Origin of the sequence: Nostoc sp., assembly GCF_036918015.1 — a bacterium.
In the GTDB taxonomy this organism is placed as follows: Bacteria; Cyanobacteriota; Cyanobacteriia; order Cyanobacteriales; family Nostocaceae; genus Nostoc.
In genome coordinates, this window is the sequence record NZ_JBALEO010000066.1 from 57,672 (window position 1) to 111,361 (window position 53,690).

Consider the following 53,690-nt stretch of genomic DNA (forward strand, 5'->3'; position numbering starts at 1 on the left):
CATCGGCGTTCTGTGTTTATCTTTTGGAAGAATGACGAACCGCAGAGGCGCAGAGAGCGCAGAGAAGGGAGAGAAGATGATTATTGAAAATAGTGAAGTTGTGCTGTCGGTACGGAATCTGACGGCTAATGTTGATGGGACACCGATTCTGAAGGGTGTGAATCTGGAGGTGCGATCGGGTGAAATTCATGCGATCATGGGGCCGAATGGTTCTGGTAAGAGTACTTTTTCTAAGGTGTTGGCTGGGCATCCGGCGTATGAGGTGACTGGTGGTGAGGTGATTTTCCAGGGGCAAAATCTACTGGAGTTGGAACCGGAGGAACGGGCTAGAAGTGGTGTATTTTTGGCGTTTCAGTATCCGTTAGAAATTCCCGGTGTGAGCAATTTGGATTTCTTGCGGGTGGCGTACAATTCTCGTCGTAAGGCGCAAGGTTTAGAGGAAATAGACGCTTTTGATTTTGATGATTTGATTGAGGAAAAGCTGGATGTGGTGAAGATGAATCCCAGTTTTCTCAGTCGCAGTTTGAATGAAGGGTTTTCTGGTGGCGAGAAGAAGCGGAATGAAATTCTGCAAATGGCTTTGCTGGAACCAAAGTTAGGAATTTTGGATGAAACGGATTCGGGTTTGGATATTGACGCGCTCAGAATTGTGGCGAATGGGGTAAATCAATTGGCAAGTCCAGAGAATGCCACAATTTTGATTACTCATTATCAACGGTTACTCGATTATATTGTGCCTGATTTTGTCCATGTGATGGCACAGGGGCGAATTATTACCAGTGGCGGTAAGGAACTGGCACTAGAATTAGAGTCTCGCGGTTATGACTGGGTGCTGGAAGAATTTGCAGCTGAGGTGGGTGTGTAATGAGTATTCAAGTATCTCCCAGTCCAATACCAAACTCGAATTTAGTCAGTTTGACATCGACTCTGTTAGATAAAGATACCTATCTAACTGAATTGTTAAATCAGGTAACTGTACCCAAAACAGAGGGGTGGTTACAGGAATTACGTGAAGGTGCTGCTAGTTGGGTACGCCACTCAACTATTCCCACCACCCGCGAGGAAGAATGGCGATTTACTGATTTGTCGTCTCTGCGAAAGGTGCAATTTAATGTAGAGACGGGAAATTTTGCGTCTCTACAATTTGATATTTTGCCAGAAGCGGCTAATAGCCGTTTGGTATTTGTTAATGGCGTTTTTGCGCCGGAGTTATCAGCAGTTTCAGATTTGCCATCTGGAATTGTGGTGAGTAATTTGGCTGGCTTATCTGCGGTTGAGCAGGAGGGTATACGGCAGTATTTAGCTCAAGCTGAGGGAGCGCAGGAAGTTTTTACGGCTCTCAATACGGCTGGGATAACTGATGCAGCTGTGGTGTGGGTGAAGAAGAATGTGGTAGTTGAAACGCCAATTCATCTTGTGTTTATTTCGGTTGTGGGTGAGACGGCGACAATTTCGCAGCCTCGTTGTTTGGTGGTGGCGGAAAGTGGTTCGCAAGTGACGTTGATTGAGGAGTATACGAACCGCAGAGGCGCAGAGAGCGCAGAGAAAGAGGGAGTATATTTTACGAATGCGGTTACGGAAGTTTGGGTTGGTGACAATGCCCAAGTTAGTCACACTAGGGTTGAGCAAGAAGGTGCAGAGGCTTTTCATATTGGCAAAACTGCTGTGACTCAAGCTCGTGATAGTCGATATACTTGTCATGCCATAACTTTAGGTGCAAAGTTGTCACGGCACAATTTAGAAATTTTGCAAACTGGTGAGCAGACACAAACTACTCTCAATGGTTTGACGATAATTTCTGGTAAGCAATTGTCTGATACTCACAGTGCGATCGCACTCAACTATCCCCACGGTACAAGTGACCAATTGCATAAATGTATTGTAGGCGATCGCGCTCACGCAGTCTTCAATGGTAAAGTGTTGGTTCCCAAGCGAGCGCAGTTGACAAATGCAGCCCAATTGAATCGGAATTTGCTGCTATCATCGAAAGCCAGAGTTGATACTAAACCCCAATTGGAAATTACTGCGGATAATGTAAAGTGCGCTCACGGTGCTACCGTTAGCCAATTGGAAGATGATGAAATATTCTATCTGCAAAGTCGGGGAATTGATGAAAACGATGCTCGGAAGTTATTAATCAACGCCTTCGCTGCCGAAATCATCAACCAAATACCCGTTCCTTCTCTGCGAGAAATCCTTTTAAACACAGTCAATAATCTTAAGTCTCTGACTAATGACTAATGACTAATGACTAATAACTAATCTACCAATGACTTTCACCTCTACCAAAACCCTTGCTGATAAAGTTCGCGCTGACTTCCCGATTTTGCATCAGGAAGTCAATGGTAAACCCCTGGTTTATCTCGATAATGCTGCAACATCGCAAAAGCCTTTGTTGGTGTTAGATACCCTACGAGATTATTACGAACACTATAATGCTAACGTGCATCGCGGTGCCCATTCCCTGAGTGCTAAAGCTACCGATGCTTATGAAGGTGCTAGAGATAAAATTGCCAAATTCATTAATGCTGCATCCCGTCAGGAAATCGTCTACACCCGCAACGCAAGCGAAGCGATTAACCTAGTCGCCTATAGCTGGGGAATGAATAATTTGCAGCCTGGAGATGAAATTATTCTGTCGGTGATGGAACACCACAGTAATATTGTGCCTTGGCAATTCGTGGCGCAAAAAACGGGTGCAGTCCTGAAATTTGTAGAATTAACACCAGAGGAAACCTTTGATTTGGAACAGTTTAAAAAGCTGATTTCCGAAAAAACAAAGTTGGTGTCGGTGGTGCATATTTCTAATGCTTTGGGTTGCATTAATCCAGTAGAAGAAATTGGTGCGATCGCTCACCAATACGGTGCTAAATTTTTAGTTGATGCTTGCCAAAGTGTCCCTCACTACCCCATTGATGTACAGAAAATAGATTGTGATTGGTTGGTAGCTTCCGGTCACAAAATGTGCGCTCCAACTGGGATAGGATTTCTGTATGGCAAGTTAGAATTGCTAGAATCAATGCCCCCATTTTTTGGCGGTGGTGAGATGATTGCAGAGGTGTATTTAGACCATTCCACATACGCAGAATTGCCCCATAAATTTGAAGCTGGTACACCTGCAATTGGAGAAGCGATCGCACTTGGGGCTGCAATCGATTATCTTAGCAATATTGGCATGGATAAAATCCACGCCTACGAAGCAGAATTAACAGCCTATTTGTTCCAACAATTAGAGCAAATTCCCCCAATACGGATTTACGGCCCCAAACCAAATGCAAAAGGAGAAGGTAGAGCCGCTCTTGCGTCGTTCACCGCCGGAGAAGTTCACGCTAACGACCTATCTACATTATTAGATCAAGAAGGCGTTGCTATCCGTTCTGGACACCACTGCACTCAACCATTACACCGTTATTTAGGTCTTGCTGCAACCGCGCGAGCAAGTCTATCTTTCTACAACACCCGTGAAGAAATTGATATTTTCATCAAAGCACTGAAAGAAACTCTGGATTTTTTTGCGGGTTTCCTTGCTTAAAGTTACAAAATATTCAGACAGTAATTGTGCCAATTATCAGCAACATATCTTGCTAATAGTTGGCACAATTTAATTATCTGGATTATTTATAGGAGAACTCAAGTTTTTGAAAATTATTTTCTTGGTCAAATGGTTGAAATTGACTTGAGCGAATATTATATTAATGACATAGGTAAAATTATCGGGATTTTATCTAACATCCTGACAGAAAAAGTATTGTAATATGCTTGTCAAGTCAACGCCTGCTGAACAAAGAACAGTACTACAGAACATTAGCTGGGAAACCTTTGAAGCCTTGCTGAGAGATACAGGTGAAGATAGAGGTTCTCGGTTTGCTTATGACTGCGGTGTTTTAGAAATCATGACTCCACTTTTTGAACACGAGAATCCTAAAATTCAGTTTGACAGATTTATATTCGCTTTAGCAGTGGAATTAAAAATTAAAATTAGAAGTGCTGGTTCTACAACATTAAAACGTCAACCAATAACCAAGGGAATAGAACCCGATACTTGCTATTATATTCAAAATGAGCCATTAATTAGAGGTAAACAAGAATTAGATTTAAGAACAGATCCAGCACCAGATTTAGCAGTTGAAATTGATATTACTAGCAGCTCTGTTAATAAATTCAATATTTATGCGGCTTTAGGTGTAGGAGAATTATGGAGATATGACGGTGAAGTTTTAAAATTTTATCAGCTAGTAGCAAGTGAATATATTGAAATTAAGTCGAGTATCGCTTTTCCTTTAATTTCTGTTAGTGATATGAATAAATTTATCCAGCAAAGTAAAACTATGGATGAAATTGATTTGGTGCAATCCTTCCGCGCTTGGGTGCAGGGGAAGATAGGTTAAAATCATTAATTAATTACGAATTACGAATTACGAATTACGAATTATTTTAATATGCTTGTAAAGTCAACGGTTGCTGAACAAAGAACAGTGCTACATAACATTAGCTGGGAAACCTTTGAAGCCTTGTTGAGAGATACAGGTGAAGATAGAGGTTCTCGCTTTGCTTATGATTGCGGTGTTTTAGAAATTATGACTCCACTTTTTGAACACGAAAACCCCAAAATTCAATTTGACCGTTTTATTCTAGTTTTAGCCGAAGAATTAGGAATTGAAGTGAGAAGTGCTGGTTCAACAACATTGAAGCGGAAAATATCAAAGCGGGGAATAGAGCCATATACTTGCTACTATATCCAGAATGAACTAGCTATTAGGGGTAAGCAAACTTTAGATTTAGAAAATGATCTGCCGCCTGACTTAGCAATTGAGATTGACATTACCAGTAGTTCAGTTAACAAATTGGGGATTTATTCAGCGTTGGGGGTAACTGAACTTTGGAGATATGATGGGCAAAATTTAAAATTTTATCAGTTGAGAGAAGGGCAATATGTCGAGTGTAAGTTTAGTATTGCCTTCCCTATAGTATCAGTGAGTGATATAAGTAGATTTATGGAGCAAAGTAAAAATATGGGAGAAATTGCTTTACTCAAATCCTTTCGCGCTTGGTTGAGGGAGAAAACAGGGTAGTTTACAAGAGCTACTATAAACTAAGAAAATTAACACTAGCTTTGATAAAATATTGTGAAATAATACAAATTTAGAATATTTTTATAGGTAGCTATTAATTGGAAAAGTTCTTATGATAAAATTCAAGATAGATATTGACTGGATAATAGAAGTATTAAAAAACTATAACGAATTGGGTGAATTGATTATAGATATGCAAAGCAAAGTCATTCACCTATCTAGAGATAGTGAAATTAATGATTTAGATTTTGAAGAATTAGAGTCTGGTAATCGGTATCTCCAAATACCAGATTTATGTGATGGTAGCAATGACATGGAACTTTTCATCGAAAATATTGAAGATCCTACACTACGTTTACAGGTGGAAAATGCATTTCATGGAGGAGGAAGAGGACATTTTAAACGAGTAAAATATCTTGTTGGTGATACTTGGAGTGAATTTGAAAATGAACAAATAAAAAAGCGGTTAATAGATTGGTTAGAATCAGTAGGTATTGAGATAATCAATGATGATGCTCTAGAAAAAATAAGAAGTTCTAGCAGCATTTCAAATAACAGTCAAATTCAAGAAGAAATTCGAGAGCCTAATAATACTGACACTTTAGATAATATTATTGATGATTTTGATCCAGAAAATATTCAGGATGCTAGAAAAAAAATCGCGACATCAATTACTCGTCGCCAAGGTCAGCCTAAATTTCGTCAGCAGTTGCTTATAACTCATAACGGTAAATGTGCTATTTCTGGAAGTGATGTAGAACAAGCTCTGGAAGCAGCACATATTATTCCCTATCTTGGTTCTGAGACTAATCATCCTTCCAATGGTTTGCTTATTCGGGCAGATTTACATACTCTGTTTGATCTGAATTTGATTGCAATTGACCCAGAAGAAATGACGGACAACAAATCAAGCAGTTGGGAGAGCCAGATGGGATCAGAAAAAATCCATATTTCAAGAATGGGCATCCAATGAAGTTGTATTCGGTAGATAGAATTAAAAACCTATTTTCCATTTAATGAGAGGTTTACTCTACATTACTAATCAATATCAATCCAACGCATTCCAGCGCTTACAGGGTCAAACCCTGGATGATCGTCTCTGGAGTAAATCCTTTTTTCATATATATATGTATCTTTAAGTCTTTAGCAGCAGACATTAAATATATTTAACCAGAAAGATTACCAAAATCTACGCTTGTATTTCTTTGTCCGAAATTACTCAACTCAAAGTATTGTATTCTTGTATCCCTAGATTCATCTGTTGACTACTATAGAGACATAATAGAAATGGAGTATATGGGAGCAACAAATATTGCCCCAGGAGAAGATGGCTATGTGTTCAAATTCTCAAGAGACAACGCCGCAGCCTTCACCAGAAGACACGAAAGCCAATCTTGATGCTTTAGTTGATTGGGAATAAAATAAGTAATTTATAATCTAAAGTAAGATTTATCTAAGTAACTAGATTAACAACAACTATGCACCCCATATTAAAAGTCGATATTTCCGAACTAAGTGTATCTGAACGTATACAGCTTGCCGAGGACTTATGGGACAGCATTCTTACAACACCCGAAGAAGTTCCTCTTAGCGATGAGCAAAAACAAGAATTAGATAGACGCTTGGAGATGCATCGCCAAAACCCAAACCAAGGTTCAAACTGGCAATCCGTCAAGCAAAGACTAGGTTTAACTGAATGAGCTATCAGTTAATAATTAGTCCAGAAGCAGAACTAGATATTCAAGATGCTTTTGAATGGTATGAACAACGTGATTCTGGAGTAGGTTCGGAGTTTGTACGTGCAGTTGATAGCTGTTTAGCATTAATCGGACGTAACCCTTCGGCTTATCCAGTGGTGTATCGACAAGCGCGGCGATTATTAATACGTAGGTTTCCCTATGGTGTTATTTATATTGTAGAAGAAGATATCATCAATATAATTGCTTGTTACCACGTCAAACGTAATCCTAAACAATGGCAGAGCAGGAATATTTGAAGGCTTTTATGATATCGCCTACAATCACCTGAACCATATATAATTCCTGCTCTCAAATGCCATTAATAACAGTGTAATCAAAGCGATCGCACCCCACGAAATCAACTCAAAGAATCTGGATCGATCCCCAACTTCCGCAATTTTTGTGCCAGTCTTTGAGTGCGTTGTTCAGCAGTGATTCCTTGTTTGTCATACCAATACAACCAATCCCGCGTAATTCCCTGATAGGTTCCCCGTTCATAACCAATTGCTAAACCTATCTCTGATAACCAAACGAAATTTCCTGGTTGCAATACATATTCACCATTTACAAACCGATAAACTTCTAAAGGTGGTTTTCTCCGGCGTTGGGGATTGTAAACAACATAATACAAAACCTCTATATCCTCTTAGTCTCTCGATTTTCACAACTCATTTAGGATTGCTATAGTTAGAAAAACCTTTAGCTTAACAGAGTAAAAAAGATAAGATCGGCAAAAATGTTAATTGCTGATTGGGATGTGCAATCAGACAGACACCAGGGGTCTTTCTAGAAAATTGCTGCAACTGTGATTTTGGGAATGTTTTGTGCTGTGACATTCACGGAATCCATGCCATAACCCATAAATATATCGAACCCCCATCGACAATTGAGTACCACTGGGAACCTACATACCACTCTTTTTCATAACTACAGTTTAGATGTAGTTTTTGTAAATATCGGTGGCGTAGGCGCAGCCCGTGATAGACATCGCCTACTATAATGCCCCCTGTTCCGCTTGTGCTATCTAGTTTGTACTAAAGGTAACTTTATCCAATCGAGAATTACTAGTTGACGCTTGGTTGCTGTTAGTACAAGCAGCAATAACGCTGCTATTAATCCAGATAGAAGCATATTGAATAAAACTGCGGCGACTAAGGCGATAAATTGCTGTTGATGAGGGTGATAACGGATTTATAAAACAGTATGATGCTCTCTCCTATCTGCCATTGTAGCTGAATCTAAAAGTACATTCTAGAATCAACTTTTGATTCACTAGAGAATAGGGCTGAATTTCTAAAGCACGTTGAAAAGCTCGGATAGCTTGACCATACTCTCCTAGTGCTGCATAACATAAGCCCATACCATGAAGCGCCCCAAAATGTATTGGATTTATCTGCACAACCATCTGACAATCTGCCAGAGATTTTTGATAATCGCCAATACTGTAATAGAGGAAAGCTCGACGATTCCAAGCTTCGGCAAAATCTGGCTGGTCTTTAATTAATGCCGTCAGCGATGTTTCAGCTTCAGCAATTTCACCTGCATCCAGTAACTTTTGACTGCGGTCAATTATTTCCAGCCCATAGATTCCCTTTTGCTGAAACCAGATCCGCCAGATTTTTCTGGTTGCCTTGTCGCGCACTGTGGCATCCGGGTTTTTCAACTCTTCAAGTAAGGAATTGATAAATAAAGAATCCATGAATTTGAGATCAGTGAATATACCTTTGTATTAACTTTCTCACAAAATATATCGATTAAATCATTTTTAAAGTCATCTTTAAATTAGGCGTGATTAATCGCTAATTATGAAATTCCTGTGTGATTGATTGTGTTCAACAATACGACTAATACCACACTAGATATTTAGAGTCATAAAAATAAAAATTGACTAGAGGTAGCTGACAGATCCCTTTGGCACTATTACTCAAGCTCACATCAATATGCCAGAACTGCAAGATACACTAGACAAAGGTTGTTTGCAGGTAGATGGCAAGATTATGAAACCAGGCGGTAATTTGGTTATCATCAAAGCTGTAGTTGAGTTAGTTTGGTATTTACCAGCAATTGCCAAGCGCTTTGGCATTGCAGAATCACAGTCAATACTTTTCGGATAAACCCAACAATCTCTCTTTTGGGCCGAGGAAAGGTTACTGGGGCTGGGGTAAAGGTAAATTTAAACCCTTTCCTTTTTCCTTTTCCCCCTTAACCGAAAAGTGATGGAATCACAGTTGCTTCGGCCGTACAGAATGTGTCGCCAGAGTGGAAGATATGGGCTTCTAAGAATTAATGCCAAATATGTTGTATTGGTTTTTCACAAATTGTCTCAGTGGCTAACACACTCTTTATTAGAACCTAAGTTTGTCTGCTTATTCGCTGTACTGGAAGGTATAGAGAGTTTTGTAATGTACATTACATTCTGATGTGACGCTGTATGCGGCTGCCATTGATGACCATTTGGATGCACATGGCTATATTATTCCTGGGTTCGGAGATGTAGGCACGGCGGGCTACGCGGGTGCTTATTTGGCACAAAATAAGCTAATTACCTATGAGCAAATGACGATCAAATCCAGTTATTAGCTGAACACTCCATAAATCGTTAGTTAACAAATTTTACTCCGTCAAAATTGGAAATATTCTTAAATAAATACATACTAAATACATCACATTGATCCACTAAGTTCATATAAAATAGTGATTAATTTTATCAGACTATTCCATAATCATCTACTATAATGTTGGATACTTCAACTTTTGGTTTATAGCAATAAATATTACATAGTAGGTACTAATGGTACAACCGACTATTGGACAATTAGAAACAGAAATATCACAGCGGATTATAAGTTTATATAATGATAGGCTAGGTAAGTCTCCTAGCCAAATAATTTGTCATTTTTTTGATACTGAAATCGTAATTTCTTTAGAAAACTCTGTTACCCAAGCTGAACAAACTTTACTAAAAGGTGGTTATGATACTTTAGCTGAACAAGTACGATTATATTTAGAGAAAATAATTAAACCAGATTTAAAAAATTTGATTGAGAAAATTATTGGTCAACCTGTCCTCTACCTGATGACAAACACCAATTTAGCAACAGGACGTACTGGGATTGTTGTAATTCTCAAGGAATTACCTGAAGTTCGTAATCCCGAATCTATTTCTAAGATAAATGTTAGGAATTTAGCTGACTGATGTGGCGACTGATTACCACTTCTAATTGATTAAAATCATAGGGTTTAGTAATGCAATCATCAAATGCTGTGAGCATCGTGGAGCGATCTTCTTGTACCGTTCTTAGAGGTGTGACTGCAATGATTGGAATGGTAGCAGTTTTTGAGTCATGCTTGAGATCGTCAATGACTTGGTTTGCACTCAAGTTAGATAGCTTCATATCTAGCAGGATTAAATCTGGTTGATGAGTTTGTGCCAACATCACAGCCCTCACCCCTTGTTTGGTACAAATACATGAAAAATTTAATATTCCTAGATGAGAATTAAGTAGCTCTAAATCATGTAAACTCTGTTCAACAACCAAAATTAAAGGCTGTCCATTCATAAGCAGTTAGTCCTGTCCAAGAAAAGCTATTCATAAAAACTCCACCCATCAGAAAAACCTGAAAGTCTTTGTTTCTAATAAGTGTTTAATTTAATGTACGAGAGTATCTTCAGGCAACCAACTAAAGCATAAAAATGAATAGGTTAGTCTATAGTTCATTCGGTTATCCATCGGGGCTAAATTTTAGGAAATAATATAGCAAAGCAGTGCTAACATCAAGCAAATATTAGCATAATTGATGTATGTAATTGCCAGGATTGGCTATAAAGATCGGTATTTTATGGTAAGTAGGGGATATTTAAGGTACTTGAAGTTGCAGATTTATTAGCCTTAGCCAGGAGTGCCAAAATTGCGTAGGCATCGCCTTTGGTACATTACCATAAATTAATTAAGTATATTTAACCATCAAGAAACTGACGTGCATAAGCGATCGCCTCTGCTGGTGTTGAAAGTTTCCCCTCGGCTTGTGCTACACCAATTTCAGTCAGCAGTTGACCGATAATTGGCGAAGCTGGAATATCTAATGTTGCGATCAACTCCTTCCCGCTTACTAGGGGAGTGGGATGAGCGATCGCATCGTTAGGGTTGAGGTAGCGGTCGATCAAAGGTGCTAAAACTTGGTAGCTCAAAGATTTAGTTTCCACTGCTGTGTGTAGTGGCTTGTCACCAGATATTGCCTCTATCAAATTATTAATTGCTACAGCTAGCACTGCCGTAGCGGGGAACACAATATCTGCGTTATGAAACAAAAAGTATTGTTCTCGCAACGACATATCAACTACTTGAAATTGCGGTAACAATTTCAGAACAGTAGTTACACCTCGGATTTCGGCACGACTATAAGTTAGTTCCTGTAGCTCTATTTCTGCTAATTCGGGATCTGAGTTGACGAGACAAGCAAGTTTGGCAATAGCTAGCCAAGTGGTTTTAATACTATCGCGGACATATTCTTGCAGTTGTGCCCCTAATTGTTGCCAATTTTCTGTGAGTAAGGCGGCGGCTGTGTCAACTGCTGCTAGTTTGAGCAAGCTTTCAGGGGTGGCATTTTTGAAGAAAGGGGCAAGTAAACCATCTTCCCAAGCCGTTGCGATCCAAGGAGTACCCTGAGAATTTGCCAGTAGATAGCCAATTTCTACCCTAACTCTTTCGGCTGCAACTTTGCTGATATGCGATGCCAAAGAACGAATTGCAGCTTGGGTAGCTGGCTCAATAGTAAAACCTAGTTGAGCAGCTTGGCGATAACCTCGCATTAACCGCAAAGGATCATCTTCAAAGTTCGCGGGTGATACCATACGCAAAATGCCTTGTTGTAAGTCTACATAACCTTGCAGAGGATCGATAATTTCTTGCGTATGGGGATTATAGGCGATCGCATTTACTGTAAAGTCTCGTCTGTGCAAATCAACTTCTAAACTATCTCCTTCTTGTTGGGCAAAGTCAGCCGTGGCGTGGGGAAAAACCACACGCGCAATTTGTCGTTTTGCATCGAGTAACACAAAACCAGCTTTGTAATGATGAGCGATCGCTCTCGCTACCTTTACCGCCTTGGATGGTATAACAAAATCTAGATCCAGATATTCGCGAGTTCTGCCCAGGATCGCATCTCGGACAGCACCACCTACCATGTAAGCGGGTTGTGGCAGGAATTCCAAACTAAAAGGCCAATTTTCGGGAGCGAGGGTAGAAGGAATTGATTCAAGCATTGTAATAAAAATCAACCCAGCAACTCATGAATAACAGTTGGGCTTACGTTAGATTAACAATAAAGGCCCCTGGAGTTGGTTCTATTATGTGTATTTGCGTGAATTGCCACTATGTAGACAGCTGTGTTACCTATCATGCCGTAGAAGGGCAGCACCAACAGCCTCACTTGACTGAAACACCAGATTTTGATCCCAATGAACCTTCTATCAATGTCAATATTCGGACTACAGATGATGTAATTGAAATGGAATGGGATGTTGTTGGTTGTCTGAGCTTCAAGCGGGAAACGGGTAAGTGGTCGAAATTGCGTCCTGGTGAATTAGTGCCGACTTGATAGAAAATGATTGGTGTATCTTACAGCTATTTTCAGGTAAACAGACTACGCGCTAGGGGCGCAAGGTCTTGCGCCCCTAGAACCGATATGGTCAAAATACATGATTTCTGCTGTAATGAGATTTTGTCCATCAGCGATCGCGAATTCATGGTATGGAGAGGAAATGTCAGGAAAGCGATCGCAGAAGATAAAAAAGTCAGCCAAGCAAAAACAGCATGACCAACGCACAGCGATTAGACCATGTAGAAGATGAACTCGAAACTGTTAAGCGATTGCTAGTTTCTACTGCTAGCTACGCAGAATCAGCAAACAGACGGCTTGATGAGTTGACCATAAAACAAGACCGCACCCAATCTCACCTTGATGAGTTGACCATAAAACAAGACCGCACCCAATCTCACCTCGATCAATTAGGGGCACGTGTTGACCAGATAGGGGAAAATGTTGACCAAGTTTCTGATAAGGTTGATAGTTTTATCACTCACACGCAACGCCTATTTACAAAGGCAGGCAGTGAAATAGAGGAAACAAAGGCACGAACTGAGCGATTAGAAGCACTTATGCTAAAGCTTGACCGCAATTTTGAGGAACAAAAATCTCAGTTTCAGGAGTTTCAACTGACTACAGGTGCTGCCTTGGAGCGAATTGACCGAGTTTTGGACTATCTATTGAGACAACAAGGCGGTAATCCAAATCCCCCATCCTAGCCGCGATCGCTTAACAGCATTGGTTCTCACAAACCTTGTAACAAGACTATTTGACTGATTATTACTCAGTAGTTTTTCAATTAAGAACCGCTATGTTATATGCTTAAATAAATCGCGTTAACTCTATAAAAATAGATATTTTAAATAATTTTGACAACGGAACTAAAAGACATTGCAATAAATAAATACGCTTTGGCACTACATACTACCACACCAGAATTAGGTTTGGTAATTAGTAATTTTGATGGTGAAACTCGCTCTCAAATTTGGAATTTAGGGCGTGATTTATCTAGCTTGGTGCATCAATATTTAATTGAATTTATCAAACCACAAACTTGGGCAGATTTGTCCTTTATCGCAGTTGCAAAAGGCCCTGGCGGCTTTACGGGAACTCGGATTGGTGTTGTTACTGCTCGTACTTTGGGGCAACAGTTAGATATTCCTGTATTTGCGATTTCAACTTTGGCTGCGGTAGCTTGGTCAGAAGCAGGCAAAAGTCAAAATCCAAAAACTATTGCTGTGGAAATGCCAGCGCAACGAGGTCAAATTTTTGCTGCTATTTATCAGTTTGAGCCAGATAGTTCTAAACTAAAAGTGTGTTTACCAGATAGAGTATTTACACCAGAAGCATGGCAGGAAACTTTAGCAAATTGGAACACTAATTATCAGCTGATTCAAGCTCAATCTGGTCTAGCAGCGACGGTGACAAGTATTTTGGAACTAGCTAATCTCGATTGGCAAGAGGGTAAGTATCCTAATTGGTCAGAGGCTTTACCATATTATGGGCAACATCCAGTAGAGGGTGCATAATGCTTGTAAATTTTCTTTCTACCTCTTTTTTTTTTACAGGGGTAAGATTTATTTTTTCAAAACACGTAAAATACATAATCTCATAATTTACAGAGCAAATTTATTTAACGCGAATTAATTACTTAATTAAAAAAAAAGCATTTGTTTAAATATATCTAGCTCTGTCTGAATAAAGATTTTAGCCATTTTGAGAACTAAAAAAACATCGTTTAAATATTACCAGCATTAAAAATCTGTTCTGCGGTTAAATTAAATTCTGGAAAAGTGGGTGAGATAATGCACTCGCCATCACGGAACTGGCTGATTTGGTATTCGCCTTCTACCAGTGAGTAGATTGATATTGTTGGCTGTTTGGGATTGCCAATGAATGATTTACCAGCCAGAGCTAAGTAATCTACAATCCAATACTCTTGAATACCAATTTCTTCATACATACCGCGTTTAGTGTAGTAGTCGGTACGCCAATTATTACTAACTACTTCGATCGCTAAAGGAATTGATGCGCCCAGAGTTACTGTAGATTCCTTTTTCCAGAGAGGTTCATTTACCAAATTGGAGCGATTAATTATTAATATATCTGGTGAATAACCGGATTCATTTTCAGGTGGTTTGACTAGTGCTGTCTTTGGTATGAAGTAGGGAAGTTTAAGTCGGTCATATTCGACTGGAAGCTTTGTAGCTAAAAATCCTGTAATCTCTTCATGATCTCCAGTTGGTTGTGACATCTCGACCACTACTCCATCATGCAGTTCGTAACGTTTACCTGTGTTATCTGGGTATCTGGCAACGAATTCATCGAATGTAACTAGTTTTCTCTGTAGGGCTTGAGCCATATATTCCTCCTATGAGTTTTGAAATTTTGTAACTAAGTCCTTGTTGATTTAGATTTTCTTTCAGGGAATTCACCTTTTTCTTTGGCTTACCTGATAGACACTTCAATTAAAAAAGCTAACTATTTGAAACAGGGGCACACCAAATATTAGTATTAAAGCATCTTTCCCATCCAGCGTAAGGGCCTCTCCACCACACTACAGCAATCTTACCATCATGATTTTTAGGGCTGTAAGGACGACCATTAATAATATTAGGTAAGGAGTTTGTAGTGATATCTCTGACTCTTACTCTGAAATTATTTCCAGAGCCACTTAAAGATACCCCTCTAACTGAATTAATATTGACCGAATTTACAAATGCGATCGCGTTACAGTGCATAAATCCAAAATCAAAACAGCCACAGCCAAACAGGGAGAGTAACCAGCAATACTATAGCCCCAGTAGCTAAGGCTGTAACTGCCAGATCGCGATCGAGATTGAATGTCTCAGCAATTACCAGTGTGCCGAAAGCTGGAGGCATAGCCATTTGTAAGACAATTACCTTTGCTGTAGAACCAGTTAATCCAAACAGTGGTAATATGCTGCCCAATATCAAGGGAACTAGCAACATTTTGATTCCCAAGCTGATTCCTGCTTGTGGTAGGCTACCCCAAGATTTAAGCAGCCCTAGTCGCATTCCGATTAACACTAGAGATAAAGCTACACTACACCAAGCAAATTTTTCCAAGTAGAATTCTACTACTGTGGGAATTGTCGCTTCTCGAACCAGCAAGCCAAATCCGAAACTCCATAAGGCAGGATTAATTAAGATGGCCTTAGCAGTCTGCCAATGATTCTGGACACCAACGCCAAAACGCGCTGCTAGCAACACACCCAAGCCGTAAGTTCCTGGGAATGAACCTAACAAATCGTAAAATAGTGCCCAAGCAAAGTATTCCTTGCCTACCATTGCTAAGGTAATGGGAAAACCAAGATAACCAGTATTACCCAACATTGCGGCTAATATCAAGCTAGCCTGAGTTGGTGCTTGGGGGACAGTCTTTCTAAAATAGGCTTGTGCTTTAATCCCTAACCAAGCTAAAAATGCTCCTAGTAAAATAGCTAGGTAAGCGATTGCAGGTGCAATCCAAATTTGCCCTGATAAACTAGATTGACGCAAAAACGATACTATGCTTATGGGTACTCCTACCCAAAAAAGAAACAGTCCCAAGCGTGTAGGAACTGTCACAGGTAGTTTGCGTCCCAGAATAAAACCTATCAGGACTAATCCTCCCAGCTTGACGTATAGTTCTAAAAGGTTTGTCAAGATTGCGCCTAAGAACCACAGATGTAAAATGCTACCTGTTACGTTTACTTTTGTCCAGTGCAAAATCTGTTATGGCTATTCCACAAAAACAGGAGTTTACCCTTGAATAAGGCAGGGTTTTCTGGAAAACCGCAAAACTCATCGAATGACCTTGGTGATGATATTCCAGTGGCTGTACGCGATACCCCTGTTGCAGCACCTAAAATTTGGTTGCAGCCCCGAATTATGCTGATTGGGGGAGTAACGGGATTTGTCCTGCTGACTTTAATTAGCGGTTTGTTGTTTTTCGTCACTGCACCCAAAAAAACCGCTGATTCTCAACCTTTACCAGCTACTTTTCCTCCTACAACTCCAACTCCGCCAGCATCTAATAATTCCAGCGATACTGTATTAGGGCATTTTCCATACCCAGAAGCCCCTGAGTCAGAACTAGTAACCATCTCCGCAAATAGGGGCATTAGAATGCGAAAAGCTGCTGCCCAAAAGTTTGAGGAGATGGTAGCAGCAGCCCGGAGTTCAGGTGTAATTTTAGTACCAATTTCTGGCTTTCGCTCAGTCAAAGACCAAGAGCAGTTGTTTTTTGCTGTCGGTGCCCAGCGAAATCAAACGCCAGCAGAAAGAGCTGCCCTCAGCGCTCCTCCTGGTCATAGCGAACATCACACAGGTTATGCTGTGGATGTTGGAGACGGAGCAGTACCAGCAACTAATCTTCAAACAAACTTTGACAATACCAAGGCTTATCGGTGGCTGCAAGCAAATGCAGCACGTTTTAGCTTTGAAATGTCTTTTCCCAAAGATAATGTTCAAGGTGTGAGTTATGAGCCTTGGCACTGGCGTTTTGTAGGCGATCGCAATAGCTTAGAAATGTTCTATAAAGCCAGAAACTTAAAACCCGCTAAGATATCGCCATAAAAGACAATAATCAATGCCCCATGCCCAATAAGTAGTCGGACAAAAATATTTACAGTCATTGCGAACGCTCCGCTCGCAATGACATTGTGTAATTAATTCTGTCTGACTACTTATACCAATTCTGTATTAAGATGCGCTAAACCATATTTAACTACAAGAAAGAAGAAAGAGAAACGAACCGCATACCCCTCCGGGGAAGCAAGCTACGCGTTAGCGTCTCCCCTTCTCCCAAAGGGAGAGGCTAGCGCCAAGGGAGAAGGACGCATTCGCGCAGCGTCTCGTCAGAGAAGGACACAAAGAAAGAAGTTAAAAGGGTTTGGGTGCAGACTCATAAAGAAATGGTATTACCTAATTTCATCTGCTATTTCCTGGCTTTTCAGATGCTGGTTTCTGATACTTACCTGGATACTTACGCTGAAAATATTCTTCCATAATTTGTAAGATCATCGGCGCAGCAATGCTACCACCACCGCCGCCGGAATGTTCAGCAAATGCCACAATCACAACTTCTGGCTGTTCAGCAGGTGCATAGGCTCCAAACCAAGCGTGATTTTGCTTAACACGGCCTTTCCACGCTTCAGCCGTGCCACTCTTACCAGCCACTGGGGGAACTGTTGGCTGCTTCAAAGCTTTACCCGTACCTTCAGCTACTACTTTCCGTAGTCCCTGACGGAGAACACTTATGGTTGTCGGCTTCATATTTAAAGATGCTCGCCAGTTTTTAGCTTCTTCATTGTCTTTAAGCAAATGCGGCTGGACTCGATAACCACCATTAGCGGGCACAGCAAACATGATGGCGACTTGTAAAGGTGTCGTTTGTAAAGCACCTTGACCAATTGACATATTAATGCTGTCGCCTACAGTCCAAGGTATCTTCCAAGTTTTCTGCTTCCATGCCTCGTCTGGCACTAAACCTTTTGCCTCTTCGTTGCCAAACTCAAAGCCAGTTCTTTTACCAAATCCATACTTGCGAGTCCACTCAATTAAAGTTGGGCCGCCGACTCCGCGACCAATTTGATAGAAGAAGGTATCACTACTCCACTGTAATGCTCCGACAAAACCCAATGGCCCGAACCCAGCGTGATTCCATTCACCAAATCGCGTGCCGCCAAAACTCAGGGAACCGTAGGTTTGCAGAACTGTGCTAGGAGAAAATTTACCTGATTCTAGACCGGCTGTGGTGGTAACAATTTTGAAGGTGCTAGCGGGTGGAAAGGCGCTGAGGGCGCGATTCACCAAGGGATGATCGGCACCTTGGACAAATTCCCAATCTTTTTGGGTGAGCTTCTGTTTCGAGAAAATATTTGGGTCAAAGGTGGGATGAGATACCATTGCTAAAACAGCACCGTTCTTGGGGTCAAGAGCCACGATCGCACCGTCGCGATCGCCTAAAGCTTTTTCTGCTATCTTTTGCATATTTAAATCTATGGTCAAGTGCAAATCGTTACCAGGTTTTGCCTGTTTCTCACCCAAAACCCGGAGCGGGCGACCTGCACCATCCACTTCTACCTGCTGACCGCCCCATTCGCCCCGCAGAGTTTTCTCATAAGCTTTTTCAACTCCCATTTGACCAATTACATCACCTAATCTGTAGCCTTCCTGCTTCTTTTCTTTTAACTGACCGCCGGTGAGTTCTCGCGTATAACCTAATACATGGGCTAATTGCTTGGCGTGGGGGTAGTAACGAACGGCTTCTGTATGAATTTCTACGTCTTTAAGTTCAGTTTGATACTCTTTCAATGCTGTGATTTGCGCTTCATTCAAGTCACGAGCAATTCGGATGAGTGAAGAAGAGTTAGCACCTGCCTCTTCTAGTTTCTTTTCCATCTCTTCTTGGGGAACGTCGAGAATTTGAGATAGACGCGCTCCCACTAATGACCACGCTGGCTTGGTATGTGCCATCGGCCACAAATATACAGAGCGAGGATAGCGAGTACTGGCTAAAAGTTTGCCGTTGCGGTCAAAGATATTGCCTCGTTCTGGTTGTTTGGGAATCATCCGAATTCGATTTGACTCGGCTCTTTTTCGGTGGCTTGCTCCTTCAGTAATTTGCAAATATGCCAAACGAATGCTGATTCCTGTCAGCATCAATAGAGTAAATATAATTAAAAATATCGGTTGGAAACTTTGTCCAACAGTACGTGTATTTTTTTGTCCGCCAAGTGGAGATGGTTTCAGGAAAGTCATAAGGAAAAGAGGATTTCAAAATTAAGATTATCTGTAAATAACTCTGCTAATACCAATTCTGTATGAAGATGCGCTAAACCATATTGAAGTACAAGAAATAAGAAAGAGAAACGAACCGCAAAGGACGCAAAGGACACAAAGAAAGAAAGAAGTTAAAAGGGTTTGGCGCAGCCTCACAAAGAAATGGTATAAATTCTTAGCAGGTATTTAAGGGCAAACTAATTGGCAGTAATTACTTGTTTTCAATTGATACCATAAGCTCATCTATTCTATTGCCTCAACCAAAAGCTTCTTGAATTTTGAACTTTGCACACTATTACCGCAAGGCGGAAATCAAAAATAAAAAGTCAAAAGTATTATGGAATGGGCTTTTTAGGTATTTGAAATAGTTCCTCTATTTCCGCCGTGGCGTACTATTACACAAGAAAGGCGGAAATAAGCTACCAATTTTAAATGTCTAAAACCCTTACGCAATCGGAATTACGAATTACGAACTTGTACTGAGCGTAGCCGAAGTATTACGAATTACGAATTAGACCCTGCGGTACTAATCTCCAGTGCCATGTCCTGAACTTTGAGTTTTAGCTTCTGATGGGTCAGGCTGAGGTTTTTGATACTTACCTGGATATTTGTGCTGAAAATAAGCTTCTAATACTTGTAAAACCATCGGCCCGCAAATAGTACCGCCATGTTCGCCAGTATTTTCCCCAAAGGCCACAACCACAATTTCTGGCTTATTACTAGGCGCATAAGCACCAAACCATGTATGATTTGGGCGACCAACACCAGCTTCAGCTGTACCACTCTTCCCGGAGGCTTGGGCAATTGTCGGCACGTCCAAGCGCTTACCAGTGCCTTCACTCACCACCTTCCGCAGTCCGTCGCGGAGAACTTTGATAGTTGTCGGCTTCATATTTAAGGATTCTCGCCAACTTTTTGCTTCTTCGTTATCTTTAAGCAAATGCGGTTGAACTCGATACCCACCATTAGCAGGGACAGAAAACATAATCGCTGATTGCAGAGGTGTCACTTGCAAAGCGCCTTGACCAATTGACATATTAATGGTATCGCCAACAGTCCAAGGCGTTTTCAAAACTTTCAGCTTCCATGTTTCATCTGGAACCAAGCCTACTGATTCTTCATCACGAAATTCAATACCAGTTCTTTGACCAAACCCGTATTTGCGACTCCATTTAATCAAAGTTGGGCCGCCAACTTTTCTGCCAACTTGATAGAAGAAAGTATCACTACTCATAGCGATCGCTCTGGGAAATCCTAATGGCCCGAATCCGGCGTGGTTCCACTCACCAAATGTCACCCCACCCACGGTAAGAGAACCAAAGGTTTGTAGTATTGAGTCAGGAGAAAATTCACCTGATTCTAGTCCAGCTGTGGTAGTCACAACTTTAAAAGTACTGGCGGGCGGAAAGGCACTCAGAGCGCGATTCACCAAGGGATGATCTTTACCTTGGACACTTTCCCAATCTTTTTGAGAGAGTTTTTGTTTGGAAAAGATATTTGGGTCAAAGGTGGGGTAAGATACCAACGCTAAAACAGCACCATTGTTTGGATCGAGTGCTGCGATCGCACCTCGATGATTTCCTAAAGCTTTTTCGGCTGCCTTTTGCACATCCAAATCTATGGTTAGGTGCAAATCATTACCAGCTTTTGCCTGTTTCTCCCCTATAACCCGGATTGGTCTACCTGCACCATCCACTTCCACTTGCTGACCGCCCCATTCGCCCCGTAGAGCTTTCTCATAAGCCTTTTCCACGCCCATCTGACCGATGACATCTCCCAGTCGATAGCCTAACTCCTTCTTGCCCTTTAACTGGTCGGGGGTCAACTCTCGTGTATAACCTAATACGTGCGCTAATTGCTTGCCGTGGGGATAATAACGTACAGAATCCGTATTTATTTCCACTTCGGGAAGTTCATTTTTATACTCCTTTAATGCCGTAATTTCTGCTTCATTTAAATCGCGAGCAACCCGGATGAGTGAAGAAGAATTAGCCCCTGCTTGTTCTAATTTCTTTTCCATCTCATCTTGGGGAATGTTGAGAATTTGCGCTAGACGCGGGCCGACTACAGACCAGGAAGGCTTAGTATGTGCCATCGGCCACAAATATACAGAGCTAGGATAGCGAGTGCTAGCTAAAAGTTTGCCATTCCGGTCAAAAATATTGCCCCGTTCTGGTTGTTTGGGAATCATCCGAATTCGGTTTGCTTCGGCTCGTTCCCGGAGTTTTGGCCCTTCAACAATTTGCAAGTAAGCCAAACGAGCCTCAATCCCACAGGCCATTAATAGGGTAAATACGATTAAAAATATTGATTGGAAACCACGTCCAACTGTACGTGTATCTTTTTTGCTGCCAAGTGATGGGAATAATGACATAAGTATCAATTCAAAATTCAAAATGAATAAACGCAATTCCAGCCAGACTTTTAGCAATTGCTAAGATGCAATTTTAAGGTTTGTTAACTTAATCGCAGAATCTCTAAGTAAAATGAGTATATAAATTTACCATAATTTTATTCTCGTTACTGGGTATAAAAGAATCGGGCGAGTATATTCTTGAACAATTGTTTTTGGCGGATACAATAAACCAAAGTGTCAAATTATAGTCTGCCCAAAAGACTAGAGCAATTGACAAAATAACGTAAAATCACGGCATTCTACTGAGGATTATGGCTCAAATTGTCATGCAAAATCAGAGGGGGATAACAAGTTTTCAGCCACTTGATGTTGAACTGCGTAACGTCTTCAAGTTTTTTAACCAAGAACCAGCAGTAAATGGAATTGATTTGGATGTCAGACAAGGAGAATTTTTTAGTATTTTAGGCCCCTCCGGTTGTGGTAAAACAACAACACTGCGCTTAATTGCTGGGTTTGAAATTGCTGACGCTGGTAAGGTGTTTATTCAGGGTCAGTCCATGACTAATGTGCCCCCTTACCGCCGACCCGTCAATACTGTATTTCAAAGTTACGCCCTATTTAACCACCTGAATGTCTGGAATAACATCGCTTTTGGACTGCGGTTAAAAAAAATACCCAAATCGAAAATTGAAGCTAGAGTCCAAGAAGTTTTAAAACTGGTGAAAATGGAAAGTTTGCGATCGCGTTTTCCCAATCAACTTTCTGGTGGTCAACAGCAGCGAGTAGCTTTAGCCAGGGCTTTAGTCAACCGCCCCACCGTGGTACTACTGGATGAACCTTTAGGGGCGTTAGATTTAAAACTACGTAAGGAAATGCAGGTTGAGTTATCAAATTTACACAAAGACTTGGGGTTAACCTTTGTGATGGTGACACACGACCAAGAAGAAGCATTGTCTTTGAGCGATCGCATTGCCGTGATGAATCAAGGCAAAATTGAACAAGTTGGCACTCCCAGCCAAATTTACGAACGTCCCTGTACATCTTTTGTTGCTGATTTTATTGGTGATACTAATTTATTCAGTGGTGAAATCGTCACGGTAGACTCCTCTAATATTAAAATTTCCACAAAAATGGGACTCTCAATTGTTATTAGCCGCGCTGAAGATACACCAACTGAATTATCACAAGCTGTAGTAGTGAGTGTGCGTCCAGAAAAAATACAGCTTTCGTTGTATCCACCTAATTTGCCAGTTAACTGCTTTGAAGGACGGCTTGTCAACGTTATGTATTTGGGCACACACGTTAATTATGTTATGGAATTAACAAATGGCATTAGTATTAATGTCTTGCAACCTAATACTTTGGGCACTTTACCAGACCGCGACACACCTATTTACGCCTGGTGGGCAGAAACTGATTGTTTAGCTATTAGTCAATAGTCAAAATAATTCGTACAGGGGCTTGAAACCCGAATGAATAAATTATTAATTTTATCCGTAATTACGAATTATTTGGTCAATGCTGAATTGGAATTGTAATTACAAACTCCGTTCCTACTGCTGGTGTTGAATGACATTCCAGTTTGCCACCATGTGTTTCTGTAATGATTTGATAACTGATGAACATTCCCATACCTGTTCCCTTACCTACAGGCTTGTTGGTGAAAAACGGATTAAAAACTTGTTTTTGAATCTGTTCTGACATACCTATGCCATTATCAGCGATCGCAATTTTTACCCAACCAGCATCTATCACTGAGGTACGAATGGCGATCGTGGGAGTTAACAACCCCGATGTTAAATTGTCTATTCTTAATTGTGCATTTTCAATTGTGCATTCTTCTAAAGCATCAATGGCATTCACTAATATATTCATAAACACCTGATTGAGTTCTCCGCCATAGCATTCCACTAAAGGTAATGTGCCGTAGTCTTTGATGACTTGAATGGCTGGAAGCTTTGTTGTTTCTTGGAAGCGATGTTGCAATAGCATTAGGGTACTGTCGATGCTTTCGTGAATATCTACTTCTTTAAACTCGGCTTCATCTATGCGTGAGAAGGTTCGTAACGACAGCACAATCTGACGGATGCGCTGAGTGCCAACTTTCATCGAACTCAATATTCTTGGTACATCTTTCTGGATGTACTCTAGGTCAATTTCCTCACACAAAGCCTGAAATTCCAACTTATTACCAGCCTCTTGCTGCTGATGGTGAATTATTCGTAACAGGTCTTGAGTATATTCCTCAAGATGGCTGAGATTACCGTGAATAAAATTAACGGGGTTGTTGATTTCGTGGGCAACTCCAGCCACAAGTTGACCCAAACTGGACATTTTTTCTGCTTGAATCATTTGTGCTTGAGTTTGTCTGAGTTCTTGAAGAGTTTGTGCTAAATGTTCTGTTTGTTGTCGCAATTGGTCTTCCATCTGTTTGCGCTCACTAATATCCCTGGCGACATAAACAACGGTGTTTTCGGTCATACTGGCAATATTCGCCTCAAACCAAACTTCTCGGTCGCCTATAGGCAAGCTATATTCTACCTTCACAGTTTTTTTAGTTAAGAGTGCTTGTTGAATAGAATTGAGAAAATAGTCGGCACAAGCAGAGGGTAAAACCTCATGTATTTTTCTGCCCAGCAGTTCCGCAGGAGGTTGGTAGAGTAAGGGCGCACTACTAGGAGCGATTTTTAGGTATCTTCCTTCGACATCTAAGACAAGAATCACATCCTGCATAGCGTTGAACAAGGCGAGTAATTCTGATTGCGAGGCTTTGATTAATTCTTCAGCTTGTTTGCGACTGCTGATATCGCTAATAGCGCCATGAAGACCAATAATTTCACCATCTGAGTCGAAAATTGGCGAAGCCACTGACCTCATCCAGCACCAATCTCCATCCTTTTTTAGGTGGCGAAATTCTATTGCGATTCGCTGTCCCTTGGTTTCCACCATTTCTTGAATTTTTTTCTGAGCTAGAGGGAAATCATCAGGATGAAGCAAGGGGGCAAAGGTTTGACCAAGTAGGTCTGAAGGTTCCCATCCTAAAACATTTTTATACTGTGGTGATACATAAGTAAAAAGACCTTCCACTGACATAGAAAAAATCAGATCGCTGATATTTTCCACGAGTTGGCGATACTTAGCCTCACTCTCAGCCAAAGCAGTGGCCGCCGCTTGATGATCCTGTCCGCGAATTTTCTTTGTTGATTCTATAAAGGTAGAATTATCTACCAATTTCGACTGTAATTCTATCAGTTGTAAATCCTGTGGGACTTCATCAGGAACTAATTCCCAAATTTGATGTTGTTCGGCTAACAGCGTAGTTGAATAAAGGTCTTGCATAGTTTCTAGCTGTTGCAGCAATTGGGCATTTTGCTGACGTAAAAGCGATATCTCTTCATTGATTTTTTCAGTACACATATTCAACTCCGATTTACTCCGAACCTATTGCAACTGGGGTGACAGAATCTTCTTAGCTAAAGTTGGTCTACTCAGTACTGTTTATCGAACAGAATTCAGGAGTCAGGAGTCAGAATTCAGCAATGTTTTCTGTACGACACTTCTCTACGAGACGCTCCGCGAACGACAGGCTCAGTGCATCGCTGGCGGCGCAGCGTTAGCGAGTCTTCTCCCTTGGCGCTAGCCTCTCCCTTTGGGAGAAAGGGAGACGCCAAGGGCAACCGAGCGTCACGAGCGTCTTGATTCTGACTCCTGAATTCTGACTCCTGAATTCTGACTTCTGAATTCTTCTTCAATGCCGCACTGGAATTACGATCGCAAACTCTGTACCTTTTCCTGGGGAGGAGTTGCAGTGTATTGAACCCCCGTGTTTTTCCACAACAATTTGACGGGCGATCGCTAATCCTAAACCCGTTCCTTTTCCCACAGATTTCGTCGTAAACAAATGGTCAAATATCTTTTGCTTGACTGCTTCATTCATGCCATTAGCATTATCAGCAATCGTTATTTTCACTTGATTATCTTGCAATGAGGTTTGAATTGTAATCTTGTTAGGTTTTTCTTGGATTTCTGCAAAATTCCGCCCAGTATTCGACTCATCCAAGGCATCAATGGCATTAGCTAGGATATTCATAAACACCTGGTTTAATTGTCCTGGAAAACATTCAACTTGAGGCAAATTGCCATAATCGGTTATTACTTCAATTGCTGGACGTTGCTCATTGGCTTTGAGGCGATGTTTGAGAATTAAAATTGTACTTTCAATCCCTTCATGAATTTTAAATGGCACTTTATAATCTTTATCAGCGCGGGAAAAAGTTCTTAAACTAGTGCTGATATTTTTCAGGCGATCGCACGCCATCACCATTGAATCTATTGCCTTGGGTAAATCTTCTAAACTATAATCTAGGTCAATTTCTTCTGCATGGTCAATAATTTCAGCACCCGGATTAGGTAAAGTTTCTTGATAAAGTTTCAAGTGTTGCACAACATCAGCAATCGTGGGTTTAGCTTGTTTGAGGCTTGCAGCAATAAAGCCCAAAGGATTATTCATTTCATGGGCTACGCCAGCAACTAAATTACCTAGTGCTGACATTTTCTCACTTTGAACAATTTGTAATTGGGCTTGTTGTAAATCTTCTAAGGCTGTTCCGAGTGCTTGAGATTTTTCTGTAACCGCTGATTCAGCTTGTTTGCGATCGCTAATATTAATAGTTGTTCCAACTATGCGATAAACTTTGCCCGTCCGATCTTTTAATGGACTGAGTGTGGTTAACCACCAAGTTTTTTGATGATTAAATGTTAGACATTCTTCATAGGTGATGGGTATTCCGGTTTGGAAACAACGCAGATAATTTTGAGATACTGCTGCACCTTCATCACTATGTAATTCTTGGGGAGTTTTACCTAGTACTTCCGAAGCAGGTATACCAACTGCTAATTCGCACGATTTACTCCATCCTGTGTACTCAAACCTACCATCATCACGGATATCAGTCACAAATATCAGACAGCCAACACCTTCGTAAATACTACTGAGAAACTTTTCTCGCTCCTGGAGATGATTATATAACTGGGCATTTTCTAAAGAAATTGCGGCTTGAGTGCAGAGGAAATTTACAAGAGAAAGGCGATCGCTAGTAAATACCCCTTGAGTCAGTTGATTTTCTAGGTAAAGAATCCCTATTAAACGCCCTTGATTAATAATCGGGGTACATAATACACTCTGGGGTTGTGTTCGATGCATATATTCCCCAATCAACCCAGTAGTATCTGTTTTGCAATTGTCTATAACAACTGTTTCTTGAGTATTTTTGACGTAATTGATAATTTTTACGGGAATCTCTTGACAAGTATTTAGTGATTGTGGTTCAAGAATGGTTTGTATTTGATCATGATCGATCGAGGTAATTGCCCTAACTTGCCAAGTATCATCTTGGGGAAGAATTAGTACAGCTTTTTTGGCGCCAGAGTTTTCTAGGATAATGTGGGTCAAGCTGGCAATGAGTTGATCTAATTCCAGAGAACTGGAGATAGCTTGAGCGGCTTTGAGGACAGAGGTAAAATCTAGTGTCTGGGAAATACTAGTGCTGCCAGTGGTAGAAGTGCGAGTAGATGAGGAAGTGCCACGAAAGCTAATAGTTTCTAAAGTATTAAAGTTGATTCGTTGCTGTTGCAGAATTGATTGGAGTAGTTGGGGATAGCGTTTTTCTAGGTCTTCTATTTTGGCTTTTGCGCCCCAACGAGCGTAACAGTAGTATGCTTCTTGCATATATGCTTGGGCAACTCTTTCTTTATCCCAATCGAAATAAAATTTGGCTACCAATTCATTGCTAAGTGCTTCTTCTTGGATGTAGCCGTTAGCTTTAGCTAGAGTTATGGCGCGATCGTAATTTTCAAGTGCTTCTGCTTTATTACCCAACACTCTTTGTTTTTCAGCCTCAACTAAATGCCATTTATGCAGATGATTTGTGGGAGCATTTTGCGCACAACGGTACAGAGTGGTTTGATGGATTTCTACCTGGGCGAGAATTACGGAAAGTTCAATTTCTGGCTGGGTGGAAAATTGGGCTAGGTACGTCAGGGCTGCGTAGAAATGGGAAATCGGAACAAAAATCAATCCTGATACCGCAAGTAAATATTTTTCCCCTTCCTCAATGTAAGCGATCGCAGCTTTGTAATCACCAAAAGAATAAGCAAGCAACAGTTTGTAGATATACAACTCAGCCATCACCGTGAGTTCATTAGCCTGACGATGTTTGGGAATCATCACCGTTTCATCGTAGATACTGCCGCTCAAACAATCGGGCTGAATTTGGATTTCCCTGAAGTTCTGTGCCGCCTGCCGCATAATACTTACATAAGTCTGGGCAGAATGTTGCTTCGCCTGAGTTAAGGCAGCGTTGTAACTTGCGATATCTAATTCCAAATTGCTAAGTTCAGAGCCACTCCAAAAGACCGCATAGCTGTAACAACATACGTTATAGCCAGCGTGTAAAAAATCGCCAGTTTCCATACCAGAGGTAAAACCAGCTTTCAGCAACGGTATCGTTGCCAAGAGAGCTTCTTGGTGATGTTGAATAAAGCCACCAAACAACATGGAAATTATGGATTTGAATTCCCGTACATTGAACCGATCTAGCAAATTCAATGCCAATTGCCCAAAATCGTAGCCCCCTTCAACCTCTCCCAAAAAGGCACACAGCACCATTCCGTGCAGCGCATACCCCACAGTGGAGGCGGGCGTATTCCCAAACTGAAGCGATAGGCTGACCATTGTGCAGCTAATCAGGGGCAATAAACCCGGCATTCCTTGAAAAACGGGTGCAAACAACATTCCTAACAGTTGCATGGCTGCCTGTGCTTCGGGATCGGTCATCACTGGTAAGTCAGCTAGTTCCTCAATTCGTTTGCCTGCGAGTTGATTAGCAAGGACTTGTAAAGCTTTACCAATCTCAGCATTGTTTGGCTCGATGGGTAGCTCAACCCCCAATTGTTTTAAAGCATCTCTGCCAACTGCGATCGCTTCTAATAGTCTGCTCTGGGCTGTCTGGGCAGCAATTTGAATTTCGTAAATTTTAACTTTGTCTAAAATCGTCTGGGCTGATTGCAACACCTGTACTGCTATCTGTTCCATGCCATCAAAGTCAGCATTTAAATAGGCGGCTTCGGCGGCGGCAACATAGAGACTCAGGGTTAATTCATATTGATCTTGCCAGCAATTCACTGTGAGCAACTCAATTCCAGTTTGTAAATAGGCTCTGGCAGCAGCATAAGCAGTAGAATTTTTAGCTTTACCTGCTGCTGCTAAGTTAAGTCGGGCCAAGGCTTCTTGCTGGTGCGGTTGGGCAATCAACTCTTGCCCTAAATTCAAATGTCCAACAATATCAAACAGTTTTTCTTCTTGTTCTATTTGAGAGGAATTTTCTAGAAGTAATTGACCAATTTTGAGATGAGTTGCTTGTTTTTGGTTATCAGGAATTAGAGAATAGGCAGCTTGTTGTACTCTGTCATGTAAAAATCTATATTTGGCTAATTGTTTATTGGTATTCCCAGTTGACAGCGCCAATCGATCGTCATTTTCTCCCTGATAAAATTTATAAACATCACTAATTGGTAAAATCAACCCTTCTTGTAAAGCTTTCCATACACTAGCAGCTGTTTCAATTTCTGATGACTCCCAAACAATCGCCAAGGTTGCTAAATCAAATTGATTGCCAATGCAAGCGGCTAACTGCAATACATTTTGAGTTGATTGAGGCAGTCTTCGTAATTGAAATACCATGAACTTAACAACATCATCTGTCACCGCTTGCTGATTTATTTGGGTAATATCACATTGCCACCCCCCCGTAGCCCCCCCTTGGTAAGGGCTACTGTGTACACACAAATCGGAGTTACTTTGAGATCCGGGTTTTACCCCCCTTAATCCCCCCTTGTCAAGGGGGGAAACAAGAAAATCTAGTTCCCTCCCCTTGACAAGGGGAAGGTTAGGGTGGGGTAATTCGAACACCGTAGCTTGGCAAGGGGGGGTTGGATAGTTAAATTCAATTAATCCATCTTGGTGTAATGCCTTGAGAAACTGTATGGCAAAAAACGGATTACCCTGAGTTTTCTGAAATACTAATTGAGAAACAGGTAATGCCGAATCTTTTGTACATTTAAGTGTGTCAGCCACTAATTGATTCACTTGCGATTGACTTAGAGGCGCTAAAGTAATCGTATTAATTGTGGCTGCTGTTTTTTGGATATCATTCAAAGTCAACATTAATGGATGTGCTGAATTGACTTCGTTATCACGATAAGCACCAATTAAGAAAAGATGTTTTGTATCAGCCATTAATAACTGTATTAACATCAACGATGCTGAATCTGCCCATTGCAAATCATCTAAAAACATCACTAATGGATGTTTTTCACTGGTAAAGACTTGGGTAAATTTCTGAAATAATAAATTAAACCGATTTTGGGCGGCAGTTCCTGATAATTCTGTAGCAGGTGGTTGTTGACCAATAATTCTTTCTAATTCGGGGATGACTTCAATAATCACCTGTCCATTATCACCTACAGCCGCTAAAATATTGGTTTTAAATTGCTGGATTTGAGCATCGCTTTCGGTTAATAATTGCCCCATTAAATCGCGGAAGGCTTGCACAAAAGCACTAAAGGGAATATTTCGTTGAAATTGGTCATATTTCCCTTTGATAAAATAACCGCGTTTTTTGACGATTGGTTTATGAACTTCGTTAACTACAACGGTTTTACCAATACCCGAAAAACCAGCCACCAGCATCATTTCTGTCGCACCTGTACTAACGCGCTCAAATGCTTGCAGGAGAGTTTCTACTTCGGTTTCTCGTCCATAAAGTTTATCAGGGATAATAAAGCGATCGCACAGATCCCTCTGTGCAATTTGAAAACCCTTAATTATACCATCAACTTGTAGCTGATATAAACAATTTTCTAAATCAAACTTCAATCCCAAAGCACTCTGATATCTGTCTTCAGCATTTTTTGCCATCAATTTACTGACAATCTCTGAGATTACAGCCGGGATTTGTGGGTTAATTTCATGTATTAAAGGCGCTGGTTTGGCAATATGAGAATGTACCAACTCCATTGGATCGTTTGATTGAAATGGCAAAACTCCAGTGAGTAATTCGTAGAATGTCACACCCAAAGAATAGAAATCTGTGCGGTAGTCAATCCCCCGATTCATCCTTCCTGTTTGTTCTGGGGAAATATAAGTAAGTGTGCCTTCTAAGACATTGGGATTGATTAGTGTCTGCGTTTCTCGTGGTAGTAGAGATGCAATACTAAAGTCAATTAATTTGACTTGTTTAGTTGCGGGATTAATTAAAATATTGGCAGGTTTGATATCTTTATGAATAATCCGCTCTCGGTAGAGTATATCTAAGGTGTTGCAGAGTGCGATCGCTATTTCTAAAAATTCTTCTAAAGACGCGATATATTGCATCCCTGGTGAGGTGAAATAATCTTTGAGAGAAATCCCCCCAAAGTCTTCCATCACCAGCGCATAGCCATTTTGGTAGGATTCTAGGCTATAAGTTTGGACGATTAACGGTGAGTTAAGATTTTTAGCTATGGTGTACTGATTGCGAAACGACAAGAGTTCGCTAAAACCCGGATATGGATTTTTCAGCAGTTTAATCACTACCGGTAATGAGTCAGTCTCTCGAACCCCTCGATAAACCAGAGTTCTGGAACCATTGTAGAGTTCTTCACTAATGCGATATCCGGGAATATTTATAAAGATACTCACCATGTTACGTTACTAAATCTGTGAAACTTCCAGATTTAGTATTCCCAAAAAAGATCCCCGACTTCGCGAAAGTTGTCGGGGATCTGAACCCTAAACCTGCATTTCTCACAAGTGATAAATTCAGGGAGTGTGGGAGGTGTGGGGAGTGTGGGGGGTGTGGGAAGATAAAGAGGAGAGCGGTCGCAATTAAAGATGATGGAAGAAAAAGGGAAAAAGTATTTTAGAACTCATGAGGATTTAGCCATTTATCAATTGGCATTTGAAACAGCGATGCAAATTTTTGAACATTCTAAAAAGTTTCCAGTTGAAGAGAAATATTCATTAACCGATCAAATTCGTCGCTCGTCTCGTTCAGTCTGTGCTAATTTGGCAGAGGCTTGGAGAAAACGGAGATATAGAGCTGCTTTTGTCGCTAAACTGAATGATTGTGAATCGGAAGCGGCAGAAACTCAAGTTTGGTTAAAGTTTGCCGTGAAATGTGAGTACCTTACAGTTGAACAAGGAAGAGAACTCTACGCTCCTTACAATCAAGTCCTTAGTGGGTTAGTCAAGATGATTACCCATCCAGATGATTGGTTACTTGACTAAATTCCCACACCTCCTACACTCCTCACACTCCCCACACCCCCCACACCTCCCACACCCCCCACACCTCCCACACCCCCCACACCTCCCACACCTCCCACACCTCCCACACCCCCCACCCTATGAGTGAGAAATTCGGGTACTATAACGGAATTTCAATGATAAATTCTGTACCCTCTCCTGGTGCAGAAATGCAACTTAAATTACCCCCATGTTTTTCTACCACAATCGAATAGCTAGTTGATAATCCTAAGCCTGTACCACTACCTACTGGTTTTGTCGTAAAAAATGGATTAAATATCTTATTCTGCACTGACTCGCTCATCCCTATGCCGTTGTCTGCAATGCGGATAACTACCTTTTTCGCTTCTCTGAATTCCGTATGAATTATAATAGTTGGTTGGCGATTTCTATCTGATTCTTCTAAAGCATCAATGGCATTGTTGATAATATTCATAAATACTTGATTCAGCGCCGAGGCATAACAATTAACTAAAGGGAGTTGATCGTATTTTTGAATAACTGCAATTTCTGGATGTTTACTATTACTTTGAAGTCGATGCTGCAAAATCAACAGCGTACTATCAATGCCAGAGTGAATGTCTACTGATTTTATTTCTGATTCATCCAAACGGGAAAAATTTCGTAGTGACAGCACAATTTGCCGGATGCGATTTGCTCCTACTCTCATCGATGACAGGAGCTTTTGTAAATCATCAGATATAAATTCTAGCTCAATATCGGCAATTTTTTCGGCAATTTCTGGCAATGGTTGCGGATAAAGTTCTTGATATAAATTATTTAATTCAATTAAAGATGTAACGTATTCACTTGCTGGTTGTAAGTTGCCATAAATGAAATTAATCGGATTATTAATTTCATGAGCAATCCCAGCAACTAACTGTCCTAAACCTGACATTTTTTCGGCTTGAATTAGTTGGGATTGAGTCGAGTAAAGTTTCTCTAGTGTTGATTCTAGCTGAGTTGCTTTTTCTGTGATTTCCTGGGTACGCTTTTCTACTTTTTGCTCTAGAGTATGGGAATAGTCCTCTAATTTGTGATATAATAGTGCGTTTTCTAGAGAAATTGCTGCTTGAGTAGTGAGAAAATTGAGAACTTGTAAGCGATCGCTCGTAAATGCCCCCGTCACTAAGTTATTTTCTAGATATAAAATGCCCATCAACTTACCTTGATGCAAAATCGGGCTACACAAGATACTCTTAGGCTGCTGACGAATGATATAGGGGTCATTGGCTAAGGTCGGATCGGCACTTGCATCAATTAACATAGTGGTCTGCCTGTTGTGCAAGACTTTGTAAATCAACTTCAGGGGAATATCCTGGCTCTCTTCAACGGGAAAACTCTGCAACACCACTGGCTCTGTCCCCAAGGTAATTGACCCTTTGATCGATAGGCGCTTGTCTTGCAAGAGCATTAATACGCATTTATCAGCCCCCGCATTTTCAATGACGATCGCCAGCAATACTGAGAGCAATATTTCGAGTTCGATTTCGCCTGAGATAGCTTGGGAAGCTTTGAGAATGGCAGCTAAATCTAAAGCAACAGAGACATTGCTGTTGGAAGTGGGGGAACTACTGGATGTGACATTCCCCAGTGCCAAGATAGTTTCATTAATTGACAGGGAAGAACGGGTTTGCTGGAGGATGGGAGCAAGCAGTTGGGGATAGCGTCTTTCTAAGTCAGCAACTTTGGCTTTCGCACCCCAACTAATATAGCTGTAGTAGGCTTCAATCATGTATTCCCCAGCGATACGCCGTTTGCCCCAGTCAAGGTAAAATTTTGCCGCTAGTTCATTGGCTAAGGCTTCTTCATTAATAAACTGATGTGTTTTAGCCAGAGCAATGGCTTGGTCATAATACTCACTAGCTACGGCTTTTTCACCCAACACTCGATACCGTTCAGCCTCCACTAGATACCATTTATGCAAGTGATTCATCGGGGCATTTTCTGCCCATTGATGCAGAGTTGTTTGGTGGGTTTGCGCCTCAAGAAGAGTCTGGGCTTGCTCTGCTTCTGGCTGGGCCTTTAAGAGTGCTAGGTATGTGAGGGCAGCATAAAAATGGAAAACGGGAATATGTACCGCTCCTGCTGCTGCCATAAAATAGGGCTTGATTCCGGTGATATAGTCAAGGGCAGCCTGATAATTGCCCCAGAGAGCAGCAAGCATCAGCTTGTAGGTGTAGGCGTAGGCGATCGCTGTGAAATCGTTATCCTGCTGGTGCTTTGGCAGCATAATTATTTCATCGTAGGCAGTGCCCATTAAGCAATGGGGTTGGCTCCCTGTTTCTCTCAAATTCTCCACCACTTGCCGCACTGCATCCAATAAAATACACGCCGCATTTTGTTTCGCCTGAGTCAGAACCACACTGTAAGGAACTAATTCGGCTGACAACGTATTTAAATTTACACCAGCGAACAGCGCTATATGCCCGTAACATTGTATGCTGTAGCCAGCGTACAGAAAACTGCCTGTTTCCATACCATTGGTGTAGCTATCTTTCATCGTCGATAGGGTTGCCAAAAACGATTGCTGGCGATGTTGGATGAAAGCCCCAAAGAAGCTTAAAGGGAGACACTTTATACCCGGATCGTTCAATTTTTCCAGCAACGAGAGAGCTAAAAGACCAAACTTGTAGCCAGCTTCAACTTCGCTCAAAAAAGCACATAGCACCATGCCGTGAATCGCATATCCTACCGTCGAGGCGGGGGTATTGCCAAACTGGAGCGACAACCGCACCATCGTTGCGCTCAACAGGGGCATTAAACCCGGATTTCCCAGTAATACTGGTGCAAACAATATTCCTAATAATTGCATTGCGGCGATCGCCCTGCGATCGCTCATTACGGGTAAGTCAATCAGTTCAGAAATTTCTCTGCCTTGGAGTTGCTCTTTTAGGTATTCCAGGGCTTTGCCGATTTCGGCTTGCTCTGGCGCACTCGGTAAATCCACCCCTAATTGACTCAGGACATCTGCACCAACGGCGATCGCCCCTAATATTTGGCTCTGAGCAGTTAGTGCCACAATTTTAATTTCGTAGATTTTCACTTTGTCAAAAATGGTCTGGGCGTTCTGCAAAACCACTCCAGCCATCTCTTCCATGCTCTCAAAGTCACTATTTAAATAGCTGGCTTCGGTTACTGCCAAATGGAGGTTCAAGGCTAATTCGTACTGTGTTTGCCAGCAGTTGGGCTGGAGTAAGGCGATCCCAGTTTGGAAATACACTCTGGCGGCGGTGTATGCAGTCGCATTTTTGGCTTTACTACCAGCTTTGAAGTTGAGTTGAGCTAGGGCTTGGCGATAGCTGCGCTGACCTTCGGTATCGCTTGCTTGACTAATTAACTCAATTCCTAAATTCAAATGCCCAACCAAATCGAAGAGTTTTTCTTCAATCTCTAACTCAGATAAATTTTCTCTCAGTAATTGTCCAATTTTGAGATGAGTTGCTGCTTTTTGTGCATCAGAAATCAAGAAATAAGCCGCTTGCTGTACTCTGTCATGTAAGAAGGCATATTTAGCGATTTTCTTCTCGATATTCTGAGATGACAGTGCCAATTGCTCGCTTTCTTCTCCTTGATAAAATTTATAAACCTCACTAATTGGTAAAATCAATCCTTCTTGCAATGCTTTCCACAAAGCAGTTGCCGTATTAACTTGGCATTGTTCCGAAACAATTGCCAAAGTTGCTAAATCAAAAGAGTTGCCAATACAAGATGCTAACTTGAGGATATTCTGGGTTTCTAATGGTAACTTCTCTAACTGCAACGCCATAAATTCAACGACATCATCTGTAACTGCCTGTTGATTAATTTGGGCAATATCACATTGCCACCCCCCCGTAGCCCTGCCTTGCCAAGGGGGGGTTGGGGGGGTAAATTTAATCAGTCGATCTTGATGTAATGCCTTCAAAAACTGGAGAGAAAAAAACGGATTTCCTTGAGTTTTTTGAACCACTAATCGAGAAAGAGGTGATGCCAAATCCTGGGAACATTTAAGTGTGTCAGCAACTAATTGATTGACTGTTTTTTGATTCAGTGGTGCTAAGGTAATTGTATTAATCGTTGTTTGGTTTTTTTCAATCTCATTCAAAGTCAACATTAATGGATGTACCGGGTTGACCTCGTTATCACGGTACGCACCAATTAACAAAAGATGACTGGTATCAGCCATTAAAAGCTGCATTAACTTCAGTGATGCCGAATCTGCCCATTGCAAATCATCTAAAAATATTACTAAGGGATGTTCAGCAGTGGTAAAAATTTGGGTAAATTTTTGAAATAATAAATTAAATCTATTTTCTGCCGCCGTTCCTGATAATTCTATGGCGGGAGGTTGTTCACCAATAATTCTTGATAGTTCGGGGATAACTTCAATAATTACTTGTCCATTTTCACCAACTGCTGATAATACTTTGTTTCTCCATTGCTGAATTTGTGCATTGCTTTCGCTTAACAATTGTTCCATTAAATCTCGGAATGCTTGCACAAATGCACTGAAGGGAATATTGCGTTGAAATTGGTCATATTTGCCTTTGATAAAATAACCGCGCTGTCGCACAATCGGTTTATGAACTTCGTTGACAATCGCCGTTTTCCCAATTCCTGAAAAACCTGCTACCAGAATCATTTCTGTTGCACCAAGGCTAACTCGCTCAAATGCTTGGAGTAGGTTTTCTACTTCGGTTTCTCGTCCATAAAGTTTGTCTGGGATAATGAAGCGATCGCACACATCCCTTTGCCCAATTTCAAAGCCTTGAATTATACCATTAACTTGTAGCTGATGTAAACAATTTTCTAAATCAAACTTCAGCCCCAATGCACTCTGATAGCGATCTTTAGCATTCTTCGCCATCAATTTGCTGACAATTTTTGAGATTACAGATGGAATTTCTAAATTAGTTTCACATACTAACGGTGCAATTTTTGCAATGTGACAATGCACCAACTCCATTGGATCGTTTGATTGAAATGGCAAAACTCCAGTCAGTAATTCGTAGAAAGTTACACCCAAAGAATAAAAATCAGTCCGGTAGTCAATCCCCCGATTCATTCTGCCTGTTTGTTCTGGGGAAATATAAGCTAGTGTCCCTTCTAACACATTGGGATTTACGAGTGTTTGCGTTTCTCGTGGTAGCAAAGATGCAATACTAAAATCAATTAATTTAATTTGTTTGGTTTGGGGATTAATTAAAATATTGCTAGGTTTAATATCTTTATGAATAATCCGCTCGCGGTAGAGTACATCTAAGGTATTGGAGAGTGCGATCGCTATTTCTAAAAACTCCATCAAAGATTCTAAGTTTCGCCCAATTTTCCACTCCCCACTCCTTAATCCCCAATCCTTGAGAGAAATCCCCCCAAAATCTTCCATTACCAACGCATAACCATTTTGATGCGGTTCTAGGCTATAGGTTTGGACGATCAGAGGTGAGTTGAGATTCTTAGCTATGGTGTACTGATTACGAAACGACAAAAGTTCGCTGAAACTCGGATAAGGATTTTTCAGCAACTTAATCACTACGGGTAATGAGTCAGTCTCTCGATACCCTCGATAAACAATGGTTCTAGAACCATTGTAGAGTTCTTCGCTAACCTTATATCTGGGAATATTGACTCTCGTACTAACCATACTGCTAAATCTTTAAGACTCCAGATATAGTGTTCCCAGATATAAAGCGAACCCGTCGCTTTGCGACTTGAAATTTTGAGGATTTAGAGTCAAAGAAAATCGGCGCTAATCCCATCCCTTCTCTACGAGACGCGCTGCGAACAAAGAGTGTCCGAGATTCATACCGGAATTTCAATGATAAATTCTGTACCCTCACCTAGAACCGAGTTAAAACTTAATTTTCCGCCGTGAGTTTCTTCAACGATTTGCCGAGCGATCGCCAACCCCAACCCCGTACCTTTACCCACAGCTTTTGTAGTAAATAAATGGTCAAATATTTTTGATTTGACTTGTTCGCTCATCCCTTTACCATTATCAGCAATAGTAATTTTAACGCTATTGTTTTCAACCGAGGTTGTAATGGTAATGTAGTTAGGACTAGTTTGAATTTCCTGAAAACTGTGTCCCTGATTAGATTCATCCAATGCATCAATAGCATTTGCGAGCAGATTCATAAATACCTGATTTAATTGCCCTGGGAAGCATTCAATTTGAGGTAAATCACCGTAATTTGTCACAACTTCAATGGCGGGACGTTGTTCATTAGCTTTGAGACGATGTTTCAAAATTAAAATCGTGCTATCAATACCTTCGTGAATGTTAAATGGCACTTTGTAATCTTGATCGGCACGAGAGAAAGTTCTTAAACTGGTGCTGATATTTTTCAACCTGTCGCACGCCATAGACATAGAATCAATCATCTTAGGCAAGTCTGATAAGGTATAATCCAAGTCGATTTCTTCGGCGTGTTCAATAATTTCCTCGGCTGGATTTGGTAGATTTTCTTGATAGAGTTTCAAGTGTTCAACAATATCAGCTAGGGTGGGTTTAGCTTGTGTGAGACTAGCAGCAATAAAACCGAGGGGATTATTCATTTCATGAGCTACGCCTGCGACTAAATTACCCAACGCAGACATTTTTTCACTTTGCACTATTTGTAATTGGGCATTTTGCAGTTCTTGCTCTGCTCGTTTGCGATCGCTAATATCCAAAAACAATCCATCCCAAACCATAGACCCATCAGCAAATCTTTGGATTTGAGATTCCCCATGAATCCACTTGATAATTCCTGATGGGGTGATAATTCGCCCTTCCCAATGCCAGGAAGATTCGGTTTGAATGGTGTGAGTTTGGGACTGCCGATAACTCACGACATCATCTGGATGCACCATATTGGTGAAAAACTGCCAATTGGACATAGCTTGTTCTGGGGTAATTTCCAGCAAGTTGTAACAATCGGCACTAATGTAGCTCAACGATATAACCCCATCGGCACTCATGGGATATTGAAAAACTACCCCAGGCACATTGTTTACCAAGCTATGGAAGCGAGAGTTACTCGCACTCAATGAGTTCAGTGATTCCTCTAGCTGTTGGGCATAGTTCTGCGATCGCTCATAAAGTCGGGCATTTTCCAAAGAAATCGCCGCTTGAGCGCAGAGTAAGTTGAGAAGTTCGACGCGATCGCTTGTAAATGCTCCCGTCGCTAAATTATTTTCTAGATATAAAATCCCCAGCAATTTACCTTGATGCAAAATCGGACTACACAAGATACTCTTTGGCTGCTGACGGATGATATATGGGTCGTTGGCTAAGGTTATATCACCTGTCGCATCCAGCAGGACAAGAGTATGTTTGTCGTGCTTGACTTTGTAAATTAGCTTTAAGGGAATTTCCTGGCTGTCTTCAACGGGAATTTTCTGCAACACAACTGGCTTTGACCCCTCGGTAATTAAGCCTTTAATTAACAAGCGCGAGTCTCGCAACAGCATTAACACACATTTATTAGCCCCCGCATTTTCGATGATGATGGAAAGCAAGGATGAAAGTAGTTTTTCGAGTTCGATTTCGCCTGAGATAGCTTGGGAAGCTTTGAGAATTGCAGCTAAATCTAAAGCTACAGAGATACTGCTACTGCTGGAAGTGGCGGAACTGGTGGAGGTGACACTCCCCAAGGCGAAGATAGTTTCGTTAGTTGAGAGGGAAGAACGATTTTGCTGGAGGATAGGGGCGAGGAGTTGCGGATAGCGTCTTTCTAAGTCAGCAACCTTGGTTTTAGCACCCCAACGAGCATAGTCGTAGTAGGCTTCGGTCATATATTCCCCAGCTATGCGTTGTTTGCTCCAGTCAAGGTAGAATTTAGCTGCTAGTTCGTTAGCGAGGGCTTCTTCTTGAATGTAGCCGTGTTCTTTAGCAAGAGTAATACTGCGATCGTAATATTCTATGGCCTCAGTTTTATTTTCCAGAATACGAAACTGTTCTGCGGCAACTAAATCAAATTTATGCTGAAAATTCATCGGTGCATGATCTGCCCATAGCTTCATCTTTTCTTGGTTCTTAGTCACTCGACTTAGTATGTCTTCTTGCTGGGAACCTGGTACAGAAGGATAGATGGCTAGATGGGTTAAAGAATCGTAGAAATAGAATACTGGAACTGACATAATTCCCTGTACCCCATCTAAATATTGTTCGCATTCCAGGGAATTTTCCTGTGCTTGTTGATATTCTCCCAGCAGGTAACAAAGAATTAGTTGATTAAGATACAAGTAATTAACTCCACTTCGATCATTAACCTGCTTCATAAGTGGCAACCGGGTTTCCTCGTTGAAAACTTCACCCCGTAAACTACATGAATTTCCTGAGGGATTTAACAAGTTCAATACTGATTGTTGAGTAATTTGATGCCAACTTAAAGCATTTTCTTGCTTAATCCGAGTCAGAGCATCACTAACAAAAGCTATTTCCTGTGCTAAAGCTGTTAGTTCCTGCCCCATAAAATAAGCATATTCATATCTGATCATGGCAGAGATGCCAGCGTATTCAAAATTTCCGCATTCCATTCCACTTTCGTAGCTATCCCAAAGAATTGACAATGTTTCTCTGATGTGAGCTTTGCCATGAATCGACAAAGCTCCTACCAAATGGAATATATGTGCTTTGATCTCTAGAGAATTAAATTGTTCTGCTAGGTTAATCGCTAACTGGCCAAATTGATAACCAGATTCAATGTCCTGAAATACTGAATTTAGTAACATTCCATAAAAAACGTAACCTGAAGTAGAGAAAGGTGAATTTCCATAATTGATGGATAAATTCATCAATTCACAGGTTACTAACGGTAGCAGTGCTGGTGCAGCTTGATAGGTAGGAGTAAAGATACTGGCTAACATTTTTGTAGCTGCTAGCTTTTCCATATCTGTCATTAGCGGTAGGTTAATTAAATCTTCTATTTTCTTCCCTTGGAGATTGCTGACAGTTTGAGTAATGGCTTGCTGAATATCTGAGGGTTGAGGTGATTTAGGTAAACTTACCCCGACTAATTCCAGTGCTTCTAAGCCGATATTAACTGCTTCTAGTTTTTTGACTTGCGCCATGTAACCTTGGACTTTGACGGCATAGACTTTCATTTTGTCCACAGCAGTTTTTGCCTGTTGCAAAACAATCTCTGCCCATTTTTCTATCTGCTCAAAAGTGATGCTCATGTAGGCAGCTTCTGTTGCCAATTCATGGAGTGCCAAGGTGAGGTTGTAATGTGTCTGCCAGTTGGGGGAATTTAGCAAAGCTATACCTGTGGTGGCATATTCCAATGCCGCACTATAAGCTGTGGCATCTCTAGCTTTTTCCCCAGCATTCAAATTCAGTTGAGCCAGTTCTATTTGCGCTTCTGGCTCAATAATTAGGGATTTGCCGATATTGAGTTGATTGACAATCTCAAACAGATTTTCGTTCTGTTCTGTGACTGGGGCATTATTCAGTAGGAGTTGTCCAATTTTCAGGTGAGTTGCCTGTTTTTGCTCATCAGGGATTAGGGAATAGGCGGCTTGTTGGACGCGATCGTGCAAGAATTTGTAGGTGACAGTTTCTTGATTTTCTGATGGATGTGCAAGGGTTTCTTGACTGAGGTAAAACTTATAAACATCACTAATCGGTAAAATTAACCCTTCTTGTAATGCTTTCCATAAATCCGCAGCCGTGTCTACCTCTGATTTTTCCGAAACAATTGCCAAAGTTGCTAAATCAAACTGGTTGCCAATGCAAGCGGCTAACTGCAAAGCTTGTTGGGTTGATGGTGGTAATTTTCGCAATTGAAAACCCATGAAAGCAACAACATCATCTGTAACTGCAAGAGTTATCACTTGTGCTATGTCACATTGCCAAAAGCCTGAATGAAAATCAAATTGAATGAGGTTTTCTTGATGCAATGCTTTGAGAAACTGTGTTGCAAAAAACGGGTTGCCTTGAGTTTTTTGAGATACTAGTTGAGAAAGAGTCAATGCCAAATTTTCTGGACATTTGAGTGTTTCAGCAACTAATTGATTCACTTTTACTTGATTCAGTGGTGCTAAAGTAATCGTATTAATCGTTGCTTGGTTTTTTTGAATTTCAGTCAAAGTCAACATTAATGAATGTCCCGGATCTACTTCATTATCACGGTATGCACCAATTAATAAAAGATGATTTGTATCAGCCATTAATAACTGGATTAATTTCAGCGATGCTGAATCTGCCCATTGTAAATCATCAAGGAACATCACTAAGGGATGTTCAGCACTGGTAAAGACTTGAGTGAATTTTTGAAATAATAAATTAAATCTATTTTGTGCCGCAGTTCCTGATAATTCTATGGCGGGTGCTTGTTCACCAATAATTTTTGATAATTCGGGGATGACTTCAATAATTACCTGTCCATTTTCGCCAACTGCTGATAGTATTTTCTTTTTCCATTGCTGAATTTGAACGTCACTTTCTGTTAGCAATTGCCCCATTAAATCCCGGAAGGCTTGCACAAAGGCAGAAAATGGAATATTCCGTTGAAATTGGTCATATTTACCTTTGATAAAATAGCCCCGTTGCCGCACAATCGGTTTATGAACTTCGTTGACAACAGCTGTTTTACCAATTCCTGAAAACCCAGCTACCAGCATCATTTCTGTTGCACCCAGGCTGACTCTTTCAAATGCTTGGAGTAGAGTTGATACTTCGGTTTCTCGTCCATAAAGTTTGTCGGGGATGATGAAGCGATCGCACACATCCCTCTGTGCAATTTCAAAGTCTTCTATCCTACCAGAAACTTGTAGCTGATCTAAACATTTTTCTAAATCAAATTTCAGTCCCAAGGCACTTTGATATCTAAATTCTGCATTTTTCGCCATCAGTTTGATCGCGATATCACACAAAACTCGTGGAATTGTTCTCCCCTTTATTTCACTTAAATTCGGTGGATTTTTGGCAATATGACAATGGACTAACTCCATCGGATCTGTGGATTCAAAAGGTAACTTTCCTACCAGTAATTCGTAGAAAGTTACTCCCACAGAATAAAAGTCGCTTCGATAGTCAATCCCCCGATTCATTCGACCAGTTTGTTCCGGTGAAATATAAGCGAGTGTCCCTTCTAATCCATTGGGATTTATCAAAGTTTGCGTTTCTCGTGGTAATAAAGATGCAATACTAAAATCAATTAATTTAACTTGTTTGGTTTCGGGATTAATTAAAATATTCGCTGGTTTAATATCTTTATGAATAATGCGTTCCCGGTAGAGTACATCTAAGGTATTGCAGAGTGCGATCGCAATTCGTAAAAACTCTTCTATAGACGCGATATATGGCGTCTCTGGTGAGGTGAAATAATCTTTGAGAGAAATCCCCCCAAAGTCTTCCATCACCAGCGCATAGCCATTCTGATAGGGTTCTAGACTGTAGGTTTGGACGATTAGCGGTGAGTTGAGATTTTTAGCAATGGTATACTGATTGCGAAACGACAAGAGTTCATGGAAACTGGGATAAAGATTTTTCAGCAGTTTAATGACTACAGGTAATGAGTCAGTCTCTCGAACCCCTCGATAAACTAGGGTTCTCGAACCATTGTAGAGTTCTTCACTGATACGATATCCGGGAATATTGACAATAGTGCTAACCATGCTGCTAAATCTGTAAAACTTCCAGATTTAGTATTCCCAAAAAACATCCCCGACTTCGCGCAAGTTGTCGGGTATCTGAGGACTAAACTAAACCTCATCTATGTTGAAACCTAGAGTTTTTTAAAAGATATATGTAGGTTGGGTGGAGTGAAATGCAACCCAACATTACCACCAAATTTTATGTTGGGTTACGCGATCGCTGCACCCAACCTACAAAACTACGGTTCTCAAGGTAGACGAGGTTTATAACGGAATTTCAATGAAAAATTCTGTTCCCTCTCCTAGTTTAGAAATGCAGCTTAACTGACCTCCATGTTTTTCTACTACAATCGAATAGCTAGTTGACAATCCCAAACCTGTAGCACTACCAATCGGCTTTGTAGTAAAAAATGGATTAAACATCTTATTTTGCACCGACTCGCTCATCCCTACACCGTTGTCTGCAATGCGGATTAGTACTTTTTTGGGTTCTAAAAATTCCGTCCGAATTCTAATAGTAGGTGTGCGATTTACCTTTGATTCTTGTAAAGCATCAATGGCATTATTTATCAGATGTATAAACACCTGATTTAAAGCTGAAGCATAACAATTGACTAAAGGCAGATTTGCATATTCTCGAATAACTGTAATCTCGGAATGCTTGCTATTGTTTTTAAGTCGATGTTGCAAAATTAACAGCGTGCTATCAATACCAGAGTGAATATCTACTGATTTTATTTCTGATTCATCCAAACGGGAAAAATTTCGCAGTGACAGCACAATTTGACGGATGCGATCTGCTCCTGTTCTCATCGACAAGAGTAGCTTTTGTAAATCATTCACCAGAAATTCTAGTTCTATATCGGTGATTTTTGCGGCAATCTCTGGCAACGGTTGGGGATAGTATTTCTGATATAAGTTATTTAATTCAATTAAGGAAGCAACATATTCACTGGCTGGTTCTAAGTTGCCATAGATGAAATTAATCGGATTATTAATTTCATGAGCAATTCCAGCAACTAGCTGTCCCAAACCGGACATTTTTTCAGCTTGAATTAGCTTGGCTTGAGTCGAGTATAGTTTTTCTAAGGTTGATTCTAGCTGAGTATAAGAACGTGTGATTTCCTGGGTGCGTTCTTCGACTTTTTGCTCCAAAGTATGGGAATATTCCTCTAATTGGCGATAAAGTTGGGCATTTTCTAGAGAGATCGCTGCTTGAGTCGTGAGGAGTTTGAGAACTTGTAAGCGATCGCTCGTAAATGCTCCCACTGTCAGATTATTTTCTAGGTACAAAATGCCAATCAATTTGCCTTGGTTGAGAATTGGCGCACAGAGAATACTCTTAGGTGAATGGCGAATAATATAAGGGTCAGCCGCTAGGGTTGGCTCAACTACTGCATTCTCAATTACAGTCAAGGTGAGGGTATTTTTGACCCGATTGATTAGGGTAACGGGTACTGTTTGACCATCGTCAAAGGGCAGCGAATGCAAGAGAATAGCAGGTTGATCGAGTTGAGATAATGCCTCAATTACCCAGCGTGAGCCTGAAGGCATCAGCAACGCACATTTATCCGCTCCCGCACTTTCCAGTATCACCTCAAGTAGGGTTGAGAGTAATTTATCCAACTCAATTTCACTCGACAGAGATTGAGAAGCTTTGAGAATAGTCGCCAGATCCAGGGCTTCGGAGAGGCTAGCATTATTGAAGCTAGAAGTCTGAATCGTGTGAGAAGAGATCGCAATCATCGTTTCCGTAGATGTAAAAGATGGTTGCTGTTTTTGCCAAATTGTGGCGAGTAGTTGGGGATAGCGGGTTTCTAAATCAACAACTTTAGCTTTTGCTCCCCAACGGGTGTAACAATAATAAGCTTCAGTCATATAGGTTTGAGCGATTTTTTCTTTGCCCCAATCCAGATAGAATTTAGCGGCTAGTTCATTGGCTAATCCTTCTTCGTTAAGGAATTGATTTTCTTTGGCGAGTTGAATGGCGCGATCGTACTGCTCCATTGCTTCCAATTTGTTACCGAAAACTCGACACTTTTCGGCCTCCACGAGATGCCATTTATGCTGATGATTCATCGGGGCATTGTGCGCCCACTGATGCAGAATAGTTTGATATGTTTTAAACTCGGCGAGAATTACAGAAAGCTCAATGTCTGACTTTGTGGGAACAAGTGCCAAGTACGTCAGGGCTGCATAGAAATGGAAAGTGGGAATATGCACCATTCCCGATGCTGCCATCAAATAGGACTTGCCTTGGATGATATAGTCGAGGGCAGCCTGATAATTACCAAAGTAGTAAGCAAGCAGCAGTTTGTAAGTAGATACAAAGGCGATCATTGTGAGATTCTTATCTTCGTGGTGCTTAGGAATCATCACCGTTTCATCGTAGGCAGTGCCTATTAAGCAATCCGGCTGGCTCACCGTTTCTCTGAACTGCTGCACTGTTTGCCGCACCATGCCCAAAATAATCCGCGCTGAATCTTGTTTCAATTGAGCCAGGGCAGCACTGTAACCAGTCAATTCCGATGCCAACGTGTCCAGGTCTACACCTGCAAAAAGCGCAACATAGGCGTAATTTGCTATGCCGTAGCCAGCAAAGAGAAAATCACCTGTTTCCATACCAATGATGTAACTATCTTTCATGGTTGGTAGCGTTGCCAAGAATGATTGCTGGTGATGCTGAATGAAATTCCCAAACATGTTGAGAGTGCTGCATTTCATCGACTGAGCATTCAACCTCTCCAGCAAGGAGAGTGATAATTTACCAAACTCGTAGCCTGTTTCGACTTCGCAAAGAATTGAACATAGCACCATGCCATGAATCACATAGCCGACTGTCGAGGCTTTGTCATTGCCAAACTGGAGCGACAATCGTACCATCGTCGCGCTCAACAGGGGTAGTAAACCTGGCATTCCCTGGAACACAGGTGCAATCAACATTCTTAACAATTGCATCGCGGCGATCGCGGTGCGATCGCTCATCACGGGCAGATCGATCAACCCAGCAATCTCTCTGCCATTTAGTTGCTGGTTAAGTTCTTGTAAGGCTTTGTCAATCAAAGCTTCGTCTACTTCCGTCGGGAAATCCACCCCAAATTCTGCTAAAGCCTCTGTTCCCACTGCCAGCGCCGTTAATATTTGGATCTGAGCCGTCTGTGCCACGATTTGAATTTCATAGATTTTCACTTTGTCGAAAATGGTCTGTGCTTGTCGCAATACCACTGCGGCTAGCTGTTCCATACCCTCAAAGTCACCATTCAAATAAGCAACTTCCGCAGCCGTCACATACAGATTCAGAGTTAGTTCATATTGATGTTGCCAACAATCGACCTCTAGTAAATCAATTCCAGTTTGTAGATACACTTTGGCGGCAGTGTATGCAGTTGAACTTCTGGCTTTACTGCCAGCTTTTAAGTTAAGTTGCGCTAAGGCTATTCGTTCCTGTTGTTGATTAATTAATTCAATTCCTAAATTCAAATGAAAGGCAATATCAAACAGTTTCTCTTCTCGTTCTATTTCGGAAAAGTTTTGTTGAAGTAACTGTCCAATTTTGACATGGGTTGCTTTTTTTTGGTCATCAGGAATTAGGGAATAAGCTGCTTGTTGAACTCGGTCATGCAAAAACCGATAAATCGGATTAGCTGCGGCATTAGAAACCGAGGTACTGTCAGATTGAATAAAGAACTTATAGATTTCCGTATTCGGAATAATCAGCCCTTCTGGCAACGCTTTCCATAAATCAGCCGCCGTTGTTTCTAGGGATTGTTCTGAAACGATCGCCAGCGTATTCAAATCAAACTGCGCTCCAATACAAGCTGCTAGTTTGAGAACATTCTGAGTTTTATTCGGCAACTTCTGCAATTGCAGTGCCATAAACTCGACCACATCATCAGTAATTGCTAAGGCTCTGACTTGGGCAATATCACACTGCCACCCCCCTTTTACCCCCCTACCAAGGCTACCGTGTACACACAAATCGGAGTTACTTTGAGATCCGGGTTTTACCCCCCTTAATCCCCCCTTGTCAAGGGGGGAAACAAGAAAATCTAGTTCCCTCTCCTTGACAAGGGGAGGGTTAGGGTGGGGTAATTCGAGAACTGGTAGTGATTCGATAACTTGTGTGTACACCGTAGCCTTACCAAGGGGGGTGGGAGATTGAGGGGGGTCAAAGGTAATTAGATGATCGTCATTTAATGCCTTGAGAAACTGGGTAGCAAAGAAAGGATTACCATGAGTTTTTTGATAGACTAATTTTGTCAAAGGTTGGGCTAGCAATAATTCGCAATTCAGCGTATCTGCCACCAACTGATTAATATCTGGTTCGCTTAACGGTTGCAGAACAATCGTATTAACCACTGCCCCAGTTTTGACGATTTCATCTACAGTCAGGATGAATGGGTGAACCGGTGAGACTTCATTATCCCGATATGCACCCAAGATTAATAAATGTCCTGTTTCTGACATCAATAATTGCAGCAATTTCAGCGATGCAGAATCTGCCCATTGCAAATCATCTAAAAACATCACTAAGGGATGTTCAACACTTGTGAAGATTTGCACAAATTTCTGCATCAGCAGATTAAAGCGGGTTTCGGCAGCACTCCCTGATAGTTCTATAGCTGGAGGTTGAGTACCAACAATGCGTTCTAGTTCGGGAATTACGTCAATCAAGACTTGTCCATTGTCGCCAACGGCTTCGAGAATTTTAGTTTTCCAGGCTTGTAGTTGTGCATCTGATTCTGAAAGCAATTGCCCCATTAAATCTCGGAATGCTTGCACAAATGCCGAAAAGGGAATATTGCGCTGGAATTGGTCATATTTCCCTTTAATAAAATAACCGCGTTGCCGGACAATGGGTTTATGAACTTCATTGACAACGGCCGTTTTCCCAATCCCAGAAAAACCTGCTACCAACATCATTTCTGTTGTCCCAAGGCTGACTTTTTCAAATGCTTGGAGGAGGGTTAATACTTCGGTTTCTCTGCCGTAGAGTTTTTCGGGGATGAGGAAGCGATCGCTAATATCTCGCTCTCCTAATGTAAAATATTCAATATTTCCAGTGGCTTGTAATTGACTTAGACAAATTTCTAAATCATGCTTGATTCCCAAGGCACTCTGATAGCGCTCTTCGGCATTCTTCGCCATTAACTTGCTGATGATTTCAGATAAAACTAAGGGAATATTGGGATTTTGATGATGTATGGCAATAGGATTTTTGGCAAGATGACAATGCACCAACTCCATCGGATCGTCTGAGATAAATGGTAAAACTCCAGTAAGTAATTCATAAAATGTGACACCTAATGAGTAGAAATCACTGCGATAATCAATTCCCCGATTCATCCTTCCAGTTTGCTCTGGCGAAAGATAAGCAAGCGTGCCTTCTAGAGCGTTGGCATTTTGAATTTCTTGGGTTTCTCTTGGTAGCAAAGATGCAATACTGAAGTCAATTAATTTAACTTGTTTGGTTTCGGGATTAATTAAAATATTACTGGGTTTAATATCTTTATGAATAATGCGATGACGAATGACAATATCTAATGTGTTACACAGAGATATAGCAGAGAGCAAAAATTCCTTTAGAGAGGTTATATGTAACCTCTCTACCTTGGCAAAATCCTTAAGGGATATGCCCCCAAAGTCTTCCATCACCAGCGCATAGCCATTTTGGTATGGTTCTAGGCTATAAGTTTGAATAATTCCCGGATGGTTAAGATTTTTGGCAATGGTATATTGATTGCGAAACGACAAGAGTTCAGAGAAGCTGGGATAAGGATTTTTCAGCAGTTTAATCACTACAGGTAACGAGTCAGTCTCTCGAACCCCTCGATAAACCAGGGTTCTGGAACCATTGTAGAGTAAATCATAGATGCGATATCCGGGAATACTGACTAAAGTGCTAACCATGCTGCTAAATCCTTAATACTTCCAGATTTAGTATTCCCAAAAAAGATCCCCGACAACTTGCGCGAAGTCGGGTATCTGAGTCCTAAACTATACCGGGATTTCAATGATAAATTCTGTTCCTTTACCCAGAACCGAGTTAAAACTCAATTTTCCGCCGTGGGTTAATTCGACAATTTGACGAGCGATCGCTAACCCTAACCCTGTCCCTTTCCCGACAGCTTTCGTCGTAAATAAATGGTCAAATATTTTTGATTTCACCTCTTCACTCATCCCCTTACCATTATCAGCGATCGCAATTCTAACTAGACTATTTTCGACTGAGGTTGTAATTGTAATGCAGTTAGGATTGAGTTGAATTTCTTCAAAGCTACGTTCCTGAATAGATTCATCCAAGGCATCAATAGCATTTGCTAAAACATTCATAAACACCTGATTTAATTGACCGGGGAAGCATTCAATTTGAGGTAAATTACCGTAATTGGTGACAACTTCAATGGCAGGACGTTGTTCATTGGCTTTGAGGCGATGTTTGAGAATAAGAATAGTACTATCAATCCCTTGGTGGATATTGAAAGGTACTTTGTAATCTTGGTCTGCACGAGAGAAAGTACGTAAACTCGTGCTGATGTTTTTGAGGCGATCGCACGCTATCGTCATGGAATCAATCATTTTTGGCAAGTCTTCTAATGTATATTCCAAATCAATTTCTGACTCGTGAAAAATAATGTCCTCATTTTTGTTGGGTAAACTTGATTGATATAATTTCAAGTGTTCGATAATATCAGTAAACGTTGGTTTAGCTTGTTTTAGACTAGCAGCAATAAAACCGAGAGGATTATTCATTTCGTGAGCTACACCAGCAACTAAGTTACCCAACGCAGACATTTTTTCACTTTGCACCATTTGTAATTGAGCTTGTTGTAAATCTTGCAATGCTTGTTGCAAATCTTCTGATTTTTGCTGCGATTCGGCGAATGACTGCTCTAGCTGTTGGGCATAGTTCTGCGATCGCTCATACAATTGAGCATTTTCCAAAGAAATCGCCGCTTGAGCGCAAAGTAAATTGAGCAATTCCACGCGATCGCTGGTGAACGCTCCCGTTACTAAATTATTTTCTAGATATAAAATGCCCATCAACTTACCTTGATGCAAAATTGGGCTACACAAGATACTTTTAGGCTGCTGACGCATGATATACGGGTCATTAGCTAAGGTCGGATCGGCACTCGCATCAAGCAGCACAGCAGTCTGTCTGTTGTTCTTGACTTTGTAAATCAGCTTTAGGGGAATATCTTGACTCTCCTCAACCGGAAGGCGCTGCAACACAACCGGCTCGGAACCCTCAATAATTGACCCTTTGATCAGCAGGCAATCGTCTCGCAAGAGCATTAGCACGCATTTATCAGCCCCCGCATTTTCGATGACGATAGAAAGCAACGATGAGAGCAGTTTTTCCAGTTCGATTTCACCTGAGATACTTTGGGAAGCCTTGAGAATGGCAGCTAAATCGAGGGAATCGGAGACGCTGGAGGAAGAACTAGAAGAACTAGTGGAGGTGACTGTTCCTAATGCGAAGACGGTTTCGTTAACCGAGAAGGTAGTGCGAGTTTTTTGGAGAATCGGAGCCAAGAGTTGGGGATAGCGTCTTTCCAAGTCAGCGACTTTGGCTTTTGCACCCCAACGAGCATAGCCATAGTAAGCCTTCGTCATGTATGCCTGGGCAATCTCCTGTTTACCCCAGTCGAGGTAAAATTTTGCAGCGAGTTCATTAGCCAGCGCTTCTTCCTGAATATAATCATTTTCTTTGGCTCCAATGATGGCGCGATCGTAATGTTCAATTGCTTCGGCTTTATTGCCAAAAATCCGATGTTTTTCTGCCTCAACTAAATACCATTTATGCAGATGATTCATCGGGGCATTTTGCGCCCACTGTTGCAAAATGGTTTGATGGGTTTGCGCCAAAGACAAAAATTCGCCTTGCTCTGACTCTGGGTGTGTGGATAAGAGTGCCAAATGCGTCAGGGCTGTATAAAAATGAAAAATGGGAATAAAAATCATCCCTGATACTGCCATTAAATACTGTTTGGCTTGGGCGTTATAGTCTAGGGCAGCCGTGTAGTTACCAAAAAAGTAGGCAAGCATCAGCTTGTAAGTGTAGGCAATAGCGATCGCCGAGAGATCCTTGTCCTGATGGTGCTTAGGAATCATCGCCGTTTCATCGTAGGCAGTGCCAATTAAGCAATCCGACAGAATACGGGCTTCCCTCAAGTTCTGCACAGTCTGCTGCATTATATCTAAATAAGTCTGGGCAGAATGTTGTTTTACCTGCACTAAGACAGCCCTGTAAGCTGCTATTTCCGGTTCCCAAACGTCCAGTTCTACCCCAGCAAAAAATTTGGCAATGAGGTAATTGAGGGAGTTATAGCCAGCGTTGAGAAAATCACCAGTTTCTATACCAGTTGCATAGCCATCTTTCATCGTCAGCATCGTTGCTTTGAGAGATTCCTGATGATGTTGAACCCAAGCCGCAAACAGAAGTAGAACTTTACACTTAAATTCCCCGACATGAAATCGATCGAGCAAGCTGATTGCCAATCGCCCAAAGCTATAGCCTGTTTTCACTTCTTGCAAAAAAGCACACAACACCATACTGTGAATCGCATAACCCACCGTTGATCCTGGTGCATTCCCAAACTGAATTGATAAACTCACCATCGTTGCGCTCAGTATGGGCAGTAATCCGGGCATTGCCTGTAGAATCGGTGAAAATAATATTCCTAACAGTTGCATAGCTGCCTGAGTCTGGCGTTGGCTTTGCCCGCCGCAGGCATCGCTCATTACAGGTAGATCGACTAATTCCTCAATCCCTCTATCACCTTGAAGACTAGCTACGGTTTGCAGCGCTTTAGCAATTTTGGCTTCGTCAGGTGCAGTGGGGAGTTCAACCCCCAATTGCCAGAGTGCATCTCTTCCGACTGCGATCGCTTCTAATATCTTGCCCTGGGCTGTCTGGGCGACGATTTGAATTTGGTAAATTTTGATTTTGTCTAAAATCGTCTCAGCTTTTTGTAACACCAGTGCTGCTATTTTTTCCATGCCATCAAAATCAGCATTCAAATAAGCGGCTTCGGTAGCAGCAACATGGAGATTCAGAGTCAATTCATATTGATCTTGCCAGCAGTTGACTGTGAGTATTTCAATCCCTGTTTGCAAATAAATTTTTGCCGCAGTATAAGCTGTAGAATTTCTCGCCTTCATTCCAGCTTTGAAGTTAAGTTGGGCTAAGGCTTCCCGTTCTTGCGGTTGGGTGATTAGCTCAATTCCTTGGTTTAAATGTAGGGCAATATCAAACAGCTTTTCTTCCAGTTCTACTTCTGAGGAACTGTGCAGTAGTAATTTTCCAATTTTGAGGTGAGTTGCTTGTTTTTGATCGTCGGGAATCAGGGAATAGGCAGCTTGCTGTACTCGGTCATGTAAAAATCTATATGAAGCTGTTTTTTGTCCTATGTCATTTGTCATTTGTTTGTTGTTTTCTAATGACCAATGACAAGTGACTAATGACGAATTTTGATAAAACTTATAAACATCACTAATCGGTAAAATCAACCCTTCTTGCAACGCTTTCCACAAATCTGAAGCCGTTTCAATTTGGGATTGTTCAGAAGCAATTGCCAAAGTTTCTAAATCAAAAGAGTTGCCAATACAAGCAGCTAACTGTAATATCTGTTGAGTTGATTGTGGTAGTTTTCGCAATTGAAAACTCATAAAAGCCACAACATCATCTGTAACCGCTTGCTGATTTACTTGTACGATGTCACATTGCCACCCCCCTGCTTGGTAAGGGGGGATTGGAGGGGTAAATTCAATTAGCCTATCTTGATGCAATGCTTTGAGAAACTGGGTGGCAAAAAACGGATTACCTTGAGTTTTTTGAGAGACTAATTGAGAAAGAGGCGATGCCAAACTTTCTGTACATTTAAGTGTATCAGCAACTAATTGATTTACTATGATTTGATTCAGTGGTGCTAAAGTAATCGTATTAATCGTTGCTTGGTTTTTTTGAATCTCACTCAAAGTCAACATCAATGGATGTGCTGGGTTGACTTCGTTATCACGGTACGCACCAATTAACAGCATATGCTTTGTATCAGCCATCAATAGCTGCATTAACTTCAGTGATGCTGAATCTGCCCATTGCAAATCATCTAAAAACATCACTAAGGGATGTTCAGGACTGGTAAAAACTTGGATAAAATTTTGAAACAAGAAATTAAATCTATTTTCTGCCGCCATTCCTGATAATTCTATGGCGGCTGGTTGTTCGCCAA

Annotated in this window: 30 protein-coding genes and 2 pseudogenes; 18 read left to right on the top strand and 14 right to left on the bottom strand. The window is 41.2% G+C overall.

All coding sequences use genetic code 11. The features are described from left to right. Positions 1-76: 76 nt before the first annotated feature. From sufC to V7K61_RS16245, 8 genes are all read left to right on the top strand, one after another. The gene (gene sufC, locus V7K61_RS16210) at positions 77-865 is read left to right on the top strand and encodes a Fe-S cluster assembly ATPase SufC (protein ID WP_335054657.1); all 789 of its coding nucleotides are present in this window, start codon (positions 77-79) and stop codon (positions 863-865) included. Then, positions 865-2,241 carry a Fe-S cluster assembly protein SufD gene (gene sufD / locus V7K61_RS16215; protein ID WP_335054608.1) on the top strand — a complete coding sequence of 459 codons (1,377 nt, stop codon included), beginning with the start codon at positions 865-867 and terminating at the stop codon, positions 2,239-2,241. Before sufC ends, sufD begins: the two co-directional genes overlap by 1 nt. 28 nt (positions 2,242-2,269) lie before the next feature. Next, a complete protein-coding gene (locus V7K61_RS16220) occupies positions 2,270-3,532 on the top strand; it encodes a cysteine desulfurase (RefSeq protein WP_335054610.1) in 1,263 nt (420 codons plus the stop codon). Positions 3,533-3,755: 223 nt separating this feature from the next. Continuing rightward, complete coding sequence (locus V7K61_RS16225; protein ID WP_335054612.1) at positions 3,756-4,388, top strand: Uma2 family endonuclease; 633 nt, start codon at positions 3,756-3,758, stop codon at positions 4,386-4,388. Between the two features lie 51 nt (positions 4,389-4,439). Continuing rightward, a complete protein-coding gene (locus tag V7K61_RS16230; protein ID WP_335054614.1) occupies positions 4,440-5,072 on the top strand; it encodes a Uma2 family endonuclease in 633 nt (210 codons plus the stop codon). Between the two features lie 112 nt (positions 5,073-5,184). Then, positions 5,185-6,045 (top strand): UPF0158 family protein, encoded by an 861-nt coding sequence (locus V7K61_RS16235; RefSeq protein ID WP_335054615.1) that lies wholly within the window; start codon positions 5,185-5,187, stop codon positions 6,043-6,045. Between the two features lie 505 nt (positions 6,046-6,550). Beyond that, positions 6,551-6,772 carry an addiction module protein gene (locus tag V7K61_RS16240; RefSeq protein WP_335054617.1) on the top strand — a complete coding sequence of 74 codons (222 nt, stop codon included), beginning with the start codon at positions 6,551-6,553 and terminating at the stop codon, positions 6,770-6,772. Continuing rightward, the gene (locus V7K61_RS16245) at positions 6,769-7,068 is read left to right on the top strand and encodes a type II toxin-antitoxin system RelE/ParE family toxin (protein ID WP_335054619.1); all 300 of its coding nucleotides are present in this window, start codon (positions 6,769-6,771) and stop codon (positions 7,066-7,068) included. The genes V7K61_RS16240 and V7K61_RS16245 overlap by 4 nt, the downstream gene beginning before the upstream one ends. Before the next feature lie 101 nt (positions 7,069-7,169). On the opposite strand, the pseudogene V7K61_RS16250 reads toward V7K61_RS16245, so the two are convergent. Next, positions 7,170-7,454 (bottom strand): annotated as a pseudogene (locus tag V7K61_RS16250) (hypothetical protein); the annotation flags it as partial. Positions 7,455-8,027: 573 nt separating this feature from the next. After that, entirely contained in the window at positions 8,028-8,510 is a 483-nt protein-coding gene (locus V7K61_RS16255; protein WP_094351738.1) for a tetratricopeptide repeat protein, read from the bottom strand. 208 nt (positions 8,511-8,718) lie between these two features. On the opposite strand from V7K61_RS16255, the pseudogene V7K61_RS16260 reads away from it, so the two are divergent. The 3 genes and pseudogenes from V7K61_RS16260 to V7K61_RS16270 form a co-directional block, all read left to right on the top strand. Continuing rightward, positions 8,719-8,907, top strand: a pseudogene (locus V7K61_RS16260) (GTP cyclohydrolase II); the annotation flags it as partial. A gap of 325 nt (positions 8,908-9,232) precedes the next feature. Next, on the top strand, positions 9,233-9,391 hold the full coding sequence (locus V7K61_RS16265; protein ID WP_317616139.1) for a hypothetical protein: 159 nt from the start codon (positions 9,233-9,235) through the stop codon (positions 9,389-9,391). 211 nt (positions 9,392-9,602) lie between these two features. Further along, positions 9,603-10,007 carry a DUF2294 domain-containing protein gene (locus tag V7K61_RS16270; RefSeq protein ID WP_335054621.1) on the top strand — a complete coding sequence of 135 codons (405 nt, stop codon included), beginning with the start codon at positions 9,603-9,605 and terminating at the stop codon, positions 10,005-10,007. Here V7K61_RS16270 and V7K61_RS16275 read toward each other — a convergent pair. Then, positions 9,988-10,371: a response regulator gene (locus V7K61_RS16275; RefSeq protein WP_335054623.1), complete on the bottom strand. Its 384-nt coding sequence runs from the start codon at positions 10,369-10,371 to the stop codon at positions 9,988-9,990. The two genes, V7K61_RS16270 and V7K61_RS16275, sit on opposite strands and share 20 nt — an antisense overlap. A 398-nt stretch (positions 10,372-10,769) precedes the next feature. Continuing rightward, positions 10,770-12,074 (bottom strand): CCA tRNA nucleotidyltransferase, encoded by a 1,305-nt coding sequence (locus tag V7K61_RS16280; RefSeq protein WP_335054625.1) that lies wholly within the window; start codon positions 12,072-12,074, stop codon positions 10,770-10,772. Positions 12,075-12,160: 86 nt separating this feature from the next. Here V7K61_RS16280 and V7K61_RS16285 point away from each other — a divergent pair, with 86 nt between their 5' ends. The 4 genes from V7K61_RS16285 (at position 12,161) to tsaB (ending at position 13,926) form a co-directional block, all read left to right on the top strand. Beyond that, positions 12,161-12,409: a Ycf34 family protein gene (locus V7K61_RS16285; protein WP_094351825.1), complete on the top strand. Its 249-nt coding sequence runs from the start codon at positions 12,161-12,163 to the stop codon at positions 12,407-12,409. 87 nt (positions 12,410-12,496) lie between these two features. Next, a complete protein-coding gene (locus V7K61_RS16290) occupies positions 12,497-12,628 on the top strand; it encodes a hypothetical protein (RefSeq protein WP_335054627.1) in 132 nt (43 codons plus the stop codon). Beyond that, a complete protein-coding gene (locus tag V7K61_RS16295) occupies positions 12,625-13,116 on the top strand; it encodes a 6-aminohexanoate hydrolase (protein WP_335054629.1) in 492 nt (163 codons plus the stop codon). Before V7K61_RS16290 ends, V7K61_RS16295 begins: the two co-directional genes overlap by 4 nt. A 150-nt stretch (positions 13,117-13,266) precedes the next feature. Continuing rightward, on the top strand, positions 13,267-13,926 hold the full coding sequence (gene tsaB, locus V7K61_RS16300) for a tRNA (adenosine(37)-N6)-threonylcarbamoyltransferase complex dimerization subunit type 1 TsaB (protein ID WP_335054631.1): 660 nt from the start codon (positions 13,267-13,269) through the stop codon (positions 13,924-13,926). Positions 13,927-14,135: 209 nt separating this feature from the next. Here tsaB and V7K61_RS16305 read toward each other — a convergent pair whose 3' ends face one another. Beyond that, positions 14,136-14,759, bottom strand: coding sequence for a Uma2 family endonuclease (locus tag V7K61_RS16305; protein WP_335054633.1), 624 nt, complete (start codon positions 14,757-14,759; stop codon positions 14,136-14,138). Between the two features lie 389 nt (positions 14,760-15,148). Next, positions 15,149-16,066 (bottom strand): AEC family transporter, encoded by a 918-nt coding sequence (locus V7K61_RS16310; RefSeq protein WP_335054659.1) that lies wholly within the window; start codon positions 16,064-16,066, stop codon positions 15,149-15,151. A 102-nt stretch (positions 16,067-16,168) separates the two neighbouring features. Between V7K61_RS16310 and V7K61_RS16315 the strand changes: the two genes are divergently transcribed. Continuing rightward, positions 16,169-16,978, top strand: coding sequence for a M15 family metallopeptidase (locus tag V7K61_RS16315; protein WP_335054635.1), 810 nt, complete (start codon positions 16,169-16,171; stop codon positions 16,976-16,978). A gap of 354 nt (positions 16,979-17,332) precedes the next feature. Here V7K61_RS16315 and mrdA (V7K61_RS16320) read toward each other — a convergent pair whose 3' ends face one another. Both mrdA (V7K61_RS16320) and mrdA (V7K61_RS16325) read right to left on the bottom strand, forming a co-directional pair. Beyond that, positions 17,333-19,165 carry a penicillin-binding protein 2 gene (gene mrdA / locus V7K61_RS16320; protein WP_335054637.1) on the bottom strand — a complete coding sequence of 611 codons (1,833 nt, stop codon included), beginning with the start codon at positions 19,163-19,165 and terminating at the stop codon, positions 17,333-17,335. A 547-nt stretch (positions 19,166-19,712) separates the two neighbouring features. Continuing rightward, positions 19,713-21,560, bottom strand: coding sequence for a penicillin-binding protein 2 (mrdA, locus tag V7K61_RS16325; RefSeq protein WP_335054639.1), 1,848 nt, complete (start codon positions 21,558-21,560; stop codon positions 19,713-19,715). Between the two features lie 293 nt (positions 21,561-21,853). On the opposite strand from mrdA (V7K61_RS16325), the gene V7K61_RS16330 reads away from it, so the two are divergent. Beyond that, on the top strand, positions 21,854-22,981 hold the full coding sequence (locus V7K61_RS16330; RefSeq protein WP_335054641.1) for an ABC transporter ATP-binding protein: 1,128 nt from the start codon (positions 21,854-21,856) through the stop codon (positions 22,979-22,981). 76 nt (positions 22,982-23,057) lie between these two features. Here the strand turns inward: V7K61_RS16330 and V7K61_RS16335 are convergent, their stop codons facing one another. After that, positions 23,058-24,959: a PAS domain-containing sensor histidine kinase gene (locus V7K61_RS16335; protein ID WP_335054643.1), complete on the bottom strand. Its 1,902-nt coding sequence runs from the start codon at positions 24,957-24,959 to the stop codon at positions 23,058-23,060. Positions 24,960-25,290: 331 nt separating this feature from the next. Continuing rightward, positions 25,291-31,284 (bottom strand): AAA family ATPase, encoded by a 5,994-nt coding sequence (locus tag V7K61_RS16340; protein ID WP_335054645.1) that lies wholly within the window; start codon positions 31,282-31,284, stop codon positions 25,291-25,293. Positions 31,285-31,476: 192 nt separating this feature from the next. Here V7K61_RS16340 and V7K61_RS16345 point away from each other — a divergent pair, with 192 nt between their 5' ends. Continuing rightward, positions 31,477-31,869, top strand: coding sequence for a four helix bundle protein (locus V7K61_RS16345; protein ID WP_335054661.1), 393 nt, complete (start codon positions 31,477-31,479; stop codon positions 31,867-31,869). Positions 31,870-32,008: 139 nt separating this feature from the next. Here the strand turns inward: V7K61_RS16345 and V7K61_RS16350 are convergent, their stop codons facing one another. The 4 genes from V7K61_RS16350 to V7K61_RS16365 form a co-directional block, all read right to left on the bottom strand. Next, positions 32,009-37,513 carry a trifunctional serine/threonine-protein kinase/ATP-binding protein/sensor histidine kinase gene (locus tag V7K61_RS16350; protein WP_335054647.1) on the bottom strand — a complete coding sequence of 1,835 codons (5,505 nt, stop codon included), beginning with the start codon at positions 37,511-37,513 and terminating at the stop codon, positions 32,009-32,011. A gap of 158 nt (positions 37,514-37,671) precedes the next feature. After that, positions 37,672-43,473 carry a trifunctional serine/threonine-protein kinase/ATP-binding protein/sensor histidine kinase gene (locus V7K61_RS16355; RefSeq protein ID WP_335054649.1) on the bottom strand — a complete coding sequence of 1,934 codons (5,802 nt, stop codon included), beginning with the start codon at positions 43,471-43,473 and terminating at the stop codon, positions 37,672-37,674. A gap of 243 nt (positions 43,474-43,716) precedes the next feature. After that, positions 43,717-49,362: a trifunctional serine/threonine-protein kinase/ATP-binding protein/sensor histidine kinase gene (locus tag V7K61_RS16360; RefSeq protein ID WP_335054651.1), complete on the bottom strand. Its 5,646-nt coding sequence runs from the start codon at positions 49,360-49,362 to the stop codon at positions 43,717-43,719. 87 nt (positions 49,363-49,449) lie between these two features. Continuing rightward, positions 49,450-53,690, bottom strand: a 4,241-nt coding sequence (locus V7K61_RS16365; protein ID WP_335054653.1) for a trifunctional serine/threonine-protein kinase/ATP-binding protein/sensor histidine kinase, incomplete at its 5' end; no start/stop codon positions are given.

Excerpts from the sequence above, each read along its gene's own strand:
- sufC (WP_335054657.1), top strand. The coding sequence starts at position 77 with ATGATTATTGAAAATAGTGAAGTTGTGCTGTCGGTACGGAATCTGACG.
- sufD (WP_335054608.1), top strand. The coding sequence starts at position 865 with ATGAGTATTCAAGTATCTCCCAGTCCAATACCAAACTCGAATTTAGTC.
- V7K61_RS16220 (WP_335054610.1), top strand. The coding sequence starts at position 2,270 with ATGACTTTCACCTCTACCAAAACCCTTGCTGATAAAGTTCGCGCTGAC.
- V7K61_RS16225 (WP_335054612.1), top strand. The coding sequence starts at position 3,756 with ATGCTTGTCAAGTCAACGCCTGCTGAACAAAGAACAGTACTACAGAAC.
- V7K61_RS16230 (WP_335054614.1), top strand. The coding sequence starts at position 4,440 with ATGCTTGTAAAGTCAACGGTTGCTGAACAAAGAACAGTGCTACATAAC.
- V7K61_RS16235 (WP_335054615.1), top strand. The coding sequence starts at position 5,185 with ATGATAAAATTCAAGATAGATATTGACTGGATAATAGAAGTATTAAAA.
- V7K61_RS16240 (WP_335054617.1), top strand. The coding sequence starts at position 6,551 with ATGCACCCCATATTAAAAGTCGATATTTCCGAACTAAGTGTATCTGAA.
- V7K61_RS16245 (WP_335054619.1), top strand. The coding sequence starts at position 6,769 with ATGAGCTATCAGTTAATAATTAGTCCAGAAGCAGAACTAGATATTCAA.
- V7K61_RS16255 (WP_094351738.1), bottom strand. The coding sequence starts at position 8,510 with ATGGATTCTTTATTTATCAATTCCTTACTTGAAGAGTTGAAAAACCCG.
- V7K61_RS16270 (WP_335054621.1), top strand. The coding sequence starts at position 9,603 with ATGGTACAACCGACTATTGGACAATTAGAAACAGAAATATCACAGCGG.
- V7K61_RS16275 (WP_335054623.1), bottom strand. The coding sequence starts at position 10,371 with ATGAATGGACAGCCTTTAATTTTGGTTGTTGAACAGAGTTTACATGAT.
- V7K61_RS16280 (WP_335054625.1), bottom strand. The coding sequence starts at position 12,074 with ATGCTTGAATCAATTCCTTCTACCCTCGCTCCCGAAAATTGGCCTTTT.
- V7K61_RS16285 (WP_094351825.1), top strand. The coding sequence starts at position 12,161 with ATGTGTATTTGCGTGAATTGCCACTATGTAGACAGCTGTGTTACCTAT.
- V7K61_RS16290 (WP_335054627.1), top strand. The coding sequence starts at position 12,497 with ATGGTCAAAATACATGATTTCTGCTGTAATGAGATTTTGTCCATCAGC.
- V7K61_RS16295 (WP_335054629.1), top strand. The coding sequence starts at position 12,625 with ATGACCAACGCACAGCGATTAGACCATGTAGAAGATGAACTCGAAACT.
- V7K61_RS16305 (WP_335054633.1), bottom strand. The coding sequence starts at position 14,759 with ATGGCTCAAGCCCTACAGAGAAAACTAGTTACATTCGATGAATTCGTT.
- mrdA (WP_335054637.1), bottom strand. The coding sequence starts at position 19,165 with ATGACTTTCCTGAAACCATCTCCACTTGGCGGACAAAAAAATACACGT.
- mrdA (WP_335054639.1), bottom strand. The coding sequence starts at position 21,560 with ATGTCATTATTCCCATCACTTGGCAGCAAAAAAGATACACGTACAGTT.
- V7K61_RS16330 (WP_335054641.1), top strand. The coding sequence starts at position 21,854 with ATGGCTCAAATTGTCATGCAAAATCAGAGGGGGATAACAAGTTTTCAG.
- V7K61_RS16335 (WP_335054643.1), bottom strand. The coding sequence starts at position 24,959 with ATGTGTACTGAAAAAATCAATGAAGAGATATCGCTTTTACGTCAGCAA.
- V7K61_RS16340 (WP_335054645.1), bottom strand. The coding sequence starts at position 31,284 with ATGGTGAGTATCTTTATAAATATTCCCGGATATCGCATTAGTGAAGAA.
- V7K61_RS16345 (WP_335054661.1), top strand. The coding sequence starts at position 31,477 with ATGGAAGAAAAAGGGAAAAAGTATTTTAGAACTCATGAGGATTTAGCC.
- V7K61_RS16350 (WP_335054647.1), bottom strand. The coding sequence starts at position 37,513 with ATGGTTAGTACGAGAGTCAATATTCCCAGATATAAGGTTAGCGAAGAA.
- V7K61_RS16355 (WP_335054649.1), bottom strand. The coding sequence starts at position 43,473 with ATGGTTAGCACTATTGTCAATATTCCCGGATATCGTATCAGTGAAGAA.
- V7K61_RS16360 (WP_335054651.1), bottom strand. The coding sequence starts at position 49,362 with ATGGTTAGCACTTTAGTCAGTATTCCCGGATATCGCATCTATGATTTA.